The sequence below is a fragment of the Streptomyces sp. HNM0645 genome (assembly GCF_030056615.1).
GTDB classification, from domain to species: Bacteria; Actinomycetota; Actinomycetes; order Streptomycetales; family Streptomycetaceae; genus Streptomyces; species Streptomyces marianii.
This window is the reverse complement of the sequence record NZ_JASHLT010000010.1, coordinates 110,647-161,273: the sequence shown is the minus strand read 5'-3', so window position 1 is coordinate 161,273 and position 50,627 is coordinate 110,647. Positions and strand designations below refer to the sequence as shown.

The window sequence follows — 50,627 nt, the reverse complement described above, 5'->3', positions numbered from 1 at the left end:
TCGGCCAGCAGACGGGACCCGGCATGGCTGACCACACCGTGGCCGTCGGCCGAGACGACGAGCTTGGGGCGCGAGGCGGTAGTGTGCACGCAGAAAGTGCCTTCCTGCTGGGATGACAGAGACCTTCGACAAGCCTCATCTTCCCAGCTCAGAGGGCACTTTCGCGTTTCGGATCAAGATCCGGACACCGCGGCAAGTGAAACAGGCAGGCTAGATACGCTTCGGTCTTGCCGCCACCGGTGGGGAAGAAGAGCAGCTGAACTTCACCGTCATCGATGCTCCGATGAGCATCTGGGTGGGCAGGGTCGGTCAGCCCAGGTAGACAGAGGAGGAGGAACGCCAGCTGGAATGGACGCCAGCTGCGGTTCTCCGGCCTATTGAGCTTGCGCAGGAGTGTTGCGGTCTTAGTGTCTGGGTCGGCTGCCCGGGCGCGAACCAACTCGCTGCGGACACGCTGTAGTGCCATGGCCTGGTTGGCGAAGCGGAAGGCTTCACGGGCAAGACCGTTGTCATGGAGCAGCTGAATCGCACGCTCCAACCGGTCGGCCATGTCGTGGGCGTCGCGTAGGGCCCGGGTGCCGGACGGTTCGTACAGCCCGACCTCTGCGTCTGTGGCGATCCGCTCATCCTGGAGCGCGACCCACTCGCGATAGCCCGTTACGAGCGGGCTAAGGGCGCTAACGAGGCCGTCGCGCGCGAGGTCCTGTTTGCCGAGAGCCTCCATGTCCAGCTCGACACCGGGGAGATCCCGAATGTCGGCGGCCTGGATCAGCGGTACCTCTGCCTCGGGAAAGCAGGTGGTCCTGATCTCGTGCGCCCTCTTCTCCCCAGGACGCACCTTCGCCTCTGCAGAGCACTGTCGCCCGTGGGCGAACTGCCGCCTCTCCCGATAGAGGAGAGCCAGATGGAGCTTCTCGTCGTCGCTAGCGGCAGGCCTGGCCCCAAGCTCAGGATCGTTCTGAGCGACGAAGATCGCTGCATGTCCGTCGAGGGCCGTCGCAGTCAACTGGACCTGGTAGAGCCTCGTCTCGTCCTTCGCCGTGGCGGTCTCGGTTTGGGCGTTGATGAGCGAGACATCGACAACCCGCTGCCCTCGTATCGACTTCGTGGGAACTCGCTGCAGAGCTGCCCGCGCTGTCTGGCGCCCTGGACACGGCGGTGGCCCCGGCCGTGGGTGTGCTGCGGTACGAACTGGTGGAGTTCACCACGCGCTCCGGGATCGCCGTGAGCTACAGGCGGCCGGTCGTTGAGGTCGGCAGGACCCAGGTCCTCGCCCAGGATGCTGTACGACTCGCGGCGTGACGATGGTCCGTCGGCGGCCGGGGTTGCCGAGGTGAAGCCCCGAATTTAATCGGTAGTGCCCTGCCCTGGGGTGGGGCTATGGTTCAGCTCGTTCCAAGGCGCGGCTGTGTGTAGTTGCCGAGGGCACGGTGTTGGTTCGTTGAGAAGAAGCAGGAGGTGAGGACATTGATGACTGTCATGGTGACGGGCGCTGCCCGCATTCAGGAGTTCATCGTTTCCACCCCTGTGGTCTCCGGCTGACACCTACTCGACCTACGCGCAGAGCGCGCCGCCGGGGCCACCCTTCGAAGGGTTCCCCTTGTTCAACGCTTCGCTCAACACGTCTTCCGCTTCTGATGCTCAGCACGTCCTCGCCGCCTACGGCTGGGATGAGGGCTGGGAAGCGGAGTTCGCTCCTTACGCCGCCCAGGGCCTGGTCCCGGGCCGGGTCGTCCGTGTCGATCGCGGCCAGTGTGATGTGGCCACCCCTGACGGCGTTGTCCGTGCCGATACCGCGTTCGTCGTTCCTCATGACCCGATGAAGGTCGTGTGCACGGGGGACTGGGTCGCCGTCGACCCCGAGGGCGGCGATCCCCGGTACGCGCGGACGATCCTGCCTCGCCGGACCGCCTTCGTCCGGTCGACGTCGTCCAAGCGGTCCGAGGGCCAGGTGCTGGCCACTAACATCGATCACATCGTCATCTGTGTGTCGCTCGCGGTCGAACTCGACCTCGGGCGGATCGAACGGTTCCTCGCGCTCGCGATGTCCAGTTCGAGCGGTGAGGCACTGCTGCGTAAGTCGGCGGACTCCTGGGAGTCCGGCGCGAACATGCAGCGGAGAGAGATCTCCCCAGAGCGCAGCCCAGGCTCGTGCGGACCTCATCGTGTGCGGGCTGGGAGTCGAGGCTGGTGACTGGGGGTACGCGCACCGTGAGGACTTCGCGTCGGTCGTGCCCTGCCTTGAGGCCGTAGCGGTGGTCACCTCCTGCTGGGCAGGGAGCGCAGGGCATCGTGCTGGTCGCACAGCAAGACGCCGTCCAGGGGGACGGTCGAAGCAGCCGGAGCCCATGGTCCTGATCGTGAAGGCGACCGCAACTCCTCACGCTCCGCCGGGTCCAACGTGCCCTCACCCTTGCGTCAGACGTGGCGCCTCCGCCGCCCGACCAGCGGTCACTCGGAAAGGGCTCAGTGGGCGACCCTCAGTCGGCCCCGCTGAGATAGACCTGGCTGGTCTGTGCGTCGACTTTCGTCACCGCGATCTTCAGCCAGTCCAGGTTGTCCTCGCACGGCGCGCACACCTGACCTTCACGGACCTTCGCCGACAGGTCGGGCTCGGGCAGTCCCAGGTGCGAGAACGGCGTCGACGGGTTCGTGTTGCGGGCGAGTGGCTGTCCCCGCAGGCTGAGCGGTTCCTCCGGCTTCAGCTGTGCGACGAAGCCGTCCACCTCGGCCGTGGGAAGGACGAACGCCATGATGAGGCCGTCGTCCTGGAGGCCCGCCCAGTGTGCCGCCTTCGTCGCCGTGGCCGTCGCGGGCACCCGCACGTGCAGCTTCTCGGCCACCGACTCCACGGTGGCCGTGTCCACCCAGTGCGACACCCGCCCCGAGGAGCGGTCCGCTGCCGGAGTACGGTTCTCCGCCGAACCCGAGCATCCGGCTACCAGCAGCGATGTGAGAACGGTCATCCCGCCGGTCAGCGCGGCATACCACCTGCTTCGCGGCTCCCTGTTCACCGGGCGTCCCCGTTCCGGCCGATGTCCGTGCGTGTGCCGTCCCGTCCCGGTTCTTTAAGATCGGGCCAAGCGCCGCCCGACGTCATGTCGTGCTGCTGCACCGAACTGCTCCCTCTCATGTCGAACTCCCTGGCTTGTCCAGTCGTGTGCATGCGGGCCATGTCGGCGTCGGTGACCGTGGTCGGACCGATGGGCGTGGCCTTGCCGGGATCCCAGTTGTACCGGTCCCAGACGTTGACCTGATAGTCGATGCTGACGTGCGGCTTGCCGTCCGGGCCCGGCACCGCGGTCACGACACCAGTGGTGTTCGTCATGGCACTGCCCACCGCGAGGTACCAGTTCGCTGTGCCATCCGGCCCCTTGTCGTGGGTGTACCCCACCCCTGTGGTCTCCACGGGGATGGCGACGGGCCTGCCGCCAGACTGCGCGTATGCCTCAAGCACCTGGCGGCGCCATTCGGCCTCCTGCTTGGAACGTGTCAGAGCCGACACGTCGCGCAGGACCGTGTCGTTCTCGTCGCTCAGCATCCTGTCGACGTCGAGGTCGAGAGTGCTGCCGGTCCCGTTCAGGTAGTGATCCATGTGCTGGGCCGCGTCCGTCTTGCCGATGAAGTCACCGCTGTTCGAGATCCCGTTGGCCTGCAACTCCATCCAGTAGTCCCCGAAGCCCGGCGAATCGACGTCGTACGGTCCTGCCCCGTCGTCGGCGGCTACTCGCTTGACCGTCGGCGTCAACAGGCCGGCCGCCAGCAGGTCGTCCTTGTGCTGCGTCCAGAGCTGCGCCCGGGCCTCAGGGCTCAGGGACGTCCACAGTCGCCGCAGTTCTCCGCGCTGTTTGTCATCGGCGTCTTTGCCCAGCCCGGCGAGTTTCATGGCGCGAGGGAGCATGTCCTCGTCGAGCGACGTGTATGAGGCGTGGCCTGCGTTGGCCGGATCACCGCCGTGGCTCGCGCGCAGCGCCCGTACCGCAGCCGCGTCCACCTCGGTAGCGTGGCTCACGATCCCGGTCAGCGTGTCGGCGTACCACTGCATCAGGTCGTGCTTCTTCTGCCCAGGCCCGTCGACCTCGCAGATGAGGGCGTCGGCGACCTCTATGGTCCCGTCCTTGTGGCCGGTGACGCTGAAGCCCTTCTCCTTGGCCTCGGCGGTCACCCTTCTGGCCTGCTGCTGGAGGCTCCTCAGTTCGGTGAGTGCATCATCGAGGACACTGAAGATGCTCTGCGCTTCCTCGTGAAGGTCATTGAACTCCTTCACTGTCTTGCCGACGAAATCCCGTGTCACGCTCGCGTTGACTCCGTCCCAACGGGCCTTGTCGGCCTTTGTCTTCATGCCGTCTCGGGCTTCGCCGCCGAGCCGCTGCGTCTTCTGGGCCATGCTCTTCCAGTCGGCGACCGCCGTCCCCAGTTTGCCGAGGTCGACTTCCATCAGCTCGGTGTAGTTCATGAAGTGCTCCTTCCCTACTTGAAGTACTCGGCGAGGCGGGAGACGGGCACGGCAGAGCCGTCCCGGTTCCTGAGGGACGCGGCGATCTCGGCATCGTTCTCCGCGTGTGTCTTCTTCGAGTAGTCGAGGTGGTTCGAGATGTGAGCACACGCCTGAAGGACACTCTTGACCTGCGAGGTCCAGACGGACACCGTCGTCTCCAGCTCACTCCCGAGGGCGAAGTTGCTGCCCTTCAAGGCTGCTGCCGCCTGCATCGTGGAGCCGGCTCCCTCCGCGTCGGCGTCGGCACCGGCGATATCGGCCTCTCTCTGCAACTGACTGTGCAACACGAACGCCTCATGGCCTACCGCGCCGAGGTCATCCTGGTTCACGACGAGGTCGGCTTGTTCATTGCCTCCTGGGCGGCCTGGCACTTGGTTGATTCGCATCGACGCCTGCTGTTGGGCGGTCACATCTGCTTTCGCGCGGTCCCATTCATCCCATGCCATCACACGATTGGATCACGGCGTCGCGAGGTTCCCGTCGCAGCGTGGAGTCCGTGGCGGCAGGGATGTCGGTCGCCATGGTGGAGAAGTTCTGGAGGTTCACGGTCAAGTTGTCAGGCGCCGGCCCGGGACACTGTGCGACTCGCGGCGTGAACGCCCCCAGCCGATGTCGGCGGGTGAGGTCTCGGAAATATCGGTGGTGTCGCGCCGGGGGCGGGGCTATGGTGCTGTCCATCCGCTTCCGAGGGCGGTGTCGGTTCGTTGAGAAGAAGCAGGAGGTGAGGACATTGATGACTGTCACGGTGACGGGCTCTGCCCGCATGCAGGAGTTCATCGTTCCCACCCCTGTGGTCTCCGGCTGACACCCATTCGATCCGCGCGTTCGGAGCGCGCCGCCGGGGCCACCCTTCGAAGGGTTTCCCCTTGTCCAACGCTTCGCTCCACCCGTTTTCCTCTTCCGCTGTCCAGCACCCGCTCGCCGTCTACGGCTGGGACGAGGGCTGGGAGGCCGAGTTTGCCCCGTACGCAGCCCAGGGCCTGGTCCCGGGCCGGGTCGTCCGGGTCGATCGCGGTCGGTGTGACGTCGCGACCCCCGCCGGCGTCGTCCGTGCCGACACCGAGTTCGTCGTTCCCCATGACCCGATGAAGGTCGTGTGCACGGGGGACTGGGTCGCCGTCGACCCCGAGGGCGGTGACCCCCGGTACGCGCGGACGATCCTGCCTCGGCGGACCGCCTTCGTGCGGTCGACTTCGTCCCAGCGTTCCGAGGGTCAGGTGCTGGCCACCAACATCGATCACGTCGTCGTCTGTGTGTCGCTCGCGGTCGAACTCGACCTCGGGCGGATCGAGCGGTTCCTGGCACTCGCCATGTCCAGTTCGAACGGTGAGGCACTGCTGCACAACGCGGCGGACTCCTGGGAGAGCGGGGCGCAGCCCCTCGTCGTCCTCACCAAGACCGATCTGGTGCCGGACGCGACCGCCCTGTCGTACCTGGTGCAGGACGTGGAGACCACTGCCCCCGGCGTCCAGGTGCTTCCGGTCAGCTCGATGACCGGGGAGGGTATGGACGTCCTCGCGGCGGTCGTCTCCGACGGCACGAGCGTGCTGCTCGGAGTCTCCGGCGCCGGCAAGTCCACCCTGGCGAACACGCTGCTAGGCGAGGACGCCATGGACGTGCAGTCCACGCGAGGCGTCGACGGGAAGGGCCGTCATACGACGACGACCCGGAACCTGCTGGTACTCCCCGGCGGCGGCGTGCTCATCGACACCCCGGGGCTGCGGGGGGTCGGCCTCTTCGACGCGGGTACCGGTGTGGGCCAGGTGTTCTCGGAGATCGAGGCCCTGGCCGCGGACTGCCGTTTCCACGACTGCGCCCACGAGACGGAGCCGGGCTGCGCCGTGCTCGCGGCGCTCGCCGACGGCTCGCTGCCGGAACGCCGGCTGGACAGCTACCGCAAGCTCGTCCGCGAGAACCTGCGCATCGTCGCGAAGACCGACGCCCGACTCCGTGCGGAGATCCGCCGAGACTGGAAGCGCAAGCACGCGGAGGGCCGCGCGGCGGGCGAGGCGAAACGGAGCGGCCGCTTGCGCTGATTCCGCACGGGGCCCCGGGGGCTCCTGGGTCCCATGCTTCCTGCGGGTTCCGGGACTCCTGGGGTCCCGGGCTTCCCGCGGTCTCCAAGAGGCATGGGTGCCCACCGGGGCCCGGGGGGCCTCCCCCCGGGCCAACGGCGCGGGGCCGCCGGGACGTGCTGCCGGCCGCGGTACGGGGGCTGCCGCGGGCCGGGTCCCGGAGCGCGATCCGCGTGGGTCCGGCGCTCCGGCCCCGGAACCACGCGCCCGGCCGCCGGCACGCCGGACCCGCCGGCCGGGCCCCCGAGGCTCACCCCGCGGCAGCCACCGTTCCCGTGTCGGGCGCGGTCGTTTCGGCAAGCCCGGCGCCGGCCGCCCCGATCCCCGCGGCCGCTTCGTCCGCATCCGTCCTCGGCCCCGGCAGACCCTCGGCTGCCGACGGCACCGCGAACGCCGCGGAGCCCGCGTCGCCGCCGGCGTCCGCCCCGGCGACCGCGGCCGCACCGGTGCCCGAGCCGCCCGGTCGGCGCTCGCCGCCCGACCGTGCCACCCAGCCCTTCTCGTACGCGTGCCAGCCGAGTTGCAGCCTGGTCGTCACGCCAGCCAGTTCCATGAGGCCTTTGACACGACGCTGAACCGTGCGGAGGCCGAGGTCGAGCTGCTTGGCGACACTCGCGTCGGTCATGCCGGCGAGCAGCAGCGACAGGATCTCCAGGTCAGCGGCGTCCGGGCCCGCGGGGCCGTCCTCCGCCACCTCGCCGCTCCCGCCGAGGCGCAGCGGCAGCGCCTCCCGCCACACGGCCTCGAACAGACCGGTCAGCGACTCCAGCAGTCCGCTCGCGTGGACCACCAGCGCCGCCGGCTCCGAGCCGCGCCCCGTCAGTGGGACCATCGCCATCGCCCGGTCGGCGACGACGAGTTTGGTCGGTACCCGGTCCACGACCCGGACCTGCTCGTCGCGGCCGAGCGAGGCCGACACCTCGACGAGCCCGGTCGGCAGCGTCAGCACCTCGCGCTCGATGACCACGCGGTACGCGACGCCGCGCCGTGCCGCCCGTTCCTCCGCCTCGTTGTCCATTCCCGAGACGACCGTCGGCTTCCCCGTGACGAGCGCGCACACCTCCTCGGACGCGCCCAGCTGGAGCTGCAGGAAGCGGTGCGCCACCGCGCCGGCCCCGGTGACCACCTCGACCAGGTCGTGCACGGGCGGTTCCGTGGACTCCACCCGGTACTCCTGGGCCAGCAGCGCCGCCGCGAGTTCCGCCTGCTCCAGCTCGTGGCGGTGCTGGGTGAGCAGGGCGCCGAGCGCGACCCCCGGCGGTGCCGCCACCCAGCGGTCGGCGCGCGCGGAGGACTGCGCGGCCAGCCCCTGACGCTCCAGCAGCCGCAGCGCCCGTTCGGTCTCGGCCTCCGGGAGCGTGAGCCGGTGTGCCAGAGCGGCCACCTCCGCGGCGCCCAGCGCCACCAGTGCGCGGTACGCCGACTCCTGCCTCGCGTCGAGACCAATTGCTCCCAGCACCCCTGAGCCCTCCCCGGCCCTCACCATTCCGCTTGCCGCGGACACGATCGTGGCGGAAACCGGCCACGGCGTAAACCCGCCGCCCGACATCATCCCCAGAGGGCTTCCGGCTCTGCCAATGTGGCGCCACCGCGAGCACTTGACGCACCACCGACGTCGCATAGGTTCACACGTCACAGCAGCAGCACCCGCACCACGGACGCGACACGCACCACCAGGACAGCACACACCACGTGACGACCGCCGGCGTCAACTGCCGTGCGCCCGGCGTGCGCTGACCACCCGAACGTCCGCCGGGCGTCCTTCCCGTGGGGGTTGGGACGCCCGGTGGGCATGCCTCCGGAGCGGGTACTGCGGAGTACGCGGTTTTCGTGCGGCCCCCGCGGTGGACAATAAGGGCATGAGTCAGCAGGGGGAGAAGCCCGCCGAGGGCGGCGACTGGTGGAACCGGCTGTACGACGAGTCCGCCCCGGACACCGGCCCCGCCGCGGCGGGCGACACGCTGGACGACCGCTTCGACTCCGCGGTGGACACGGTGGGTCCCGAAGGGCCCCCGGGCGCCTGGTGGGACCCGTCCCGCCGCGGCGGCGGCGCCCCTTGGGAGCCACCCGCCGCCCCGTCCACCCCGACGGGTTCCGCCGAGGACCCGCGCGCGTCCCGCGCCGAGTCCGGGTGGCCCGCCCCCGCCGGTCCCGCCGCCCCCGCCGGTCCCCGGCGGACCCGCGCCCGACGCCTCGTCAGCGCCGCCCAACCCTGCGGCCTCTGCAGCCCCGTCCGTCCACGCGCCGACGACGCCCCCGCCCGCTGCCGCCGGTGCGCAGCCCGTGGAGGATCCCGCCCGGAACCCCGCCCGGGAACCCGCACCGGAACTCCCGCCGAAACCTGCCGCGCCCCCGGCCGGAGCGGCCGACGTGCCCCCCGATCGGGTGACCCGGGACGCGGGGCGGCGCGGGGCCGTGCCGTGGCCACGGCACAGGGAGGGCACCGGAGGCCGGGACGCGGGCGGGTACGTGGGGGACCGGCCGCCCACGTACGACGCCGAGCCCACCGCGCTGCCCGCCGCGGATCCGGACGAGCTCGACGGGATCGTCGCGGACACCGTGCTGGACGGTGCGCGGTACGGCGCGTTCACCCTGCGGGCCGCCTCCGTGCGCGGCGACTCGGCCCGATACCGCGGTGAGCACCGCCGCGACGCGTTGCTCACCGCACGCTTCGGTGCCGGTGAAGGGGCCCTGGTGCTGGTCGCCGTGGCCACCGGCGCGCGGGCCGCGGAGAGCGCGCACCTGGCCGCCGCCGACGCCTGTCGCTGGATCGGCGGCGCCGTCGGCCGCAGCCACGCCCGGCTGGCCGAGGACATAAGGGCCGGACGGCGCGGCGACCTGAAGTCGGGGCTCCACCGGCTCACCGACCGTTCCTTCGGCAAGCTCCGCGCCCGCTCCGCCGAACTGGGCCTGACGCCGGAGGAGTACACGGCGAGCCTGCGGTGCCTGCTGCTGTCCGCCGACCCCGGCTGCCGCACGCGGGTGTTCTTCGGCGTCGGTACCGGCGGGCTGTTCCGCCTGCGCGACGGTGGCTGGCAGGACCTCGAACCGTCACTCCCCGACGCCCTCGCCGGGGAACCCGTCGTCGGCTACGGCTCCCGGCCCCCCGGGTCCGGAGAGGGCGACCGGCTCACCATGGACCTGGGCGTCACCACGTCCGCGTCGCCGCACCTCGACGCGCCCGTGCCACCGCCCGCCGAACCGTTCCGGTTCCGCGCGTCCGTGGCCCGCCCGGGGGACACGCTGCTGCTCTGCAGCAACGGCCTCGCCGACCCCCTGCGCGGCGAGGCCGAGTTCGCCGGGGAACTGGCGGAACGCTGGGCAGGCACGGAGCCGCCCGGTCTCTCCGCGTACCTGGCCGACACCCAGCTTCGGGTGAAGGGCTACGCCGACGACCGTACGGCGTGTGCCGTCTGGGAGGCGTAACCGCCGGGGCCGTGGATAGATGGATCCATGGCCAAGCAGAACGTCGCAGAGCAGTTCGTCGACATCCTCGTCCGCGCCGGCGTGCGGCGGCTGTACGGAATCGTCGGTGACAGCCTCAACCCCGTCGTCGACGCCGTCCGCCGCAACTCCGCGATCCACTGGGTCCAGGTCCGCCACGAGGAGACGGCCGCGTTCGCCGCCGGCGCCGAGGCGCAGGTCTCGGGCCGGCTCGCCGCCTGCGCCGGCTCCTGCGGCCCCGGCAATCTGCACCTGATCAACGGACTGTACGACGCCCACCGCTCCATGGCCCCGGTCCTCGCCCTGGCCTCGCACATTCCGTCGTCCGAGATCGGTCTCGGCTACTTCCAGGAGACCCATCCGGACCAGTTGTTCAAGGAATGCAGCCACTACAGCGAGCTGATCTCCAACCCGCAGCAGATGCCGCGCCTGCTGCAGACCGCGGTCCAGCAGGCCATCGGCCGCAGCGGTGTCAGCGTCGTCGCCCTGCCGGGCGACATCGCCTCCCGCCCCGCGCCGGAGAAGTCGATCGAGCACGCCCTCGTCACCTCGCGCCCCACCGTCCGGCCCGGCGACGCGGAGATCGACGCCCTGGCCCGGATGGTCGACGAGGCGGACCGCGTGACGCTCTTCTGCGGCAGCGGCACCGCCGGCGCGCACCACGAGGTCATGCAGTTCGCGGAGCGCGTCAAGTCCCCCGTCGGGCATGCGCTCCGCGGCAAGGAGTGGATCCAGTACGACAACCCGTACGACGTGGGCATGAGCGGACTGCTCGGCTACGGCGCCGCCTACGAGGCCACCCACGGGTGCGACCTGCTGATCCTGCTCGGCACGGACTTCCCGTACAACGCCTTCCTGCCGGACGATGTGAGGATCGCCCAGATCGACATCCGGCCCGAGAACCTCGGCCGCCGCTCCAAACTGGACCTCGCCGTCTGGGGTGATGTGCGTGAGACGCTCCGCTGTCTCACCCCGCGCGTGCGGCTGAAGGACGACCGGCGCTTCCTGGACAGGATGCTGAGGAAGCACGCGGAGGCGCTGGAGGGCGTGATCAAGGCGTACACGCGCAAGGTCGACAGGCACGTGCCCATCCACCCGGAGTACGTGGCGTCCGTGCTCGACGAAATCGCGGCCGACGACGCCGTGTTCACCGTGGACACGGGCATGTGCAACGTCTGGGCGGCCCGGTACATCACGCCCAACGGCCGGCGACGCATCATCGGTTCCTTAAGTCACGGGTCGATGGCGAACGCCCTGCCGCAGGCCATCGGCGCCCAGTTCGTCAACCGGGACCGCCAGGTCGTCTCTATGTCCGGTGACGGCGGACTCGCCATGCTGATGGGCGACTTGCTCACCCTGCGGCAGCACGACCTGCCGGTCAAGATCGTGCTGTTCAACAACTCCGCGCTCAGTATGGTCGAGCTGGAGATGCTGGTCGCGGGTCTGCCCTCGTACGGAACCGGCAACCTCAACCCGGACTTCGCCCAACTGGCCCGGGCCGCGGGGATGTACGGCGTCCGGGTCGAGAAGCCGAAGCAGCTCGCGGGCGCGCTCAAGGGCGCCTTCGCGCACGACGGCCCGGCCCTCGTCGACGTCGTCACCGATCCGAACGCCCTGTCCATCCCGCCGAGGATCAGCGCCGAGATGGTCACCGGTTTCGCACTCTCCGCGAGCAAGATCGTGCTGGAGGGCGGCGTCGGCCGGATGGTCCAGATGGCACGCTCGAACCTGCGGAACGTGCCGCGACCGTGACTGCGGGTGAAATCGGCATGCGTGGCGGCACGTCGGCGGGGCATGCATTCCCGGAGTGCCTGTCCGGGCCGGACGGGACGAGCTACGGGGAAGGGACCGTTCCGACGTGCGGTGGGGGAAAATGGCGGGGCGTCAGGAGAGGTCGGGTGCCGCGCAGTTGCGGCGTAGCGTGAGGCGCGCGGACCTCAGGGCGGTACCGGAGGTGAGAAGGGCCCTGCGGGTCCTGCTCGGTCACTGGGGCGAGCCGGGCTCGGCCGAGGTGGCGGAACTGCTGACCAGTGAACTGGTGACGAACGCGCTGGTGCACACGGAGGACGGGGCGGTCGTCACGGCGACGGTGGCACCCGCACGACTGCGGGTCGAGGTACGGGACTTCACGACCGGGCTGGTGGAGCCGCCCGCGGAACCCGTGCCCGACGAGAGCACGCACGGCAGGGGCCTGCTGCTGGTGCAGAGCCTTGCCGACGCGTGGGGTGTACGGGCCCACGGCCTGGGCAAGGCGGTGTGGTTCGAACTGCACGGCGGTCGGGCGTGACGGGCGCGGTGACACGCGTCCGGAGTACCTGCGGGATGTGCCCCGGGGGATCGTTCGCAGGGTGGGTGTGAGGCTCCGGGACGTGCGCACGTGGGGCGTGAGGCTCGGGGCCGTACGCCGGGGTGCGAGCCGAGGGCAGGTCCGCATGTCGGGTCGTGCGGACACGGGCTGGTCCGCGAGGCCCTGAGAACACGGGTGCGACACGTTGCCGGGCGGTACGACGCGGACGGGCGGGCCCCGGTGAAGGGGCCCGCCCGTGCCGGTACCGTGCGCGAGTCAGCCGAACTGCTGCTCCAGATGCTTGAGTTTCTTCTCGAGGGACTCCAGACGCGGCAGCGCCTGGGTGTCGTCCTCGGCCGTGAGGTCGACCGTGACGGGGTCACTGCCCTTGATGGCCTGCAGGGAGGGCCGTGAGCGCGAAGGCAGTTGCCCGGACTCGGCCACGGCCGGCTCCGCGACGGCTCCGACGGCCGGCGCGGAGCCGGGGAGACCGCCGCTCAAGGTCGTGGTGACCTCCACCTGCCGTCCGCCGCGCCGACCCCACGCCCGGTGCTGCCGGCTGAGCGCCCGCAGCCGTGCCCGCTCCAGCTTCTCGTGATCGCGCCGGCGCATGCGCTCCTGCTCCTTCCGGCGCCGGTCCTCGCGTACCTCGTCGACCGCCTCGTCGAGGGTGCGCACCCCTTCGAGCAGCATCAGCGACCAGGCGCCGAACGTCTCACGGGGCGCCCGAAGCCACCGCACGACCCGGATCTGCGGCAGCGGCCGGGGCACCAGCCCCTGCTCGCGCAGTGCCGCCCTGCGGGTCTGCTTCAGCGCCCGGTCGAAGAGCACGGCCGCGGACAGCGACATCCCCGCGAAGAAGTGCGGCGCGCCGTCGTGGCCGAGTCCGCGCGGCGCGTGGACCCAGTTGAACCAGGCCGCCGCACCGGCGAACAGCCAGACCAGGATGCGTGAGCCGAGGGCAGCGTCGCCGTGGCTGGCCTCACGCACGGCGAGCACCGAGCAGAACATCGCGGCACCGTCGAGGCCGAACGGGACCAGGTACTCCCAGCCGCCGGAGAGGTTCAGGTTCTGCCGGCCGAAGCCGACCAGGCCGTGAAAGGAGAGTGCCGCGGCGACCGCGGCGCAGCAGAAGAGCAGGAGGTAGGAGGCGGTGCCGTAGACGGCCTCCTTGCGCCTGCGGCGTTCTTCACTGCGCTCCCAGGAGTCCTCGGTCGCGCTACTGCTCCCGGTGCGCCTGCCGCGCGCGAGCACCGCGACCGCCGCGACGACCCCTGCGAGCATCACGCCGCCCGGAAGCAGCCAGTCGAGCGATATGTCGGTCAGTCTCATGCGGTGTCCCTTGCATCTGCATCGCGTTGGGCGTTTCGCGCGCCATATTGGCCGAAGTGCCGTCGCGGACAGGGGGTTTCCCCGCAAGAGGGTGCCAAGGGGTCCTCGCGGCCTGCGAATAGGTGTCATTCGCTCGAACACGCCAGTAGGTAAAGGGAATTGCGTTCGAATTCCGTTGCTCGCGGCAAGCCGGTCGAGTGCGCCGTCGGGGGTGCCGAACATCGAGCGCCGTCGGGTGTGCGCCCAACCTCGCGGGGGCCGGCCCGGGTCAGCCCCTTGCGTCGAGCCGTCGCACCCGGTCGGCGTCGCAGGTGCGGGGGCAGGTGACGCAGGTGTCCTCTGGGCGCAGCGTGTAGAACATGCAGCAGCTCGCCCGGTCCCTGGTGGGCAGCGGCTCCCCGGACGGCCCGGCGAGCTCGCGGAACCCGGCCGTGCCGACGTACGGCTTGGTGGCGCCGGGCAGCAGCGCCTCCAACTCCGTCATCGCGCGGCGCTCCTCGCCGAGGAGGTGCGCCACGTACCAGAGCCCTTCGACGACCTCGTCCGTCGCCATGCCCCACAGGGCGCGCCGTCCGCGCCGCATACGTGCGCCGAAGCCGTCGAGGATCGCCTCCATGTGTTCGGCGACGGCGTCCCGCACCTCTGCACGCAGTGCGTTCTCGTCGGTGACCACGCGAGCGCCCGGGTGTCCGGCCGCCGGGTCATCCGGCAGACAGGAGAAGGAGCGGACGCGGACCGCCATCCGGCCGCGGGCGCGCTGGTAGGACACGTCCCCGACGGGCAGCCGAGGCACACGCCGCTCCAGGAACCACGGCACCGTGATCAGCAGACAGGCCGGCCAGGCGTAGCGGTGGAGCCCGAAGCTCGCGACGACGTCCGGGCGGGCCTGCTGTCCGTAGTCCTGAAGCACCTGTGCGTTGTCCCACGCCAGGAAGGCGTCGAGGGCGGCGCCGCCGGCCGCGAGGTCCGCCGCCGCGACCCAGCCGGCTCCGCGCGGCGCCGGCTCGCCGTCCGTGAGCTCCCGCACCCCGAGCCCGGGGAACACCGCGGACATCCGTGCGTACGCGCGGGTCACGGGTGCCGTGACGGCGGAAGCGGCGGAAGGCCGCGAGCCGTGAAGAACAGCGGGGACCGTCATGCGGGGACCACCGAATCGCGATCGTTAGCAGGTTAGCCTTACCTTACCCGACGCGATGCGTGTTTGAACTGTGACCCCGTCCGCTTATCGTGCACGCAGGACCCGCGCCGTGCGAGCCGGGCCCGGAGCGCAGGCGGAGGAGGACCCGAGTGGAGCAGGGCAGAGCGCGCGGCCAGGCCGCGGCGGAGCCGTCCGGGTCCGTCCGCGTTCCCGGGCAGACGCGGGCGGAGCACGCTCCCGGACCCTGTTCGGGCCCCGGCTCCGACCTCGGTTCCGGACGGCTCCCGGGCCCGGTCCGGGGATCGGGTTCGGCGCACGGCCCGGCTCCGTCCCTTGGCTCCGCTCCGTCCCTTGGATCGGCCCCTTCCCTCGGCTCCGGTTCGGCGCACGGCCCGGCTCCGGCCCGGGGGCCGGTTCCCGCGCAGGGTCCGGCTCCGAGCCGGACCCCGGTTCCGGAGGGCGGCCCGCGTCCGTCACACGGCCCGTCTCCTGCCGGTGCCCGAGCGGAGCAGTCCGCCCAGGGCTCCCACCCCGCCGCAGCCCCCCTTGCCGAGGAGGCGCCTGCCCCGGTACCCGGGCGGACCCGCGAGGAGCGCGCGCCGGGCGCCCGGCCTCCCTCCGGGAGGTGGGGGAGCGGTCCCGGCGGGGCGGCCGGTCGCCGGCAGTCCGGCACCGGGGCCCCCTCGCCGCGCGGGCACGACGAGGGGACGGAACCGACGTCCGGTACGCACGTCCGAGGTGAGCACACCCACAGCGAACCCCCGGCGCCCGGCGCCGTCGTCCGGCGGCACTCCGTGCGCGGCCAGATCCTGGACGCCCTCCGGGCGGCTCTCGTCAGCGGCGAACTGCGTCCCGGCGAGGTCTACTCGGCCCCCGCACTGGGTGAGCGGTTCGGTGTCTCCGCCACCCCCGTACGCGAGGCGATGCAGCGCCTCACCGTCGAAGGCGCGGTGGAGACGATTCCGAACCGCGGCTTCCGGGTCGTCGTGCGGACGGCCCGGGAACTGGCCGAGCTCGCCGAGGTCCGCGCCCTGATCGAGGTGCCGGTGATGCTGCGGCTCGCCCGTACCGTCCCGGCCGCACGCTGGGCCGAACTCGTGCCGCTCGCCGAGGCGACCGCGGCCGCCGCCGCGACCGGTGACCGGGCCGGCTACGCGGAGTCCGACCGCGCCTTCCACCGCGCCGTCCTCTCGCTCGCCGGCAACGACCAGCTCGTCGCGGTCGCCGACGACCTCCACCGGCGCTCGCAGTGGCCCCTCGTGAACTCCCCCGTACCCCGCCGTGCGGACCTCGTGGCCGACGCAGCCGAGCACGCGGCCCTGCTGGAGGCGCTGATGGCGCAGGACCTGGCCGTGGTGACCTCCCTCGTACGGGAGCACTTCAACGGCGCGGACCGCTAGGGCAGGAGCGGTGTCCGACCCGGCCGTCCTCCTTCCGGCCCAGAGCGTGCGCGGCGCGGTGTGGGCCCTCGCCAACCGGTTCGGCGTCGTGGCCAGGAGCCCCGCTGAACTGGTCGGCGCGCTGACGGGCATCGGTCTCACGGGCGTGGCCGTCGTTCCGCCGCCGGACGCAGGGGAGCCGACCGAGGTCGCCGAACTCGTGCGTGCACTGCGGGACCTGGGGCACATCCGGTTCGTCACCGCAGCCGGGCGGGAACCGGGAACCGCAGCAGGCGGGTCTCCCGCGCCGGATCAGGAAGCGGCTCCGCTTCCGTCCGGTGCCGCGGCGGAGGGAAGCGGGGACGGCCGCGTGGAGCAGGTCCGCGGCGGACCACCGGACCTCGGCGACCCGGCGGAGGTCTGCGCCGCGGACCCCGCGGGCGTGACGGCCGCGTACGAGCGCGGCGCTGACGGCCCGCGCGGACGCCGGTACGGGAATCGCGGCCGGCAGCGACGCCCGGACACGTACGACGGTCGGGCAGGACGCCCGGACGGGATCGGTGGGCCGGAGCGGCGTCCGGACGGGCACGAGGGTCCGGCAGGAGACCGGGACGGACACGGTGGGCCGGCGGAGCTCGGTGTGCCGGACGAGCAGGGCGGACTGCGAGCCGCCTGGTTCCGGGCCGGCCAGTCGCTGATCCGTGAACAGGCACCGGCCGAGCGGGCACTCGTCCTGCTCACCTCCCTCGGTGACGACGCCGACCCCCGCCTTCGCCCGGCACTCGACACCCTTGCCGCCACGGCTCCGTGGCGGTCCGACTGGACCCGGGTGCGCGGCGACGTCTCCCCGCCCTGGCCGGGTCCGGTGGCGGCGCTCGCCCAGGGCACGGGCCGCTGGTCGGGGCATCTGCTCGTCGCCGACCAGCGCGGGGCGATACGTTCCGTGCACCCCGCCGACGCCACTCCCGCGGCGGGGACGGCGACCATGCCCGTGCGGATCACGGCGCTCGCCCCGCTGCCCGACGGCACCCTGCTGATGCTGGACGAACGGGGCCGCCTCCGCACCCACGGCGACACCCCTCTCACGGATGCGGTGGCCGCCACGCTGGAGGCGCATCCCGGCACCGCGCTGGCCGCCACAGCCAGGCTCGTCATGGTCGGCGACCGTCACGGATCGCTGCACGCGTTCGGCTACGACGGCATGCACCAGGCCGCCGCGCACCGCGGCAGGGTCACCGCCGTGGCGGTGGCGGACGGCCCGGCGCCGCTGGTGTGCAGTGGGGGCGCGGACGGCACGGTCCGCACCTGGACGCCCGGCCGCCGTCCGGAGAACACCCCGCTCGCGGAACGGGGGGTCCCGGTGACCGCGCTCGCGGTCCACGGCCGGGCGATGGCCGTCGCCTGGGCGGACGGACTCGTCGAACTCCGCCGCCTCGGCACGGACGAGGCCCTGCCGCTGCGGCCCGGCCCGCCGGTCCGGGCGGTGGCGGTGCCGGGGGACGGGTCGATCGTCATCGGCACGGACGACACACTGTTCCGGGTCACGGCACGCGTTCCGTCCTGACCGGCCGTTGCGCCGGCGCGTCACGGCCCCGACGGGTCGTGCCCGAAGTCGCGTCCGGCGGATCGTGCCGTGACGCGTCCCGAGGGGCGGCACGCGACGTGTCCCACGCCGGAGCCGTCACCCGTGACATGTCACACGACCGGCGCGGCGGTCGGCCGACCGATCGGGGGTGCGTTCGCCCGGGGTGGTTCACGCTGCCGGGAGCAGCGGCCGCCGCATCGCACCGGCCGGGGGAGTGCGAGGCGCGTCCCGCCGCGGGGACGGCACTCGACGTGTCATGCCGCCGGGGCCGGCGGGGCCAGTTGGTCGCCGAGCCAGGTCGGGACGCCGCCGAGCAGACGGAAGAGGCGGGTGGCCTCGGTGCGCAGGCGGGTGGCCTCCGGTTCCGGCTCGGTGTCGGCGAGCGCCGCCAACGCCGGAGCCGTGCCGATCAGATAGCCCAGCTCCTCGCGGATGCGCAGTGATTCGGTGAACCCCTGCCGGGCCTCGGCGAGCTCTCCGTCGCGCAGGGCGAGTGCGGCGAGATGGCGCCAGGTGAAGGACAGCAGCAGTGTGTCGCCGTGGGCGAGGGCGCCGGCGTGGGCGCGGTGGTAGGCCGCGCGGGCGGCCTGCGCCGAGTCGGCGAGGTGTTCGGCGACCAGGCCCCGGCGGAAGTCGAGGAGCGGCCGGCCCGCCGCGTCCGGCGCGAGCAGCGCGGCCGCCCGGCCGAGGGCGGCGCGGGCCTCGTCGGCCCGGTCGCGCACTCCCAGCACGGTTGAGGCGTAGGCGAGTTGACCGCGCTCGCAGGCGGCCGCGCCGCGCTCGTCGTCGTCCCCCGCCGCGGCCTCCGCCGAGCGCAGGGCGTCCTCCGCGTCCGCCCAGCCGACGCCGGTGAACAGACAGCGCTCCACGAGGAGCGAGGCGCGTTGCAGGGCCAGCGCGGGGGAAGTCGCGCGGGGGGCGAGGAGGGCCGCCGCGTCCGTCCAACAGCCGCGCGAGCGCAGCCGCCATACCGCGGTCTGGAGTGGATCGTCACCTGCTGTGGTTCCGGAACCAGACATGGCGGTATACGCCACATTGCCCTCCCCAAGCGCGCCATTGTGCTGTTGAGTCAGACGGAATGAGAGCACGGATCGGGCTACGTGGCCAAGGGGTCTGGTGAATCAGTTCACAATCATGGGGAGTCTGATCGTCGAAGGCCGTGCAATTCCGGTGCGATCCGGGCCCGGTCGATGTTTCGCAGACATTCGGATGAAGGCGTGTACGCCGCTTGACGGGGCCTCACCGCTCGCAGGCGCGTAGCCGTTCCCCTCGCGAGTGCGGGGTCGTCTGCCGCGTCGCAGATCGGCGCCGTGTCCGTCGGTCCTCGCTCGCTCCTCCCCGGGGCGGCTCACCCCTCCGGTCAGCTCATCCGCAGGGCCAGGAAGAAGTCCAGCTTGTCCTCCAGGCGCGACAGGTCCCGGCCCGTCAGCTGCTCGATCCGCCCGACCCGGTACCGCAGCGTGTTGACGTGCAGATGGAGCCGGGTCGCGCAGCGCGTCCACGAGCCGTCGCAGTCCAGGAACGCCCCGAGCGTCGGGATCAGTTCGGCGCGGTGGCGGCGGTCGTAGTCGCGCAGCGGGTCGAGGAGCCGGGCCGTGAACGCCCTGCGGACGTCGTCGGGGACGAACGGCAGCAGCAGGACGTGCGACGCCAGCTCGTGGTGGCCGGCCGCGCACACCCGCCCGGGGCGGGCGGCCGCCACGCGACGGGCGTGCCGGGCCTCCTCCAGGGCGCCGCGCAGTCCTTCCGCGGAGTGGACGGCGGCGCTGACGCCGAGGGTGAGGCGGCCGTCGTCGGCGAGGCCGGCGGAGAGCGGTTCGCGGACCGCCTCGAGCAGTGCGTCCGCGTGGAGCCCGGGTGCCCCGTCCCGGCCGGGGCCCTGCTCGTCGGCCTGCCCCTCGGCCGGCTCGCCCGCCTCGCCCGCGGGAGCGGGCCTCGCCGGCAGCGGGACGAGTGCCACGGCCTCCTCCCCGCTGTGGGCGACGGCGATCCGGTCGGCGGTCTCGGAGCCCGGCGAGGCCGGGTCCACGAGGATCTCCTCCAGGAGGGACTGGGCGGCCGGCCCGGCGTCGACGGCGGAGCCGCCCTCCGCGTCCCAGTCGACCCGGGCCACGACGACCTGCCAGTGGGGCGCCGTGCCGAGGCCCGGCAGCAGGACGGGAGCGGCGACCCTGAGGCGGGCGGCGATCTCGGCGGGCGGTGCGCCCGCCTGGACGAGTTCCAGCACCTCCTGGGCCAGCCGGCGCCGTACCGTGCGGGCCGCCTCCCGGCGGTCCCGTTCGACGGCGATCAGCTGGGTGACGCCCTGCAGCAGGTCGAGCCGGGCGGCCGGCCAGTCGGACGCGTCTGCCTCCACGGCCAGCAGCCAGTCCGACAGCACGGTCTCCCGGACGTCCCGGGAGGCCGGTGTGGCGCCCCGGCCTGTGTTCCGGATCGGGAACAGCGAATACGTCGTGCCGCCGACGGTGGCGCGGTGCGGGCCGCGGCGCCCCGTGCGGGTGGCGGCCAGATGCTCGGCGGACAGCTCGGCGCCGGTCCCCGGTGGCAGCGGCTCGCCCGCCCCGGCGATCCCGCGTCCGGTGGGGGAGAGCACCCAGGCGCGAAGGTCCAGGTCAGAGCCGAGGAGATCGAGGACGACCTCCGGGCCGCCGCCCGCCGGGCCCGAGGTCATCAGCCGGCGGTGGCGGTCGACGACGGCGGCCAGGTCACCGGCCCGCTCGCCCGACACCTGGCGCACCACGTACTCGGTGATCGTTGCGAATGCGACGTCTTCGTTCACGGCGAAGAGCGGCAGTCTGTGCCGCTCGCAGGCCAGGACGAGATCGTCGGGGATGTCTCCCAGTTCCGCCTCGCCGGCGGCGAGTCCGGCGACCCCCGCGCTTGCGAGAATGCGTACAAAAGGCTCGGAGTCATCGGCGCTGCGCCGCCAGGCGAGGCCGGTGAGCACGAGTTCACCGCCCGAGAGATAGCGGCTCGGGTCGCGAAGGTCGGTCGTCATCACGCCGCGGACGGTGCGGTCCAGCTCGTCGTCGCCGCCGAGCAGCCGCAGTCCCAGCGCGTCGGTCTCCAGCAGTGCGCGCAGCCGCATCTCGTCGCCGCCGATCTGTCGTGTCGTGCCGTTGGACTGTGCTGAGGGGTGTGCCGATGGTTTCGGGAGGAAAACGGCGAGGCTACCGGTCTCCGCCTTTCGTTCGAATCTACAAGACGAGGGTGGCGACCAGCCAACTCCTTCATGGTTTCGGTGACTGCACCCGGCGGGGCGGTCCTTGTGTACTGGGCCGCACCGCGTTAACAGGACATGAACATCCCGCCAGGGCCGGCCGTCCCCGGACCCCAGTGAACGACCGAATCACGTAGAAGAGAGCCACTCATGGACTTCCTTCGCCCCGCCAGCTGGGAGGAGGCGCTCGCCGCGAAGGCCGAGCACCCCACTGCTGTGCCCATCGCGGGTGGCACCGACATCATGGTCGAGATCAACTTCGACCACCGTCGGCCCGAGTACCTCCTGGACCTGAACCGCATCACCGAGCTGAGCGAGTGGGAAGTCGGCGAGGAGAACGTCCGGCTGGGAGCCTCCGTTCCGTACACGCGGATCATGGAGAACCTCCGGACCGAGCTGCCGGGCCTGGCGCTCGCATCCCACACCGTCGCCTCGCCGCAGATCCGCAACCGCGGCGGCGTCGGCGGCAACCTCGGCACCGCGTCCCCCGCCGGTGACGCCCACCCGGCCCTGCTGGCCGCAGGCGCCGAGGTCGAGGTGGAGTCGGTGCGGGGCACCCGTTTCATCCCGATCGACGCGTTCTACACCGGAGTGAAGCGCAACGCGCTCGCCGCGGACGAGCTCATCAGGGCCGTCCACATCAAGAAGGCGGACGGACCGCAGCAGTACTCGAAGGTCGGCACCCGCAACGCGATGGTCATCGCCGTGTGCGCCTTCGGCATCGCCCTGCACCCCGAGACCCGCACCGTGCGGACCGGCATCGGCTCGGCCGCGCCCACCCCGGTACGCGCCGGAGCCGCCGAGGACTTCCTCAACGCCGCGCTCCTGGAGGGCGGCTTCTGGGACAGCGGAAAGATCATCACTCCCTCGATCGCCAAGCAGTTCGCGGAGCTGGTCTCCGGCGCCTGCAACCCGATCGACGACGTCCGCGGCACCGCCAAGTACCGCCGGCACGCGGTCGGCATCATGGCCCGGCGCACGCTCGGCTGGACCTGGGAGCAGTACCGCGGCAGCGGCCGCACGCTTGAAGGAGCTGCATAACCATGCGCGTGAATTTCACGGTCAACGGCCGTAAGCAGGAAGCCGACGACGTCTGGGAGGGCGAGAGCCTCCTCTACGTGCTCCGTGAGCGCCTGGGCCTGCCCGGCTCCAAGAACGCCTGCGAGCAGGGCGAGTGCGGTTCCTGCACCGTCCGTCTCGACGGTGTCCCGGTGTGCTCGTGCCTGGTCGCGGCCGGGCAGGTGGAGGGCCGCGAGGTCGTCACCGTCGAGGGGCTGGCGGACTTCGCCCGGCAGCGCGCCGAGCACGGACACGGCGGATGCGCCACCAACGCCTGCGGTACGTCGCTGCAGGAGGCCCGGCAGTGGAGCGCCGGGGGAACCGACTCGCAGACCGGCGAGGGCACCGAGCTGTCCCCGGTCCAGCAGGCGTTCATCGACGCCGGCGCCGTGCAGTGCGGTTTCTGCACCCCGGGTCTGCTGGTCGCCGCCGACGAGCTGCTGGAGCACAACGCCTCCCCGTCCGACGCGGACATCCGCGAGGCGCTCTCCGGCAACCTGTGCCGCTGCACCGGCTACGAGAAGATCCTCGACGCGGTCCGCCTCGCGGCCGCCCGGCAGGGAGAGGCGGTCTGACACCATGGCGCTCGACCCCCGAGTCACCACCACACCGGCCGGTACTCCCACCAAGGTCACCCAGGGCTCGCAGACCAAGGGCGGCATCGGCGAGTCCACGCTCCGCCCCGACGGCACCCTCAAGGTCACCGGCGAGTTCGCCTACTCCTCGGACATGTGGCACGAGGACATGCTGTGGGGCCAGACGCTGCGTTCCACCGTCGCGCACGCCGAGATCCGGTCGATCGACATCTCCGAGGCCCTGGCCGTCCCCGGCGTCCACGCGGTCCTCACCTACGACGACCTGCCCGCGGAGATGAAGAACTACGGCCTGGAGATCCAGGACACGCCGGTCCTCGCGCACGGGAAGGTCCGCCACCACGGCGAGCCGGTGGCCCTCGTCGCCGCCGACCACCCGGAGACCGCCCGCCGCGCCGCCGCCAAGATCAGGATCGACTACGCCGAACTGCCGCTGATCACCGACGAGGAGTCGGCGACGGCCCCCGGTGCGGTCCTGGTCCACGAGAACCGCGACGACCACCACATCGGCCACGTCCCGCACCCGAACATCGTGCACCGCCAGCCCATCGTCCGCGGCGACGTGGCCCGGGCCCGCGAGCGCGCCGACGTCATCGTCGAGGGCGAGTACGTCTTCGGCATGCAGGACCAGGCCTTCCTCGGCCCCGAGTCCGGCCTCGCCGTGCCCGCCGAGGACGGCGGTGTCGACCTGTACGTCGCCACCCAGTGGCTGCACTCCGACCTCCGCCAGATCGCCCCCGTCCTCGGCCTGCCCGAGGAGAAGGTGCGGATGACGCTCTCCGGCGTCGGCGGGGCCTTCGGTGGCCGCGAGGACATCTCCATGCAGATCCACGCCTGCCTCCTCGCGCTGCGCACCGGCAAGCCCGTGAAGATGGTCTACAACCGGTTCGAGTCCTTCTTCGGCCATGTGCACCGCCACCCGGCGAAGCTGCACTACGAGCACGGCGCCACCAGGGACGGCAAGCTCACGCACCTGAAGTGCCGGATCGTCCTGGACGGCGGCGCGTACGCCTCGGCCTCCCCGGCGGTCGTCGGCAACGCCGCCTCGCTGTCGGTCGGCCCGTACGTCGTCGACGACGTCGACATCGAGGCCGTCGCGCTCTACACCAACAACCCGCCGTGCGGTGCGATGCGCGGCTTCGGAGCGGTGCAGGCGTGCTTCGCCTACGAGGCGCAGATGGACAAGCTGGCGGCCGAACTGGGCATGGACCCGGTGGAGTTCCGGCAGCTCAACGCCATGGAGCAGGGCACGATCATGCCGACCGGACAGCCGGTCGACTCGCCGGCGCCGGTCGCGGAGCTGCTGCGCCGGATCAAGGCCCGCCCGATGCCGCCGGAGCGTCAGTGGGAGGTCGCGGGCGGCGAGGCCGATGTGCGCGCCCTGCCCGGGGGTCTGTCCAACACCACCCACGGCGAGGGCGTCGTCCGCGGTGTCGGCTACGCGGTCGGCATCAAGAACGTCGGCTTCTCCGAGGGCTTCGACGACTACTCGACCGCCAGGGTGCGCGTGGAGGTCGTCGGCGGAGTGCCGGTCGCCACCGTGCACACGGCGATGGCCGAGGTCGGCCAGGGCGGTGTCACCGTCCACGCCCAGATCGCCCGCACCGAACTGGGCGTGACCCAGGTGACCATCCACCCGGCCGACACCCAGGTCGGCTCGGCCGGCTCCACCTCCGCCTCCCGGCAGACGTACGTCACGGGCGGCGCGGTGAAGAACTCCTGCGAGCTGGTCCGCGAGAAGGTCCTGGAGATCGGCCGGCGCAAGTTCGGCTCCCATCATCCGGCCTGGGCCACCGCCGAGCTGCTGCTCGAAGGCGGCAAGGTCGTCACCGACGGCGGCGAGGTCCTCGCCGACCTGGTGGACGTGCTGGAGGACGAGGCCGTCGAGGTGGAGGCCGAGTGGCGGCACCGCCCGACCGAGGCCTTCGACCTGCGCACCGGGCAGGGCAACGGCCATGTCCAGTACTCGTTCGCGGCGCACCGCGCCGTCGTCGAGGTGGACACGGAGCTGGGCCTGGTGAAGGTCGTCGAGCTGGCCTGCGCGCAGGACGTCGGCAAGGCGCTGAACCCGCTGTCCGTCGTCGGGCAGATCCAGGGCGGCACCACCCAGGGTCTGGGAGTGGCCGTCATGGAGGAGATCATCGTCGACCCGAAGACGGCGAAGGTGCGCAACCCCTCCTTCACGGACTACCTGATCCCCACCATCCTCGACACGCCGACGATCCCGGTCGACGTGCTCGAACTCGCCGACGAGCACGCCCCGTACGGGCTCCGCGGCATCGGCGAGGCCCCGACCCTGTCCTCCACGCCGGCCGTCCTCGCGGCGATCCGCGACGCGACGGGCCTGGAACTCAACAGGACGCCGGTACGCCCGGAGCACCTGACCGGCACCTGAGCCGCGTGGGTTCCGGGGGACCACCGTCCCCCGGGCCCCGGGGCCGCCCCGCCCGGGACGCCTCCGGGCCCCTTCCGAGGGGCCCGTGCTTCCGGGGATCCGTCCCGGGCCGCCGGACACCGAACGCGGTGGTGCCGGCACCAGCAACACCTGAAGAACTGCGGACCGTCGCCCCAACGGGGTTCCCGTCCCGCAGACCGTTCGTCTCGGGCCGTCCCCCGGGTCGTGCAGCCAACGCAAGATCCCAAATCCCGCAGCCCGAGCCAGTTCTCGGATGCGACGCGGGTGCCCCTGTGAACCTTGGGAGTAGGCAACCATGACCCAGTCGTCAGTGGAGCCGAGGACCACCGCTGAGGACGCCGGCCCCGGCTCGCGCGTCCCCGCCGGACGGTCCTGGCTCGACCGGTACTTTCACATATCCGAACGAGGATCGACGGTCGCGCGCGAGGTGCGCGGCGGCATCACCACCTTCATGGCGATGGCGTACATCCTCCTGCTCAACCCGCTGATCCTCAACGGCAAGGACGTCGCCGGCAACGTCCTGAGCCAACCGGGCCTCATCACTGCGACTGCCTTCGCGGCCGCGGCGACCACCCTGCTGATGGGCTTCTTCGGCAAGGTGCCGCTCGCCCTCGCGGCCGGTCTGAGCGTCTCCGGCGTCCTCGCCTCGCAGGTCGTCCCCCAGATGACCTGGCCGCAGGCGATGGCCATGTGCGTGATGTACGGCGTGGTGATCTGCCTGCTGGTGGTGACCGGGCTGCGCGAGCTGATCATGAACTCGATCCCGCTCGCGCTCAAGCACGGCATCACCATGGGCATCGGTCTGTTCATCGCGCTGATCGGCCTGGTCAAGGCCGGGTTCGTCGGCAAGGGCGCGGAGTTCGGGCCGCCCGTCACGCTCGGTGCCGGCGGTGAGCTCGCCGGCTGGCCGGTGCTGATCTTCTGCTTCACCCTGCTGCTGATCTTCATGCTGCAGGCCCGTGCGATACCCGGCGCCATCCTCATCGGCATCCTCATCGGCACCGTCGTCGCGGTCGCCGTCCACAACATCGCCGGTCTCGACGCCAAGGCGTGGAACATGGCCCCGCCGGAGCTCGCCGGCGGCGCCGTCTCCATGCCCGACTTCTCGCTCTTCGGGAACGTCGAGTTCGGCGGCTGGGGCGACGTCGGCGCGATCACCGTCGGATTCATCGTCTTCACCCTGGTGCTCGCCGGCTTCTTCGACGCCATGGCCACCATCATCGGCGTCGGCACGGAGGCCAAGCTGGCCGACGAGCGCGGCCGGATGCCGGGTCTGTCGAAGGCGCTGTTCATCGACGGCGCCGGTGGCGCGATCGGCGGTGTCTCGGGCGGCTCTGGCCAGACCGTGTTCGTCGAGTCCGCCACCGGCGTCGGCGAGGGCGCGCGGACCGGCCTCGCCTCGGTCGTCACCGGGCTGTTCTTCGCGGCCTGCCTCTTCTTCACCCCGCTCACCGCGATCGTGCCGCCCCAGGTCGCCTCCGCGGCCCTGGTCGTCATCGGAGCGATGATGATGCAGAACGCCAAGCACGTGGACTGGGGCGACCGTTCCGTCGCCATCCCGGTCTTCCTCACCGTCGTGCTGATGCCGTTCACGTACAGCATCACCCCCGGTGTCGCCGCCGGCGTCATCTCGTACGTGGCCATCAAGGCCGCCCAGGGCAAGGCCCGGGAGGTGGGCGCCTTCATGTGGGGCCTGAGCGCGATCTTCATCGTGTTCTTCGCCCTGAACCCGATCGAAGGCTGGCTGGGCGTCCACTGATCCCGGCCGCGCCCTCCACGCGTCCACGACCCTGAGGAGACCGACATGCTGGACATCGCCGACGAGCTGAGCCGGTGGGTCGGGCAAGGACGTGACTTCGCCGTCGCCACCGTGGTGGCCGTCGGCGGCAGCGCGCCCCGCCAGCCCGGTGCCGCGCTCGCCGTCGACAGCGACGGCACGGCGGTCGGGTCGGTCTCCGGGGGATGCGTGGAGGGCGCCGTCTACGACCTGTGCCTGCAGGCGCTCGAGGACGGCCGGACCGTCCTGGAGCGCTTCGGCTACAGCGACGACGACGCCTTCGCCGTGGGGCTGACCTGCGGCGGGATCATCGACGTCCTCGTCACACCGGTCCGCGCGGACTCCCCTTCCCGGGGCGTCGTCGCGGCGGCGCTGACCGCCGCCGCACGAGGCGAGGCCGCGGCGGTCGCCCGGATCACCGACGGGCCCGGAGAACTGATGGGCCGCGCGCTCCTCGTCCGTGCCGACGGCTCGTACGAAGGCACCCTCGGCGGGCACCCCGAACTCGACCGCACCGCCGCCGGTGAGGCCCGCGCCCTGCTGGACGCGGGGCGCACCGGCACCGCCGGCATCGGCGAGGACGGTTCGCGCTGCGGGCGTCCGCTCACCCTGATCGTCGAGTCCAGCGTTCCCGCCCCCCGGATGATCGTCTTCGGGGCCATCGACTTCGCCTCCGCCCTCGTCCGGGTCGGCAAGTTCCTCGGGTACCACGTCACCGTGTGCGACGCCCGCCCGGTCTTCGCGACGGAGGCCCGCTTCCCCGAAGCGGACGAGATCGTCGTCGAATGGCCGCACCGCTACCTGGAGTCGACCGGTGTCGACGGCCGCACCGTGCTGTGCGTCCTCACCCACGACGCCAAGTTCGACGTGCCGCTGCTGGAACGGGCCCTGCGGTTGCCCGTCGCCTACGTCGGCGCGATGGGATCGCGCCGCACCCACGAGGACCGCAACGCCCGGCTGCGCGAGGCGGGCGTCGGTGAACTCGAACTCGCCCGGCTGCGCTCGCCGATCGGCCTCGACCTGGGGGCCCGTACGCCCGAGGAGACGGCGGTCTCCATCGCCGCGGAGATCGTCGCAGGACGACGCGGCGGCACCGGCGTCCCCCTGGCGGGCGCCCACACGCCGATCCATCACGACGGCCCGCGCACATCGGCCCGGTCCGTGGGGTCCGTCGCCTGAGGCGACTCCCGCGGGGCGGTCGGCAGCTCCTGTCCCGGCAGCCCGTCCCGGAGCCCTCGCCCCGTGCCCGCTCCCGGCGGCCTGCCGGCCCCGGTGACCGGGCGGACATACAGGGCGAAAGTTAAAATCGTCGCATGGCTGAGCGGCCCGCTGCGCCGACCGCGCCCGAGCTGGTCATCGAAACCGACGGGGGCTCGACGCTCATGAGCCCCGGCCGGGTGTACCACGTCGGGCGGGACCCCCTGAGCGACATCGTCCTGGACGACGCCCGGGTGTCCTGGCACCACGCGGTCCTGAGGACCGTCGCGGACCACTGGACCGTCGAGGACGAGAACAGCACGAACGGCACGTACACCGAGGGCCGCCGCGTCCACGAGTGGGGCGTGGGGCCGGGCAGCGTCATCCGGTTCGGCAATCCGCAGGACGGCCCGCGCGCCGTGCTCGTGGGCACGGCGGCCGAGCCCGAGGCGCCGGCGGCGGCCCGCCCCCGGGCCGGGGCCCCGTGCACGGAGCGGCCGTCACCCGCGGCACCCGTGTCCGGAACCGCCTCACCCGGCCCGCGGGAGCGGGAAGCGCCCTCCTCCGCGCCCCGTGAGCCGGAGATCCCCGCGTCCGGCGCCCGCGAGCCCGCCGCCCGGCGGGAACCGCAGGCCCGGCCCGCAAGGACCCCGCCGTCCGCCGCGGCGGGAACCGCCGCCACGAGTACGTTCCGGCAGCCCACGACCGTACGCCCGCTGCCCACCCGCACGGTCCGCATCGGCCGCGCCGCCGACAACGACGTCGTCATCGACGACCTCATCGTCTCCCGCCGGCACGCCGAGCTCCGCGCCCACCTGGACGGCCGCTACGAGATCGTCGACCTCGGCAGCCACAACGGCACCTACCTCAACGGCCAGCCGGTGACCCAGGCCGCGATCTCGGAAGGGGACACCGTCGGCATCGGCCACTCCACCTTCCGCCTCGTCGGCGACGAACTGCAGGAGTTCGTGGACTCCGGCGAGATCTCGCTCGACGTGCAGGACCTCGCCGTCACGGTGGACGAGGGCCGCAAGGTACTCCTCGACCACGTGTCCTTCCCGGTCGGCGAGAAGTGCCTGCTCGCCGTGGTGGGACCCAGCGGCGCCGGCAAGTCGACCCTCCTGAACGCGCTCACCGGGCTCCGCCCCGCCGAGCACGGCACCGTCGTCTACGACGGGCGCGACCTGTACCGCGACTACGCCGAACTCCGCCGCCGCATCGGGCTCGTACCGCAGGACGACATCCTGCACGTCCAGCTCACCGTGCGCCGGGCCCTCGGCTACGCCGCCGAACTGCGCTTCCCCGAGGACACGGCGTCCGCGGAGCGTGAGGCGAGGGTCGAGGAGGTCATCCGCGAACTGGGCCTGGAGCAGCGCGCCGACCAGCCCATCCACAGTCTTTCCGGCGGCCAGCGCAAGCGCGTCAGCGTCGCGCTGGAGCTGCTGACGAAGCCGTCCCTGCTGTTCCTCGACGAACCCACCTCGGGCCTGGACCCGGGCATGGACCGCTCGGTGATGCACATGCTGCGCGGACTCGCCGACGACGGCCGTACGGTCATCGTGGTCACCCACAGCGTGCTCAACCTCGATGTGTGCGACCGGCTCCTGGTCCTGGCGCCGGGAGGCCGGATCGCCTACTTCGGGGTTCCCGAGGACGCGCTGGAGTTCTTCGGCTTCGACCAGTGGCCGGAGGCGTTCGAGGCATTCGAGAACGACCGCGACCGCGACTGGGCGGGGGACTACCGGGTGTCGTCGCAGCACCGCCAGTACATCGCGCTCAGCCCCCAGCCGCGCGCCGCGCCGGACCGCCGGCCGGTGGCGGCGGCGCCACCGCCCAAGTCCCAGAGCTGGTTCGGGCAGTTGGGCACCCTGGTCCGCCGCTACGTGTCCGTGCTGAGCGCGGACCGCACCTTCATCGTCATCATGATCGCGCTGCCCTTCGGGATGGGCGTCATGGCCCGGGCCCTGGCGGGGAGCAGGTTCACGCTGGACACCGCCATGGACGCCCTGCTCGTGCTCTGCGTCGGCGGGGTGCTGACGGGCGCGGCGAACGCGGTGCGCGAGCTGGTGAAGGAGCGCGTGATCTACCGGCGGGAACGTGCCGTCGGCCTGTCCAGATCCGCCTATCTGACGTCCAAGGTCGTGGTGCTCGGCTCGATCACGGTCGTCCAGGCGGTCGTCCTCACCCTCGTGGGCCTCGCCGGCGTGGATCTGAACGCGCCAGGCGGCAAGGGCGTGCTCCTGCCCCCGCTGCTCGAGATCACCCTGGCCGTGGCGCTGCTGTCGTTCACGTCGATGATGCTCGGCCTCGTGATCTCCGCACTGGTTCCCAAGGAGGAGGTCACCATGCCGCTGCTGGTGCTCCTCACCATGGTCCAGATCGTCTTCTGCGGCGCCCTGCTGAAGCTCGACGGCGTGCTGGGCATGGAGCAGCTGGGCTGGCTGGTGCCCGCACGGTGGGCGTTCGCGGCGATGGCGAGCACGGTCGACCTCGCCCGGATCGTGCCCGGCAAGGACACCGCCGATCCGCTCTTCGACCACTCCGCCGCGGTGTGGCTCACGAACATGGGCGTGATGGTGCTGCTCAGCGTGTCGCTCTGGTTCGTCGTCGCGATGCTGCTGCGGCGGCACGAGCCCGCGGTCATGCGGAAGTGACGGGGTGCCGATGACCGAACCCACCGCCGTACCGGGCTTCAGCCCGACGCACGTCGTCCCCGGTGACGGCATGACCAGCTGGCAGGCTCCCGACGTGAGCGGCCCCAGCGTGCCCCTCGACCCGTTCCTGCCGGTCGAACTCGTCGACCGGCGCGGCGACTGGGGGCGGGTCATGTGCGCCAACGGATGGTCGGCCTGGGTCGACGGGCGGCTGCTCGTCGCCGTCCCGCAGGCTCCCCCGTCGGCCGGGCAGCCGCTGGACCGCACGTCCGATCCGCAGCCGCTGCTCGCCCGGGCGGAGGAAGTGCTCTCCCAGTACCGCCGGGCCGCGGACGAACTCGCCGCGGGCAGTGCCGACCGCGAGACGTTCCGAAGGCGCACCCGGGGGATGCGGCTGGGGATGGTCGTGGACGGGGAGACTCTCTGGCTGTACGACGCGGAGCATGAGCGGTGGGTGTACTGCGACGGCTCCCGGCTGGCCCCGTTCGCCGTCACCGAGCCCCCGCGGTCGTCGCGCGAGTCGCCGTCCCAGCCGCCCCGGCGCACCACCGCGCCCGGGCGGTCCGCGGCTCCGGCGCCACCGACGCAGATCACCGAGACAGGCCGCGGGCGGGGCACGTCCGGCTGACGACGAGGCCGGTACGCAGGCTCTCCCGGCCCGGTCGCATGCCGCCACCTTCGGTCCCCGGGCCCGCGCCCGTCCCCGCGCGATCCGTCCGCCCGCGACCGCTCAGCCGTCCACCTCGCCGCGGCGCCGTACCGGCGCCGCCAGCAGGGAACCGAGCAGGCCGGCGACGAGGCCCCAGCCGAGGCCGATGCCCACCGCCGCCCACAGCCGGGGCTGCAGCGACACCTCCCCGCCGAGCCCTCCGAGGTCGCCGACCCCGAGCAGCGAGAGGCCGTAGCGCGCGGCGACCCGGCCGGTGAGACACACGAAGAGCACCGTGAGGGCCAGGGCCACGCCCATCCGCAGGGCGTGCTGCCAGGACCTGGTCCGGGCCGGGGAGCGCGCCGCCATGAGGAAGGCCGCGGCGGGCACCAGCACCGCCGCGACGACCACCAGCCACCACGCCCGCCCGTCCTGCTCGGCCAGCGTGGCCACGTTCAGCGTCGAGCGGCCCTCGCCGCGCAGCACGGTGTCCAGCACCTGCGGCATCGGCAGTCCGAACGGCCCCTCGACCCTGCCCTCCCAGGTGGCGCCGAGTCCGAGGGTGAGTGCAGGCCAGGCGAGGTTGGGCAGACCGAGCAGGATCACCGCGAAGGTACGCCCGGGGTGTCCCTGGGTCACCGCGACCACGACGCCGGCGCACAGCCCGACGACCACGTACGCGAGCAGCAGCCACACCATCGCGTGAGCGGCGGGACGCACCGCCTCCTGGAACGGCACCAGCCGCGGGGGCAGCGGAGCCCGGCGCGACACGATCAGGGCCAGGGCTGTCACCCCGATCAGCCACAGCAGCCCGTAGAGCAGGGTGGTTCCGAGCTCCGCGCGGAAGCCGAGCCGGGGGGCGGCGTCCAGGAACTCGCCGATGTCGGACAGCGGGGAGTCGTCCCCGAGCGGGATCCGGAACGTCTTCCGCGCCAGGGCGGTGAGGCCGGCGAGGACCGCCAGCCACAGGACCGCCAGCCGGGCGAACCGGCCGAGCAGTTCGCGGGTCCCGGCCACGGCGCGGTGCCGCATCGGACGCAGGAACGCCGTCGCGGTCACCAGCGCCCCCACGAGGCTCACCGACAGCGGCATCACCGTGAGTTCGGCCTGGGACTGCGCCACGAACCCGGCGTCCCCGGCGAGTGCCACCTCACCGCCGGCCGCCAGTACCACCACAGCGGCCACGACCTGCGGGAACGCACCGTCAGGGAGGTCCGTCGCGCCCGCCGCCCACAGACCCGCGGCGGCCACGACGAGCATCGCGGCGAAGCCCGCCACGACCGCCACCAGCGCGTCGCGCCAGGCCCGCAGACCGTGCGCGCCGCCGCGCCGGGGGGTGGGGGGCTGCTGGCTCACGGTGCCACCGTAAGCAGCGGGGTCCCCTGCCGCCCGCCCGGCTGGTCCGACCGGTTCGGCTTGCGGGCCCCGCCGCGGCCGCGCACACAATTGGGGGAAAGCCACTCTCGATCTCCGGCACGGCCGGTGGATCCGGGACCTTCCGGGGAACGGACGTCCCGGTCTGGGAAGTAGGGCCCGTGAGCGCGCAACCGCCGTCGGGGCGACCCGCAGGACCTCCCTCCGGCCCGCTCTCGGGCGGGGAGGCGACACCCCCACCACCTCCGCCCGCGCCCCCCGGCGGTGGACCGTCCGGCCCCGCGGGCGGCGGCCCGGGCGGTTCGGGCCCCTGGTGGCGCTCGGTCCCGACGATCGCCGTGCTCACTGCGGCCGTCGTCGTGGCCGCCGCGCTCGCCGTCGTCCTCACCCGGCCCGGCGGCACGGGCGGGGCCGGCACCGAGATCCAGCTCCAGGCCGCGTCCGCGACCGGCCCCGAGCCCTTCACCCGGTCGACGGCGAAGGTCCCCCGGACCCCGCAGCCGCGTGCCGAACTGCCCGCCTCGCCGGCGAGCCCGTCCCCGGCCGGCGCCAACGTCACCCGGGGAGTGGACGGTGCGACGCCCGGCCTCTACGGCGGCACGGAGAAGACCGCCAGCTGCGACACCGAGCAGCAGATCCGGCTCCTCGCCGACCAGCCGGACCGGAACCGGGCCTTCGCCTCGGCCATCGGGCTCGCGCCGGCCGCCGTCCCCGCGTATCTGCGCTCCCTGACCCCCGTGACCCGGCGGATGGACACCCGGGTCACCAACCACGGCTTCACGGACGGCGCGGCCCGCCCGTACCAGGCCGTCCTGCAGACCGGCACCGCCGTTCTCGTCGACGACCGTGGCGTGCCCCGCGTGCGCTGCGCCTGTGGGAACCCGCTGCTGCCGCCGGTCTTCGTCCGCGGCCCCGCGGAGCGCAGGGGCGACGCCTGGCCCGGCTACAACCCGGCCGAGACCGTTGCCGTCACCCCGGCGCCGCGGCCCGTCGAGGTCTTCGTCGTGTACGACCCCGCGGAGCACGACTACTTCGCCCGGGAGAGGGGCGACGACGGGGCGAAGGACGAACCGGCCCCACCGCCGCAGGACCCGTCGACCCCGGTCCTCGTCCCGCCCGAGGAGGCGACCGCCAGCCCGTCCGACGACGCCTCCGGAAGCCCGGAGCGCGAGCGCCCCGGATCGGGCACGTCGCCGCCCGGCCCGGCCACCGACGGCACCGCCACGCCCGGGCCGCGCAGCCCGGGGGAGGAGACCGCGCCGGGCCGCCCCCCGGAGGAGACCACCGTCAGCGAGCCGCCCGCGGAGCCACCGACCGGCCCCGCGTCCGAGGAACCGCCCGCGCCGCCGCCACCGGCGACGCCGGAGACCGTCCCCGGCAACCCGCCACCGACCTCGGGCCCACCGCCCCAGGACGAGGTGCCCGTACCGCCGTCGCTGCCGGACGCCGTCGTCCCGCCCGCCGGGACGCCCACGTCGCCGGCCCGGGTGCCGTGACCACGTCGGCGCCGGGTGAGGTGGGCCCGAGGCGGCGGACGACCCCGCGGCCCCGTCCGGACCTGGCCCCGCGGGCGCGGCCCGCGGCCGGCGCTCTCCCCGGTGCCCTCCGGCACGACGGACGAGGCCGAGGCGCACGCGGGTGCGCTGTGTCTGCCCCCGCCCGACGTCAGGGCCCCTGAACACGCCCGTGACGGCCGGACCGCCGAGGGCGTTCGCCCAGCCCCGCGAGCGTGTCGCACTCTCCGCGCAGGTCCCCGCGGCCGGCGCCGCCGCCGAAGCGGCGGCTGNCCCGTGACGGCCGGACCGCCGAGGGCGTTCGCCCAGCCCCGCGAGCGTGTCGCACTCTCCGCGCAGGTCCCCGCGGCCGGCGCCGCCGCCGAAGCGGCGGCTGGTTCTGGGCGGCGGCGCGGGCACGTGAAACGCTCCCGCCGGCCGTTCCCGGGCGGCGCGGTCAGCGCGCCCCGCCCAGGAACGGCCGCTCCTCCGCCGGGTGCGGGCGGCGCGGGCGGACACGGGCCGCGAGCAGCGCCACGTCGTCCTCCGCGTGCTCGGCGTCCAGCTCACGGACCACCGAGTCGACCATCTCGTCCACCGTGGCCGTGCACGGCAGCCGCACCCCGACCAGCCTCCGCAGCGAGTCGTCGATGTCCTCGCCGCGTCGCTCGACCAGACCGTCGGTGTACAGCAGCAGCGTGTCGTCCGGCGTCAGCGACCGGGTGACCAGCTCGTAGCCGCCCACACCGGTGCCGAGCGGGGGCCCGGCGGGTACGTCCACGAGCTCGGCGTGCCCGTCGGGGGTGAACACCACGGGCGGCAGGTGACCGGCGCTCGCGAAGGAACCGAGCCCGCGCGCAGGGTCGACCCGGACCAGCAGGCACGTCGCCGGCCGGGCCATGGTCTCGAATATGGCGATGTCCAGCTGCCGCAGCACCCGGTGCGGCGGCAGATCGGCGGCGGCCACGTCGCGCAGCATCGACCGGTACGTGTTCATCTCGACGGCCGCCTCCACGCCGTGCCCCATGACGTCGCCCATGACGAGGAGGGTGCGGCCGTAGTGGAGGCGCACGGTCTCGAACCAGTCGCCGCCCACGATGTTGAGGCTGCCCGCCGGCAGATAGCGGGTCGCGAACCGCAGATTGGGGTGCGGCTTGCCAGGCTCGGTCAGCAGGGCCCGCTGGAGCTCCACGGACTTGCCCTGCTCGGCGGCGAACGCCCAAGCGTGCACGACGCCGACGGCCGCGCGGCGCGCCGCGTGCCGGGCGACGGTGATGTCGTGGCCGGTGAACGCCGCTCCGGTACGGGCCAGCAGCGTCAGGCCCAGGACGGGCCCGCCCGGTCCGCCGCCGTCCGGAGGCCCGATCAGCGGGACGGCGAGGACCGCGGCGCGCGCGGCGGCGTCGTACTCCGCCGCAGGCAGCCCGGACTCGACGGCGCGCGCGGCGGCGGACTCCGCCCGCGGCCGGAGCCGGTCGCCGTCGGCGAGCAGTTCCACGGCCCCGGACCCGGCGGCGCGGCGCGTCATCGCCGGGGAGGGCCGCCGCGAGGGCGGCGCGCCGTTCTTCGCAGGCGGCCGGAGCAGTTCCACGGCGGCGGCCTCCGCGATCCACGAGCCCAGGAACTCCGCCAGTTCGCGGCAGGTGGCGGCCTCGTCGAGGGAGGTGCCGATCCGCTCGACGGCCTCGTCAGCCGCGGCGAGGCGAGCGTCGGCCCGGGCCAGTTCCTCCTCGAGCCGGGGCGCGGAGGACTCGGCCACCACACACATCAGCCCGGTGACGGTGCCCTCGTTCTCCAGCCGGAGGCAGGTGGTGTGGAAGCGCCCGCCGGGACCGGTGACCCGGGTGCGGGGGACGCCGTCGGCGAGCACCTCGGCCGGCAGTCCGGTGGGGGTGCCCAGGTACTGCTCCGCGCCGGGGCTCGGCAGCCGGCCGCCGGCACCGGCCGCGGACTCGCCGGTGATCCGGCAGAAGGCGGGGTTGGCGTAGCGGTAGCGCAGATCGGCGTCCAGGACCGCGACCCCGGCCGCGCTGTCCCACAGGTCCTGGCCCCCGGGCAGACCGGGGGTCTCGTCGGCGTCTGCGGTGGGGAGCCCGTGACGGCCCTGGAGCCGGTCCCATGGGCCGGTGGCCACACCCCTCACCTCCTCCCCCGCGTGGCCGTGACCCCAGCTTCCTCCACAGCCTCCCCGCGCGCATCAGCGGGCGGGGAGCCCCGGGCGGGGGCCCAGGGAAGCGGACCGCCCGGGAGGGCCCGTGCGGCCCGGTCCGGTCCGCCGCCGTCCGCCGGCCGGTCCGGCGTGACCGCGGGCCGCGGGAGCCGCCCGGAGGAGGCTCGCGGACCGGCCCGCGCGGCGAGCCCAACCGCAGGGCTCCGGGGGGCGCGGCGCGGTGCGGAGGCTCCGGCCGGACACGGGCGCGGGCCCTACCTTCCGGGCCCGCCGGGACCGGACACCGAGCCCGCGGAGCCCGGCTCCGAGGTGCCCGGTGCCGCCCGGCGGACCGGGTCGGGCAGCTGGGCCTCGATCTGGGCGAGCTGGGCGTCGAGGCTGCGCAACCACACGTCGAGGTCGACCAGCGCCGGCAGCGGCGGCCCGGGCGGCGGGGAGGCGTCCGGCCGGGTCCCGACGGGCGGCGGCCGCTCACCGGTGCACAGGGCGGAGAGCCGGTCGGTGCACCGCGCCAGCGCCCGGGCGTCCGCAGAGGCCCGGTCGGCGGCGTCCGGGGGCAGGGCGTGCGCGGGCAGGTCGAAACGCGGCAACCAGTGGGCGCCGAGCAGGATCTGGTTGGCCGCGATCAGCACGCCGTGCCAGTCGGCCAGGACGGGCCTGCTACCCACCGGCTCGCTGCGGAACTGGGCGTAGGCGGACTCGGCGAGGGTCAGCCGGTGCAGCGCGGGGAGCGTCGGCGGGGGAGGCACCGAGCCCGGCGGCGAGGCCGTCAGAACGGCGACGGTGCCCCTGATCAGCGGTCCGCACTCCCGCAGCAGCCCTGCCATGGTCCTGCGCACCTCCCGCCTGGCGCCGGCGGGCCAGGCGAGCAACGCGCACAGCAGTCCGATGGCGCTCCCGGTCACCACGTCCACGATCCGCGCCTCGGCCAGCCGCCAGGACGCCGGCGCGATCTGGGCGAACGCGGTGGCCACCACCAGTGTGAACAGCCCCTGTGCCCAGGCGATGCCCAGCAGCGGCCCGAGCGCGAACGCGATCAGCATGCCCGGCGCGAGGAGCACGGCGTACACCCCGGTGTGCTGCCCCAGGCCGATGAGCAGGGCGCCCGCCGCGACGGCCCCCACCAGGTTGCCGGCGACCGCCTCGCGGATGACCGCCCAGGTCTGGCCGACGGTGGTCCGGCTCAGCGTCAGTACCGCCAGCAGCACCCAGAAGCCGTGGGTCAGGTCCAGCGAACCGGCGACGAACCGGGCGGCAGCGAGGGCCAGCGCGATCCTCACCGCGTTCTGGAACTGCACCGAGCGGAGCGTCATGTTGCCGGTGACCCGGCGGATCCACAGCTGCGGGGTGGATGACTCGGCGTACCAGAACAGCTCCCGGGGTTCGATCGGCGGGGTGCGCCGCCCGTCGAGGCCGACCCGTACGGAGATCTCCAGGATCCGCACCGACTCGGCGACGGCCAGCAGCGCCGCCTGCCGGCGCAGCACCGGCACCGGGGGGACGTCGGCCGCCGGCCCCGTCGCCTGCCGGACGCGCGTCTGCTGGAAGGCGTCGATCGCCTCGTCCATCCGCTGCGGGCCGGGGGCGGGCCGCCCCGCCCGCAGGGCGGCGGCGGTCTCGTCGCACAGGGCCGCCACCCGCGGCAGCAGCGAGCCGGATGCCGAGTCGGTGCGCTCCGCGCCGCGCACACCGGCCTCGGCACCGTCCCGGACGAGCCGGCGCAGTTCCCCGGTCTCGGTCTGATGGGCCAGCTGCTCCAGCAGCCGACGGGTGGCGGACCCGGCCTGGGACAGTCCGCGCACCGCACGGCCCGGGCCCGCCGGGCGCTCCGCGGGCGGGATCTTCGACAGCCGCAGGCGCGAGCCGGCGGTCCGCAGAGCCTCGGGGGAGAGGCTGATGCGTCCGGCGATGGTGTCGCCGGCCGTGGCCACGGCCTCCGCGAGGGTCGACCGGTACGTCGGGCCCGCCTGCCGCGGCAGCAGGAACAGCTCGCACAGCGCCAGCACCACCACTCCGAAGGTGAGTCCGGCCAGTCGCAGCCACAGGGTCTGCGGCTCGTACGGCGGGAAGCAGGCCAGGATGTAGAAGAGCTGGAGTCCCGGCGCGGCGCCCGCCGGCCGCGGCCCCGCGATCGCCGCGAAGGCGAGGAGGAAGCCCACGACCAGCATCCCGAGCACCGCCGCCCAGGTCGCCACCGCCAGCACGGTTCCCAGCGCCACCAGCACCAGGCCCACCGGCAGCGCCTTCAGCATCACCGCGGCCCGTTGCCGCCCGGACCCGGGGATCGAGGACAGCAGACCGAGGGCGATCGGCGCGAACAGCGCGTACAGCGCCAGCTCCGGATCGTGCAGCCCGTACAGGAACGGGTAGAAGCCCGCGGACGCGGCGAGGGACACCCGCAGCGACCGATGGAGGATCTCCGTCCGTTCGGCCCCGCTCTTCACGGCAGGCCCCTTCCGCATGGCGCGCCAGAGGCGAGCGGTGGGACCCTGCCGTGGACCGCGAGCCGGTGGCGTACGGCCATCGGAACCACGGACGCCGCCAGGACGAGCCGGACGCGGGACAGGGCGACCGCGATGAAGGCCCCCGTCCGCGCGGCCGGCGAAGATTCAGCGCGCATGAGCACGTTCCTCTCGGGCCGACGCCGCCGCGGCGTCGTGGGCGGGCCGGACAGCGACTCGTTGCCCATTGTCGGCCGCCCCCGAACGGACCGCAGCCCGGCGGAGTTCGCGGTGACGGCGGCCCTGCGGACCTCGTGGGGACGGCCGCGCGGCGTTCCGCCCGCGGAGGGCGGGCAGGCGGACCCGTGGCGGGCGGACGGGTGGACCTCGCGCTGAGGCCGGCCCCGGCCACCCCGTTCGGACCGCAGCCCCGCCCTCCCCGATCGCGGCGGGACCCGCGCCGGGGTCACGATGGCAGGAACCACAGCGGCCACGGGGGCGGAGGCGGGAGGAACGGACGGTGCAGGCACTCCTGGTGCCGGTGGGCTTCGCCCTCGCCTCGGCGCTCAGCAACGCCGTCGCCACCGTGCTGCAGCGCCAGGAAGCCCTCAAGGTGCCCAGCTCCAGCGGCTTCCGGCCCGGGCTGATGCTCGATCTGCTGCGCCGTCCCCTCTGGCTGGCCGGGATCGCCGCCGTTCTCGTGGCGGGGGTGTGCCAGGCGCTGGCGCTGAACACGGGGCCGATGGCGATCGTCCAGCCCCTGTTCGTCCTCGAACTGCCGCTCGCACTCATTGTCGCCTCGCTCGTGATGCGCAGTCATCTGCCCCCGGTGGGCTGGGGCGCCGTGGGCCTCGTCGTGGTGGGCCTGGGCATCGCCCTGGCTGCGGCGTCCCCCACCGGCAACCGCACACAGGTGCCCCTGGACCGCTGGCTGCCCGCGCTCGCCCTCTGCGGGGGAGCGGTGGTCACGCTGTCGGCCGTCGCCCTGAGACGGCCCGTGGGGCGCACCCGCGCCGCCCTCCTCGGCACGGCCACCGCCATCAGCTACTCCCTCACCGCGGCCCTCATGAAGTCGGCGACCCACATCCTCGAGGACGAGGGAGCCGTGGCCTTCTTCACCTCCTGGGAGGTGTACGCCTTCGCGGTCGCCGGCGGCACCGCGCTGTTCCTGCTGGAGAACGCCCTGCAGGCGGGCCCGCTGGTCGCCTCCCAACCCGCGCTCACCCTCGGCGACGCCACGCTGAGCCTCCTGCTCGGCGTCACCCTCTACGAGGAGCACGTGCGCACCGGCTGGTGGCTGCTACCGGAGCTGCTGGGGCTCGCGCTGATCACCGTCGGCGTCTTCACCCTCGCCCGGATCCCCCTCGCGGAGTCGCTCGTGGCCCCGGACCAGACCTCCGGTGCGACCCCTCCCCAGGCCGGACAGACCCTGCGCTGAGCCCGCCCCGCCGGCTGCACCACCGGCCGGCCGCCGAAGGGCCGCCGCACCGTCCCGCCGGGGGGCTGCCGGCGGCTGCCGGGGGAGTGCCAGGGGATTGAGGGATTCGCCCGAGAAGCGTTTCATGGCAGGGGAAAGGGGCCGATTTGATGCTTCCGAAGGAGGCGGCCCGCATGACCACACACCAACCGAGTATCGAGCAGCACCCTGATCTCGCAGAGATGCGCGCGCGCTTCGAACGCGCCACCGCGTCGCCGCGCGGCCAGGTGACAGAAACGCTGGCCCTCCTCACGGGCCTCTACCTCGCGGCCTCGCCGTGGATCGTCGGTTTCAACGGCCTCACCACCCTGGCCGTGACCAACCTGATCTGCGGTGTCGCCTTCGCCCTGTGCCTGGGCGGGTTCGGCTCGGCCTACGAGCGGACCCACGCCATGGCCTGGTGCGCCATCGTGATCGGCGCCTTCACGATCTTCTCCCCGTGGATCGTCGCCGGGAACGTCGCCGTCACCGGCAGTGTCGTCAGCAACGTCATCGTCGGCATCGTGGCCCTCTGCCTCGGCGTGGCCATGGCCGCCATGACCGACCGCCCCGGCACGCTGCGCCCCGCACGGACCTCCGGAGGCCCGAGCCGCGACCTCGGTCCCCTGAGCTGAGGCACGCTTCCCCGTGAGGGTCCCGGCCGCCCTGTCAGGGCGGCCGGGACCCTCCGGTCGTACGACCGGAGGGCCTTCCGGTTGTACGAAGAGTCCCGCGGGCGACCACGCATGGTGAGCTATGTTGAGCGAGAGCGGGACGAGAGGGAGGCACACGGTGCCATCAGGGCAGCGGGCGCGCGCACAGGCGTCTGCGATCACGCCGGGAAGACAGACTCCGGACGCGGAGCCGGCTCCTGTGGAGAGGGTCCGTGCGCTGTTCGGCGGACACCGGCTGTCACCCGGGCAGCGGCGTATCGCGCAGTACATCACGGACAACCTCACCGAAGCGGCCTTTCTGTCGATCACCGATCTCGCGGACCGTGTGGGTGTCAGCCAGCCCTCGGTGACGCGTTTCGCGTCGTCTGTGGGCTTCAGCGGCTACCCGGCGCTGCGTGAGGCGCTGCAGCCCATCGCGCTCAGCGCGGTCGCCGGTTCCCCGGAGGCGGGCGAGAGCCATCGCAACGAACTGCAGACGGCGGTCGACGCCGAGATCGCGAACCTGGAGAGCCTGCGCCGGAGGTTCGCCGACACCGGCCAGGTGCTCGAGGTCGGCAGAGAGCTGGCCCGGTCGGTGCCGCTGACGATCCTCGGGCTGCGGATCTCCACCTCGCTCGCCGAGTACTTCGCCTACGCCGCCCGGAGGATCCACCCGGACGTTCGGCTGGTGTCGCGGGGCGGGAGCGTGGCGTACGACGCGCTGCTGCAGTCGCGCGAGGCGGGCGGGACCTGGGTGCTGGCCTTCGCGATGCCCCGGCACGCCAAGGAGACCCTGTCGGCGGTGCGGGCCGCCCGGCGTACGGGTCTGCGGACCGCCCTCATCACGGACCTCACCCTGGGCCCGCTCGTGGACGAGGTCGACGTGGCCCTCACCGCCGGCACCGGCTCGCGACTCGTCTTCGACTCCTACTCGGCGCCCGGTGTGCTGTCGGCGGCGATCCTCCAGGCGATGGTGGACGCGGACCCCGAACGCACGCAGCGGCGGCTGGAGCAGTACGAGCACGCCGCCGAACAGCACGACTTCTTCCTCGAGGACTGACGGGCGGCACCGCCCCCCCCGGCGGGAGGAAAGGGGTACTTTCATGTCCAGAAGAGCATGAATTTTTTCATGCCCTTGCTTACTTGGCGGTAAATATATTTACTGCGTGTGGCACTGCGGACGACACTCCTCCTCGTCGGCCCCACGGTGTTCCGTTCGGGCAGTCCGCTCCCCTCGGACGCCCCCGGCGGCTCCGGTCAACCCCTGGGCCGGAGCCGCCGGCCAACAGCCTCACAAACCGGACGCCCTCCACGGCCGCACGGCGCCCGGCGTCACTGCCGCGCACCACACGACGGCCCGGCCCCCCCCGGGGGGCGGCTCCGGGGACCGATCGCCAACAGTCGCACAGGACAACCTGATCCGGCAGCTGGTTGTCCCGCTTCCCGGGCAGGCGTGTTGCGGGAGGAACCCCGGAGGGAATCCGGGACCGGCCCCGGAGTGGCGAGCGGGGAACGACCGCCGTCATCGGCGCCGGGTCACCTCGCCGGTGCCGGCCCGTCCCGTCCCGGACCGCTCCCGGTGGTTCAGCCGTTCCTGACGGAGTCGAGATGGGCGAACACGACGACGTTGTCCTTGTAGTCCTTGGTCTTCTTGTCATAGAGACCGCCGCAGGTGATCAGACGCAGCTGAGCGGTCGGCGCGTCGTTGTAGACCCGTGCGCTGGGGAAGGCGGCCTTGCTGAAGGTCTCCACCGTGTCGACCTTGAACGTGGCCACCTTGCGGTCCTGGCGGGTGATGTCGATCTTGTTGCCGGGCTTGAGCGCGCTGAGCGACTCGAACACCGCGGGCCCCGTCATGGTGTCCAGGTGACCCGCGAGGATGGACGTGCCCTTCTCGCCCGGGGTGGCGCCCTTCCCGTACCAGCCCACCAGGTTCTTGTCGTTGGGCGGCGGCGCGTTCAACTGCCCGGCCTTGTTGAGGGTCAGCACGGTGAAGGGGGCGCTGACCGAGATGGCCGGGATGGCGATACGGGTCGGGACGGAGCGCGGCAGCGGCGGGTGGACGGGAGCGGCCTTCGGTGGGCTGACGGGCGCGGGTGCGGGCGACGCGGGGCGGGCCTGAGGGGTGTTTGCCGTCTGGCCGCCGAGCGAGTTGTAGCAGAGCAGTCCGCCCATCGCGGCCGCCAGCACCGGCCACAGGAGGGTCTGGCCGAGGGAGCGGGACGACGCGGGCTCGGGGGGCGTCTGCGAGCCGAGCGGTTGCCTGGCGTTCATGCGAGAGGCCTTTCGTGTGCCGGGACGCGGCGGGGAGATCCGGATCGGGGCTGGGAAACGCATCGCCGCGGCCGCCGTCCGGAGAGGACGGCGGCCGCGACAGCGCAGCGAGCTGCAGGTGATGCGACCTCGATCAGGCCGAGGTACCGGTCACGCCACGACGGCGCAGCTTCCAGGCGCCGGCACCGATGCCGCCGAGCATGAGCAGCGAACCGGCAGCCAGGCTGCCGTTGTTCATCGCGAGGCCGCCGCCTCCGGCGTCGACGCCACCGTTCGGGTCGTCGTCGTCATCGTCGTCGTCATCGTCGTCGTCGTAGTCGTGGTCGTCGCCCTTGTCGTGGTCCTTGTGCTTCCACTTCTTGTCGTGGTCGTCCTTGCCGTAGTCCTTCTTCTCGTCGTCCTTCTTCCCGTAGTCCTTCTTCTCGTCGTCCTTCTTGCCGTACTCGTCCTTCTTCGAGCCCTCTTCCTGCTTGGACCCGTTGTCGTCCTTCTTCGAGCCCTCTTCCTGCTTGGACCCGTTGTCGTCCTTCTTCGAGCCCTCTTCCTGCTTGGACCCGTTCTCTTCCTGCTTCGAGCCCTGGCCCCACTCGTCGTTCATGACGGATGCGAGGAAACCGCCGCCGGCGTCGACGCCGCCCTTGGGCCCGTCGTCATCGTCGTCGTCGTCATCGTCGTCATCGTCGTCGTAGTCGTGGTCGTCCTTGTCCCACTTCTTGTGGTGGTCCTTCTTGTCCCACTTCTTGTCGTGGTCGCCCTTGTCGTGGTCGCCCTTGTCGTGGTCGTCCTTCTTGTCGTCGTCCTCGGCCACGGCCCGGCTCAGGAAGCCGCCGCCGGCGTCGACGCTGCCCTTGGGCCCGTCGTCATCGTCGTCGTCGTCATCGTCGTCATCGTCGTCGTAGTCGTGGTCGTCCTTGTCCCACTTCTTGTGGTGGTCCTTCTTGTCCCACTTCTTGTCGTGGTCGCCCTTGTCGTGGTCGCCCTTGTCGTGGTCGTCCTTCTTGTCGTCGTCCTCGGCCACGGCCCGGCTCAGGAAGCCGCCGCCGGCGTCGACGCTGCCCTTGGGCCCGTCGTCATCGTCGTCGTCGTCATCGTCGTCATCGTCGTCGTAGTCGTGGTCGTCCTTGTCCCACTTCTTGTGGTGGTCCTTCTTGTCCCACTTCTTGTCGTGGTCGCCCTTGTCGTGGTCGCCCTTGTCGTGGTCGTCCTTCTTGTCGTCGTCCTCGGCCACGGCCCGGCTCAGGAAGCCGCCGCCGGCGTCGACGCTGCCCTTGGGCCCGTCGTCATCGTCGTCGTCGTCATCGTCGTCATCGTCGTCGTAGTCGTGGTCGTCCTTGTCCCACTTCTTGTGGTGGTCCTTCTTGTCCCACTGCTTGTGGTGGTCCTTCTTGTCCCACTTCTTGTCGTGGTCGCCCTTGCCGTGGTCGTCCTTCTTGTCGTCGTCCTTCTTGCCCTCGTGGTTGCTGGACGAAGAACCGTTGTCGTGGCCCCAGTCCTCGGCCAGAGTCATCGCGTAAGCGGTAGGTGCGGCAATCGTCAGGACCGCGGTAATGGCGGCCGAGGCGCACAGGGTGCGGGCAGAGCGCATGAGATCCCATTCCTTTCGCCGCGACTGCGAGGGCTGACACATCGTCGGCTCATCGGATCGCAGCAGCGACGAATTCACCGTCAGACGGATTGCGGCTTCGCACCAGCCGAGAACGTCGCATTCGAGGTACACCGTCCGCTCTTCGGGTGGCGACACGCCGACTATTCACCCTTTGGGCGGCAGCCAGCCGATAGGCGCCTTCGCGGCGCTCTCCGAACCCTTCGGGACGCGGCTCGCGCAGAACGGCCGGAGTGGCCGCCCGGTGCCGCGAATTCCGTCTTCTTCGCTTCGGGCGCCTATCCGAAGACGGCTCGGCTTCGAACTACTCGTGTCACGTACGCACGGCAGCGACGCCGAGCGGGTTCCGTGTCCGGCGGTCCGGACGGTCCCCCGACGGGGACATCCGGAAGGCCCCGGGAGAAAGGTGGGTCAGATGGGCGTTTCCCTCCGGGTGCGCCGTCTCGCGGCGGCTGCGGCGGCCACGGGTGTGTTCGTCGGCGGGTTGGCCGCGGCGTCCTCGGGCACCGCGGTGGCCTCGTCCGAGCCCACCGCCCCCGCGCGGGTCTCCCACCTCGCGGCCGACTCCGGTGGCCCGGACTGGGACCGCTGCGAATGGCGCAAGGGCCACTGGAAGCAGAAGTGGGTCAAGGACCACTGGGAGGACGAGTGGGTCCGGGGGCGCTGGGACTGCCGCGACGGCGGCGACCGCGGCTGACCGGCCGCGACCGCTGGCCGGTCCGACGCATGGCGGGCGACCCCCGAATGAGGGCTCGTGACCGCCGGCCGAGGGCGTGTGGACGCGTCAGGGGGCGGGTGGCCGCTGAACGAGGACGTGTGTGAGTGACGAACAGAGAACCGGGCAGGTGGCGGATGAGAGGTGAACGGTGGACGTGACATGTCGCCGGACACCTCCGGTCTCCCCTCGCAGCTCCAGGCGTGCGGCCCCTTCCGATCGGTGGTGGCATGGTGACGAACGAGCCTGTACGGCACCCCTGGTGCCCACGAGCAGCGAGGGGGCGCGAGTGTCGCCACCTGATGCGGATCCCGACGCCGCCGAACAACTGGCCAAGCTCGGACTGGACGAGCTCATGGTCCTGGTGGGGCGCGGCGACCAGGGCGCGTTCGTACCCGTCTACGAGGCGGTCAGCGGCCCCGTACTGGGCCTCGTCCGCAGGGTCCTGAGAGATCCGGCCCAGTCCGAGGAGGTGACCCAGGACGTGCTCGTGGAGGTGTGGCGCACGGCCGGCCGGTTCCGGCCCGAGCAGGGCAGCGCCCTGACCTGGGTCCTGACGCTGGCCCACCGGCGTGCGGTGGACCGGGTCCGGTCGTCACAGGCCAGGGTCGAGCGGGAGCGCAGAGTGGCTCTGCTGGAGTCCGTGCCGCCGTTCGACGACGTGGTCGAGCAGGTCGAGACCGGCCTGGAGCAGCAGCAGGTCCGGCGCTGTCTGCAGTCGCTGACCGAGCTCCAGCGGGAGTCGGTCGTCCTGGCGTACTACCACGGGCTCACCTACCGGGAGGTGGCCGAGTACCTGTCCCAGCCGCTGGGCACGGTGAAGGCCCGGATGCGTGACGGGCTGATGCGATTGCGTGACTGTCTGTACGAGGGTGAGGTGCGGCCATGAGCGAGGTCCGGGACAGGAACGGCGACGAGCTGCACTCCGCTGCCGGCGCCTACGTGCTGCACGCGCTGCCCGAGGACGAGCGGAGGGCCTTCGAGGAGCACCTCGCGTCCTGCGCGGACTGCGCGCGCGAGGCCGCGGAACTCTCGGACTCGGCGGCACGCCTCGCCCAGCCGGTCACGGCCGAGCCTCCGGAGCACCTGCGGCGCAGGGTGCTGGAGCGGATCGCCGTCACCTCCCAGGCCCCGTACGCTCCCCGCGTCCCGCGTGAACAGCCCGCGGGGGAGGTTTCGCACGCCCGGCCCGCCGTCGGGGAGCCGGTTCCGTCCGGCACCGGGCGCTCTCCCGTCCCGCGGATCATGCAACTGGCCCTCGCGGCCTGCGCGGTGCTGGCCGTGGCGTTCGGTGGGGTCGCCACCTGGCAGTACCAGGCCGCCGAACAGGCGCGCTCCCAGCTGCACTGGGCCGAGGAGCGGTACGCGGGTGTGGCCGACGTGCTCGCCGCGCCGGATGTCGAGCTCCACACCCAGCAGCTTGCGGACGGCGGCACCGGCACCATCGCCGTCTCCCGGAGCCAGGACGCGGCGGTGTTCTTCGCGACGGGAGTTCCGCCGCTGCCCGTCGGGCAGACGTACGCCCTGTGGTTCAGCGAGGACGGCTCCTACCGGCCCGCCGGGCTGGTCAGCGGTGCCGAGGCTCAGGACATGCAGATGCTGAACGGCCCGGTCTCGGGAGCGACGGCGGTCGGTATCACCATCGAGCCGGTCGGAGGTTCGCTGCAGCCCACCAGCCCCCCGTTGGGGATGATCGACATCCCCGCCTGACGGCACCGCACTGACGGCCCGCCCCGGTCCGGCAGGTGGGGTGACGTGTGGGTGAGCGCGGCTCCGCCGGGCCGGACGCCGTGCGCGTCCGGCCCGGGCCCGGTATCGCCACCGGCTCTTCCGCGCATGGTGGAGCGGCGCGCCGCAGGGAGGCCCCGGGGCCTCCCTGACGAGCCACTCCGCGCAGCCTCGGTCGCGTGGGGCGCCCTGCCCGGGGTCGGCTGCCGTCAGCCCGTCAGCCCGTCAGCCCGTCAGCCCGTCAGCCCGTGCCGAACGGTGCGATCTCCCCCGGGGCGGACCCGGCGGCGTCCCGTCGTCCCGGGGTGGAGCCGGGGCGGTGCCCGTCCGTCGCCGTGAACGTGACCGGCAGCCGCGCCGGACCCCTCAGCCCGCCCGGCCTCCACTGCAGTTCCTCCGGCGGCACGGCCAGCGCCAGGTCGCGGAGGCGCCGCAGCACGGAGCCGATGGCGATCTGCCCCTCCAACCTGGCCAGCGGGGCCCCCAGGCAGTAGTGGACACCGTGCCCGAAGGCGAGGTGCGCGTTGTCGCGCCGGGTGATGTCCAGCCGGTCCGGTTCGGCGAACCGCGCCGGGTCGCGGTCGGCGATGGCCGAGGCGATCAGCACCGTCGCGCCCTTCGGGACGGTCACCCCGGCGATCTCCACGTCCTCGCGCGCGAACCTCGCGATTCCGGGGTTGACGGGCCCGTCGTACCGCAGGAACTCCTCGACGGCGCCGGGCAGCAGCTCCGGGGCGTCCCGCAGCAGCGCCATCTGGTCGGGATGGGCGAGCAGTGCCGCGATGCCGCTGCCGATCAGGTTGACCGTGGTGATGTACCCGGCGACGAGGAGCAGGAACGCCATGGCGATCAGCTCGTCCTCGTTCAGCCGCTGCTCCTCGTCGCGGGCGGTGATCAGGGCGCTCAGCAGGTCGTCACCCGGCCGGGACCGCTTGTCCGCGATGAGCCCGGTCAGATACGCGCGCATGCGCTGCCATGCCGAGTCCACCACGGCCGGGTCCGGCATCTCCGCCCGGCGCAGCAGCATGTCGTCGGTCCAGCGCTGGAACTCGTGCCGGTCGTCCAGTGGGACGCCCAGGAGTTCGCTGATGACGGTGACCGGGAGCGGCAGTGCGAAGTCCGCGACGAGTTCCGCCCGTCCGGCGGGCAGCAGCCCGTCGAGCAGCCGGTCGGTGATCTCCTGGATCCTGGGCCGCATCTCCGCCACCCGGCGCGCGGTGAACGCCTTCGAGACCAGTCGGCGCAGCCGGGTGTGGTCGGGTGGATCGGAGCGCAGCATGTTGCTCACCATCGACTCGCGCTCCGTCGAGGGCAGCTGCCGCATCAGCCGCGGGTCCGAGGCGTCGCGGACGTCGCTGCTCAGCCGGGAGTCCGACAGGGCCGCGAGGCCGTCCTCGTAGCGGGTGACCAGCCAGGCCTCCACGCCGCCCGCGATCACGGCCCGCCGCACCGGGCCCTCCTCGCGTAGCCGGCGGTAGAGCGGGAAGGGATCCGTGACGAAGTCGGGGTCGGCGTAGGGCAGAAGGACCGGCTGCTCGCTCATGTTGCCTCCCGGGAAGCGGCACGGCCGTCCGTGCCATGAGTGTCCAGCTTGAGGGTATATGTCCAATTGTTGCTGACCCCGGGATTCCGTCGAAGGGAGCGGTTCCCATGGAACGGACCACGTGCTGCGTGGTGGGTGGAGGGCCTGCGGGCATGGTTCTCGGCCTGCTGCTGGCCCGGGCCGGGGTGGACGTCGCCGTCCTGGAGAAGCACGGCGACTTCCTGCGCGACTTCCGTGGCGACACCGTGCACCCCTCCACCCTGGCGCTGCTGGACGATCTGGGGCTGGCCGAGCGGTTCGCCCGGCTGCCGCAGCGCCGGGTGACGACGGTGCAGCTGCCCATCGGACCGGACCGTTCGCTGATCACCGTCGGGGACATCGGCGCTCTCCGGGGCAAGTACAACTACATCGCGATGGTGCCCCAGTGGGACCTGCTCGACCTCCTCGTGGACGAGGCGGGCCGGGAACCCTCCTTCTCCGTCCGGATGAACACCGAGGCGACCTCCTTCCTCATGGAACGCGGGCGGGTGAACGGCGTCCGCTACCGCACCTCCGACGGCCGCACCGGCGAACTGCGGGCCACGCTCACCGTGGCGTGCGACGGCCGGGGCTCGATCGCGAGGACGCTGCCCGAACTCGGCCTGGAGAACTTCAACTGCCCGATGGACGCCTGGTGGTTCAGGCTCCCCCGGCACGAGGGCGACCCGAGCGGGCTGGTGGGCGGGGTCGGCGACCGGTTCTTCAGCGCACTCATCGACCGCGGCGACTACTGGCAGATCGCCGCGCTGATCCCCAAGGGCACCGACGCGCAGCGGCGTGCCGAGGGCCTGGACCGGTTCATGGCGCGGTTCACCTCCGCCGCGCCCTGGCTCTCGGACCGGACGCACGCGCTCACCTCGTGGGACGACGTGAAGCTGCTCGACGTACGGCTCGACCGGCTGCGGCGCTGGCACCGTCCGGGGCTGCTGTGCATCGGCGACGCCGCCCACGCCATGTCACCGGTCTTCGGCATCGGCATCAACCTCGCCGTCGAGGACGCGGTGGCCGCCGCACGCCATCTCGTCGGCCCTCTGGGCGAGGACCGGGTGCGCCTCGAGGACGTACGCGGCGTCCAGCGCCGCCGGTGGCCCACCACCGCGGGGACGCAGGCCCTCCAGCGCTTGGCGCACGCCAGGGTCATCGAGCCCCTGCTCGCCGGGCGGCCCGCCCTCGGCAACCCCCGGCTGGCCAAGCACCTGACCGAGCTGATCACCACCTCCCGCCGGCTCAATCGGCTCCCTGCGTACTTCCTCGCCTACGGTGCTCTGCGCGAAAGGCCGCCGGAGGAGTCGGTGCGGTGACGGCGGGCGGCGGCGTCGTTCGGACCGCGCGGCGCGGTTTCGCCTCGCGCCGGGCGGGCGATCCGGTACCGGCGCGGGGGGCCGGTGCCCCGGTCCACGTCTCGGTGCCGTGCCGCGCGCCGGTACCGGGCCGCCGCACCGCGCCGGTACCGGTCGTGCCGCGGTGCCGGGCCGACACCTCCGCGCCGGTGCCGCGCCGCCGGGCTGTGCTTCGCTGCCGGACCGACGCCGGCGGACCGGTGCCGTCGTGCCCGCACCGGTCCGCTCCGGCCGGTGGGGTCGTGCGGCGAGCCGCGCGCCGGGCGGGAGCCGCCGGTGCCTCAGAGCGTCGCGCCCGGTACCCGGGTGAGGATCGTGGCGAGGTCGGCGGTCGGCGGGAGGGTGCCGAAGGCGAAGCCCGTGTCGCCTGCCAGGCGGGAGGCGCAGAACGCGTCGGCCACGGCGGGCGGCGCGTGGCGGACGAGGAGGGAGCCCTGCAACACCAGGGCGAGGCGCTCGACGAGCCGCCGTGCGCGCAGTTCGGCGTCGGCGGTG

The 50,627-nt window shown here is 72.7% G+C and carries 36 protein-coding genes and 4 pseudogenes (1 of these 40 running past the window's edge); 23 read left to right on the top strand and 17 right to left on the bottom strand.

Features of this window, described 5'->3' with window-relative positions:
• Positions 1-148: 148 nt before the first annotated feature.
• Positions 149-1,006 (bottom strand): hypothetical protein, encoded by an 858-nt coding sequence (locus tag QMZ92_RS08955; RefSeq protein ID WP_283296696.1) that lies wholly within the window; start codon positions 1,004-1,006, stop codon positions 149-151.
• A gap of 152 nt (positions 1,007-1,158) precedes the next feature.
• On the opposite strand from QMZ92_RS08955, the gene QMZ92_RS08950 reads away from it, so the two are divergent.
• Together QMZ92_RS08950 and rsgA (QMZ92_RS08945) are read left to right on the top strand one after the other, a co-directional pair.
• Positions 1,159-1,302, top strand: a complete 144-nt coding sequence (locus tag QMZ92_RS08950; RefSeq protein ID WP_283296695.1) for a hypothetical protein — start codon at positions 1,159-1,161, stop codon at positions 1,300-1,302.
• A gap of 298 nt (positions 1,303-1,600) precedes the next feature.
• Positions 1,601-2,074 (top strand): annotated as a pseudogene (gene rsgA, locus QMZ92_RS08945) (GTPase RsgA); the annotation flags it as partial.
• Positions 2,075-2,480: 406 nt separating this feature from the next.
• Here the strand turns inward: rsgA (QMZ92_RS08945) and QMZ92_RS08940 are convergent.
• Genes QMZ92_RS08940 through QMZ92_RS08930 form a run of 3 tightly spaced genes read right to left on the bottom strand, consistent with a single transcriptional unit; the run spans position 2,481 to position 4,944 of the window.
• Positions 2,481-2,966 carry a hypothetical protein gene (locus QMZ92_RS08940; RefSeq protein WP_283296694.1) on the bottom strand — a complete coding sequence of 162 codons (486 nt, stop codon included), beginning with the start codon at positions 2,964-2,966 and terminating at the stop codon, positions 2,481-2,483.
• 44 nt (positions 2,967-3,010) lie between these two features.
• Positions 3,011-4,456 carry a hypothetical protein gene (locus QMZ92_RS08935; protein WP_283296693.1) on the bottom strand — a complete coding sequence of 482 codons (1,446 nt, stop codon included), beginning with the start codon at positions 4,454-4,456 and terminating at the stop codon, positions 3,011-3,013.
• A gap of 14 nt (positions 4,457-4,470) precedes the next feature.
• On the bottom strand, positions 4,471-4,944 hold the full coding sequence (locus QMZ92_RS08930; protein ID WP_283296692.1) for a hypothetical protein: 474 nt from the start codon (positions 4,942-4,944) through the stop codon (positions 4,471-4,473).
• A gap of 420 nt (positions 4,945-5,364) precedes the next feature.
• On the opposite strand from QMZ92_RS08930, the gene rsgA (QMZ92_RS08925) reads away from it, so the two are divergent.
• Positions 5,365-6,534 carry a ribosome small subunit-dependent GTPase A gene (gene rsgA / locus QMZ92_RS08925; protein ID WP_283296691.1) on the top strand — a complete coding sequence of 390 codons (1,170 nt, stop codon included), beginning with the start codon at positions 5,365-5,367 and terminating at the stop codon, positions 6,532-6,534.
• A gap of 517 nt (positions 6,535-7,051) precedes the next feature.
• Here the strand turns inward: rsgA (QMZ92_RS08925) and QMZ92_RS08920 are convergent.
• Positions 7,052-8,032, bottom strand: a pseudogene (locus QMZ92_RS08920) (helix-turn-helix domain-containing protein); the annotation flags it as partial.
• Positions 8,033-8,432: 400 nt separating this feature from the next.
• Here QMZ92_RS08920 and QMZ92_RS08915 point away from each other — a divergent pair.
• The 3 genes and pseudogenes from QMZ92_RS08915 (at position 8,433) to QMZ92_RS08905 (ending at position 12,304) form a co-directional block, all read left to right on the top strand.
• Positions 8,433-9,999: pseudogene (locus QMZ92_RS08915) on the top strand (protein phosphatase 2C domain-containing protein).
• Between the two features lie 27 nt (positions 10,000-10,026).
• Positions 10,027-11,769 (top strand): pyruvate dehydrogenase, encoded by a 1,743-nt coding sequence (locus tag QMZ92_RS08910; protein WP_283296689.1) that lies wholly within the window; start codon positions 10,027-10,029, stop codon positions 11,767-11,769.
• A gap of 121 nt (positions 11,770-11,890) precedes the next feature.
• Positions 11,891-12,304, top strand: a complete 414-nt coding sequence (locus tag QMZ92_RS08905; RefSeq protein WP_283296688.1) for an ATP-binding protein — start codon at positions 11,891-11,893, stop codon at positions 12,302-12,304.
• Positions 12,305-12,580: 276 nt separating this feature from the next.
• Here the strand turns inward: QMZ92_RS08905 and QMZ92_RS08900 are convergent, their stop codons facing one another.
• A complete protein-coding gene (locus tag QMZ92_RS08900; protein ID WP_283296687.1) occupies positions 12,581-13,636 on the bottom strand; it encodes a DUF2637 domain-containing protein in 1,056 nt (351 codons plus the stop codon).
• 268 nt (positions 13,637-13,904) lie between these two features.
• Complete coding sequence (locus QMZ92_RS08895; protein WP_283296686.1) at positions 13,905-14,774, bottom strand: (2Fe-2S)-binding protein; 870 nt, start codon at positions 14,772-14,774, stop codon at positions 13,905-13,907.
• Between the two features lie 731 nt (positions 14,775-15,505).
• Between QMZ92_RS08895 and QMZ92_RS08890 the strand changes: the two are divergent.
• A pseudogene (locus QMZ92_RS08890) lies at positions 15,506-16,174 on the top strand (GntR family transcriptional regulator); the annotation flags it as partial.
• Positions 16,175-16,184: 10 nt separating this feature from the next.
• A complete protein-coding gene (locus QMZ92_RS08885) occupies positions 16,185-17,717 on the top strand; it encodes a WD40 repeat domain-containing protein (RefSeq protein ID WP_283296685.1) in 1,533 nt (510 codons plus the stop codon).
• Positions 17,718-17,992: 275 nt separating this feature from the next.
• On the opposite strand, the gene QMZ92_RS08880 is transcribed toward QMZ92_RS08885, so the two are convergent.
• The gene (locus QMZ92_RS08880) at positions 17,993-18,757 is read right to left on the bottom strand and encodes a hypothetical protein (protein ID WP_283296684.1); all 765 of its coding nucleotides are present in this window, start codon (positions 18,755-18,757) and stop codon (positions 17,993-17,995) included.
• Between the two features lie 341 nt (positions 18,758-19,098).
• A complete protein-coding gene (locus QMZ92_RS08875; RefSeq protein ID WP_283296683.1) occupies positions 19,099-20,826 on the bottom strand; it encodes a PucR family transcriptional regulator in 1,728 nt (575 codons plus the stop codon).
• A gap of 282 nt (positions 20,827-21,108) precedes the next feature.
• On the opposite strand from QMZ92_RS08875, the gene QMZ92_RS08870 reads away from it, so the two are divergent.
• From QMZ92_RS08870 to QMZ92_RS08840, 7 genes are all read left to right on the top strand, one after another.
• Positions 21,109-21,999 carry an FAD binding domain-containing protein gene (locus tag QMZ92_RS08870; RefSeq protein ID WP_283296682.1) on the top strand — a complete coding sequence of 297 codons (891 nt, stop codon included), beginning with the start codon at positions 21,109-21,111 and terminating at the stop codon, positions 21,997-21,999.
• Between the two features lie 2 nt (positions 22,000-22,001).
• Complete coding sequence (locus tag QMZ92_RS08865; RefSeq protein ID WP_283296681.1) at positions 22,002-22,592, top strand: (2Fe-2S)-binding protein; 591 nt, start codon at positions 22,002-22,004, stop codon at positions 22,590-22,592.
• Between the two features lie 4 nt (positions 22,593-22,596).
• Positions 22,597-25,005 (top strand): xanthine dehydrogenase family protein molybdopterin-binding subunit, encoded by a 2,409-nt coding sequence (locus QMZ92_RS08860; RefSeq protein WP_283296680.1) that lies wholly within the window; start codon positions 22,597-22,599, stop codon positions 25,003-25,005.
• Positions 25,006-25,321: 316 nt separating this feature from the next.
• Positions 25,322-26,785, top strand: coding sequence for an NCS2 family permease (locus QMZ92_RS08855; RefSeq protein WP_283296679.1), 1,464 nt, complete (start codon positions 25,322-25,324; stop codon positions 26,783-26,785).
• Positions 26,786-26,830: 45 nt separating this feature from the next.
• Positions 26,831-27,982 carry an XdhC family protein gene (locus QMZ92_RS08850; protein ID WP_283296678.1) on the top strand — a complete coding sequence of 384 codons (1,152 nt, stop codon included), beginning with the start codon at positions 26,831-26,833 and terminating at the stop codon, positions 27,980-27,982.
• Positions 27,983-28,116: 134 nt separating this feature from the next.
• Positions 28,117-30,654: an FHA domain-containing protein gene (locus QMZ92_RS08845; protein ID WP_283296677.1), complete on the top strand. Its 2,538-nt coding sequence runs from the start codon at positions 28,117-28,119 to the stop codon at positions 30,652-30,654.
• A gap of 10 nt (positions 30,655-30,664) precedes the next feature.
• Positions 30,665-31,282 carry an SH3 domain-containing protein gene (locus QMZ92_RS08840; RefSeq protein WP_283296676.1) on the top strand — a complete coding sequence of 206 codons (618 nt, stop codon included), beginning with the start codon at positions 30,665-30,667 and terminating at the stop codon, positions 31,280-31,282.
• A gap of 102 nt (positions 31,283-31,384) precedes the next feature.
• On the opposite strand, the gene QMZ92_RS08835 is transcribed toward QMZ92_RS08840, so the two are convergent.
• On the bottom strand, positions 31,385-32,659 hold the full coding sequence (locus tag QMZ92_RS08835) for a streptophobe family protein (protein ID WP_502962018.1): 1,275 nt from the start codon (positions 32,657-32,659) through the stop codon (positions 31,385-31,387).
• 179 nt (positions 32,660-32,838) lie between these two features.
• Between QMZ92_RS08835 and QMZ92_RS08830 the strand changes: the two genes are divergently transcribed.
• Complete coding sequence (locus QMZ92_RS08830; RefSeq protein WP_283296675.1) at positions 32,839-34,173, top strand: DUF6777 domain-containing protein; 1,335 nt, start codon at positions 32,839-32,841, stop codon at positions 34,171-34,173.
• Between the two features lie 454 nt (positions 34,174-34,627).
• On the opposite strand, the gene QMZ92_RS08825 is transcribed toward QMZ92_RS08830, so the two are convergent.
• From QMZ92_RS08825 to QMZ92_RS08815, 3 genes are all read right to left on the bottom strand, one after another.
• The gene (locus tag QMZ92_RS08825) at positions 34,628-36,304 is read right to left on the bottom strand and encodes a SpoIIE family protein phosphatase (RefSeq protein ID WP_283296674.1); all 1,677 of its coding nucleotides are present in this window, start codon (positions 36,302-36,304) and stop codon (positions 34,628-34,630) included.
• A 290-nt stretch (positions 36,305-36,594) separates the two neighbouring features.
• On the bottom strand, positions 36,595-38,784 hold the full coding sequence (locus tag QMZ92_RS08820; RefSeq protein WP_283296673.1) for an FUSC family protein: 2,190 nt from the start codon (positions 38,782-38,784) through the stop codon (positions 36,595-36,597).
• Positions 38,781-38,960, bottom strand: coding sequence for a hypothetical protein (locus QMZ92_RS08815; protein ID WP_283296672.1), 180 nt, complete (start codon positions 38,958-38,960; stop codon positions 38,781-38,783). The genes QMZ92_RS08820 and QMZ92_RS08815 overlap by 4 nt, the downstream gene beginning before the upstream one ends.
• Before the next feature lie 341 nt (positions 38,961-39,301).
• On the opposite strand from QMZ92_RS08815, the gene QMZ92_RS08810 reads away from it, so the two are divergent.
• The 3 genes from QMZ92_RS08810 to QMZ92_RS08800 all read left to right on the top strand — a co-directional run bounded on the left by QMZ92_RS08810 (position 39,302) and on the right by QMZ92_RS08800 (position 41,950).
• The gene (locus QMZ92_RS08810) at positions 39,302-40,219 is read left to right on the top strand and encodes a DMT family transporter (protein WP_283296671.1); all 918 of its coding nucleotides are present in this window, start codon (positions 39,302-39,304) and stop codon (positions 40,217-40,219) included.
• Between the two features lie 173 nt (positions 40,220-40,392).
• Positions 40,393-40,872, top strand: coding sequence for an SPW repeat protein (locus QMZ92_RS08805; RefSeq protein ID WP_283296670.1), 480 nt, complete (start codon positions 40,393-40,395; stop codon positions 40,870-40,872).
• A 157-nt stretch (positions 40,873-41,029) separates the two neighbouring features.
• The gene (locus tag QMZ92_RS08800; protein WP_283296669.1) at positions 41,030-41,950 is read left to right on the top strand and encodes a MurR/RpiR family transcriptional regulator; all 921 of its coding nucleotides are present in this window, start codon (positions 41,030-41,032) and stop codon (positions 41,948-41,950) included.
• A gap of 524 nt (positions 41,951-42,474) precedes the next feature.
• On the opposite strand, the gene QMZ92_RS08795 is transcribed toward QMZ92_RS08800, so the two are convergent.
• A complete protein-coding gene (locus tag QMZ92_RS08795) occupies positions 42,475-43,164 on the bottom strand; it encodes a class F sortase (protein ID WP_283296668.1) in 690 nt (229 codons plus the stop codon).
• A gap of 133 nt (positions 43,165-43,297) precedes the next feature.
• Positions 43,298-44,749, bottom strand: a complete 1,452-nt coding sequence (locus tag QMZ92_RS08790) for a hypothetical protein (protein ID WP_283296667.1) — start codon at positions 44,747-44,749, stop codon at positions 43,298-43,300.
• 433 nt (positions 44,750-45,182) lie between these two features.
• On the opposite strand from QMZ92_RS08790, the gene QMZ92_RS08785 reads away from it, so the two are divergent.
• The 3 genes from QMZ92_RS08785 (at position 45,183) to QMZ92_RS08775 (ending at position 47,192) form a co-directional block, all read left to right on the top strand.
• The gene (locus QMZ92_RS08785; protein ID WP_283296666.1) at positions 45,183-45,464 is read left to right on the top strand and encodes a hypothetical protein; all 282 of its coding nucleotides are present in this window, start codon (positions 45,183-45,185) and stop codon (positions 45,462-45,464) included.
• A 307-nt stretch (positions 45,465-45,771) separates the two neighbouring features.
• A complete protein-coding gene (sigK, locus tag QMZ92_RS08780) occupies positions 45,772-46,371 on the top strand; it encodes an ECF RNA polymerase sigma factor SigK (protein ID WP_283296665.1) in 600 nt (199 codons plus the stop codon).
• On the top strand, positions 46,368-47,192 hold the full coding sequence (locus QMZ92_RS08775; RefSeq protein ID WP_283296664.1) for an anti-sigma factor: 825 nt from the start codon (positions 46,368-46,370) through the stop codon (positions 47,190-47,192). The genes sigK and QMZ92_RS08775 overlap by 4 nt, the downstream gene beginning before the upstream one ends.
• Before the next feature lie 259 nt (positions 47,193-47,451).
• Here the strand turns inward: QMZ92_RS08775 and QMZ92_RS08770 are convergent, their stop codons facing one another.
• On the bottom strand, positions 47,452-48,753 hold the full coding sequence (locus tag QMZ92_RS08770) for a cytochrome P450 family protein (protein ID WP_283296663.1): 1,302 nt from the start codon (positions 48,751-48,753) through the stop codon (positions 47,452-47,454).
• A 107-nt stretch (positions 48,754-48,860) separates the two neighbouring features.
• Between QMZ92_RS08770 and QMZ92_RS08765 the strand changes: the two genes are divergently transcribed.
• Positions 48,861-50,093, top strand: coding sequence for an FAD-dependent oxidoreductase (locus QMZ92_RS08765; protein ID WP_283296662.1), 1,233 nt, complete (start codon positions 48,861-48,863; stop codon positions 50,091-50,093).
• Positions 50,094-50,413: 320 nt separating this feature from the next.
• On the opposite strand, the gene QMZ92_RS08760 is transcribed toward QMZ92_RS08765, so the two are convergent.
• On the bottom strand, positions 50,414-50,627 hold the end of the coding sequence (locus QMZ92_RS08760; protein WP_283296661.1) for an acyl-CoA dehydrogenase family protein. It continues 1,460 nt past the right edge of the window; the window shows 214 of its 1,674 coding nt (coding positions 1,461-1,674); its start codon lies off the right edge, out of view; it ends in the stop codon at positions 50,414-50,416.

What these genes read in the sequence shown, in the direction of transcription:
- QMZ92_RS08790 (WP_283296667.1), bottom strand. Translation starts at nt 44,749, where the DNA reads ATGCGCTCTGCCCGCACCCTGTGCGCCTCGGCCGCCATTACCGCGGTC.
- QMZ92_RS08935 (WP_283296693.1), bottom strand. Translation starts at nt 4,456, where the DNA reads ATGAACTACACCGAGCTGATGGAAGTCGACCTCGGCAAACTGGGGACG.
- QMZ92_RS08900 (WP_283296687.1), bottom strand. Translation starts at nt 13,636, where the DNA reads ATGAGACTGACCGACATATCGCTCGACTGGCTGCTTCCGGGCGGCGTG.
- QMZ92_RS08880 (WP_283296684.1), bottom strand. Translation starts at nt 18,757, where the DNA reads ATGTCTGGTTCCGGAACCACAGCAGGTGACGATCCACTCCAGACCGCG.
- QMZ92_RS08850 (WP_283296678.1), top strand. Translation starts at nt 26,831, where the DNA reads ATGCTGGACATCGCCGACGAGCTGAGCCGGTGGGTCGGGCAAGGACGT.
- QMZ92_RS08785 (WP_283296666.1), top strand. Translation starts at nt 45,183, where the DNA reads ATGGGCGTTTCCCTCCGGGTGCGCCGTCTCGCGGCGGCTGCGGCGGCC.
- QMZ92_RS08775 (WP_283296664.1), top strand. Translation starts at nt 46,368, where the DNA reads ATGAGCGAGGTCCGGGACAGGAACGGCGACGAGCTGCACTCCGCTGCC.
- QMZ92_RS08845 (WP_283296677.1), top strand. Translation starts at nt 28,117, where the DNA reads ATGGCTGAGCGGCCCGCTGCGCCGACCGCGCCCGAGCTGGTCATCGAA.
- QMZ92_RS08765 (WP_283296662.1), top strand. Translation starts at nt 48,861, where the DNA reads ATGGAACGGACCACGTGCTGCGTGGTGGGTGGAGGGCCTGCGGGCATG.
- QMZ92_RS08805 (WP_283296670.1), top strand. Translation starts at nt 40,393, where the DNA reads ATGACCACACACCAACCGAGTATCGAGCAGCACCCTGATCTCGCAGAG.
- QMZ92_RS08940 (WP_283296694.1), bottom strand. Translation starts at nt 2,966, where the DNA reads ATGACCGTTCTCACATCGCTGCTGGTAGCCGGATGCTCGGGTTCGGCG.
- QMZ92_RS08795 (WP_283296668.1), bottom strand. Translation starts at nt 43,164, where the DNA reads ATGAACGCCAGGCAACCGCTCGGCTCGCAGACGCCCCCCGAGCCCGCG.
- QMZ92_RS08895 (WP_283296686.1), bottom strand. Translation starts at nt 14,774, where the DNA reads ATGACGGTCCCCGCTGTTCTTCACGGCTCGCGGCCTTCCGCCGCTTCC.
- QMZ92_RS08815 (WP_283296672.1), bottom strand. Translation starts at nt 38,960, where the DNA reads ATGCGCGCTGAATCTTCGCCGGCCGCGCGGACGGGGGCCTTCATCGCG.
- QMZ92_RS08770 (WP_283296663.1), bottom strand. Translation starts at nt 48,753, where the DNA reads ATGAGCGAGCAGCCGGTCCTTCTGCCCTACGCCGACCCCGACTTCGTC.
- QMZ92_RS08855 (WP_283296679.1), top strand. Translation starts at nt 25,322, where the DNA reads ATGACCCAGTCGTCAGTGGAGCCGAGGACCACCGCTGAGGACGCCGGC.
- QMZ92_RS08865 (WP_283296681.1), top strand. Translation starts at nt 22,002, where the DNA reads ATGCGCGTGAATTTCACGGTCAACGGCCGTAAGCAGGAAGCCGACGAC.
- QMZ92_RS08840 (WP_283296676.1), top strand. Translation starts at nt 30,665, where the DNA reads ATGACCGAACCCACCGCCGTACCGGGCTTCAGCCCGACGCACGTCGTC.
- QMZ92_RS08875 (WP_283296683.1), bottom strand. Translation starts at nt 20,826, where the DNA reads ATGCGGCTGCGCGCACTGCTGGAGACCGACGCGCTGGGACTGCGGCTG.
- QMZ92_RS08870 (WP_283296682.1), top strand. Translation starts at nt 21,109, where the DNA reads ATGGACTTCCTTCGCCCCGCCAGCTGGGAGGAGGCGCTCGCCGCGAAG.
- QMZ92_RS08930 (WP_283296692.1), bottom strand. Translation starts at nt 4,944, where the DNA reads ATGGCATGGGATGAATGGGACCGCGCGAAAGCAGATGTGACCGCCCAA.
- QMZ92_RS08860 (WP_283296680.1), top strand. Translation starts at nt 22,597, where the DNA reads ATGGCGCTCGACCCCCGAGTCACCACCACACCGGCCGGTACTCCCACC.
- QMZ92_RS08905 (WP_283296688.1), top strand. Translation starts at nt 11,891, where the DNA reads ATGGCGGGGCGTCAGGAGAGGTCGGGTGCCGCGCAGTTGCGGCGTAGC.
- QMZ92_RS08910 (WP_283296689.1), top strand. Translation starts at nt 10,027, where the DNA reads ATGGCCAAGCAGAACGTCGCAGAGCAGTTCGTCGACATCCTCGTCCGC.